55 protein-coding genes and 1 pseudogene (1 of these 56 running past the window's edge) are annotated in these 57,671 nt (G+C 41.8%); 26 read left to right on the top strand and 30 right to left on the bottom strand.

Features of this window, described 5'->3' with window-relative positions; all coding sequences use genetic code 11:
* The 3 genes from GX654_18690 to GX654_18680 form a co-directional block, all read left to right on the top strand.
* Window positions 1-94, top strand: the end of a protein-coding gene (locus tag GX654_18690; protein ID NLD38891.1) for a beta-ketoacyl synthase. 983 nt of this gene lie to the left of the window's left edge; the window shows 94 of its 1,077 coding nt (coding positions 984-1,077); its start codon lies beyond the left edge, outside the window; the stop codon is at window positions 92-94.
* Window positions 95-226: 132 nt separating this feature from the next.
* The gene (locus GX654_18685; GenBank protein ID NLD38890.1) at window positions 227-802 is read left to right on the top strand and encodes an acyloxyacyl hydrolase; all 576 of its coding nucleotides are present in this window, start codon (window positions 227-229) and stop codon (window positions 800-802) included.
* 45 nt (window positions 803-847) lie between these two features.
* Entirely contained in the window at window positions 848-1,423 is a 576-nt protein-coding gene (locus GX654_18680; GenBank protein NLD38889.1) for an outer membrane protein assembly factor BamE, read from the top strand.
* Window positions 1,424-1,526: 103 nt separating this feature from the next.
* On the opposite strand, the gene GX654_18675 is transcribed toward GX654_18680, so the two are convergent.
* The 4 genes from GX654_18675 to GX654_18660 all read right to left on the bottom strand — a co-directional run bounded on the left by GX654_18675 (window position 1,527) and on the right by GX654_18660 (window position 4,979).
* Window positions 1,527-2,252, bottom strand: a complete 726-nt coding sequence (locus tag GX654_18675) for a polysaccharide deacetylase family protein (protein ID NLD38888.1) — start codon at window positions 2,250-2,252, stop codon at window positions 1,527-1,529.
* A gap of 222 nt (window positions 2,253-2,474) precedes the next feature.
* Window positions 2,475-2,708 carry a DUF3820 family protein gene (locus GX654_18670; GenBank protein NLD38887.1) on the bottom strand — a complete coding sequence of 78 codons (234 nt, stop codon included), beginning with the start codon at window positions 2,706-2,708 and terminating at the stop codon, window positions 2,475-2,477.
* 9 nt (window positions 2,709-2,717) lie between these two features.
* On the bottom strand, window positions 2,718-4,403 hold the full coding sequence (gene ettA, locus GX654_18665; protein ID NLD38886.1) for an energy-dependent translational throttle protein EttA: 1,686 nt from the start codon (window positions 4,401-4,403) through the stop codon (window positions 2,718-2,720).
* 33 nt (window positions 4,404-4,436) lie between these two features.
* On the bottom strand, window positions 4,437-4,979 hold the full coding sequence (locus GX654_18660; GenBank protein ID NLD38885.1) for a DnaJ domain-containing protein: 543 nt from the start codon (window positions 4,977-4,979) through the stop codon (window positions 4,437-4,439).
* 287 nt (window positions 4,980-5,266) lie between these two features.
* Here GX654_18660 and GX654_18655 point away from each other — a divergent pair, with 287 nt between their 5' ends.
* The 4 genes from GX654_18655 to GX654_18640 all read left to right on the top strand — a co-directional run bounded on the left by GX654_18655 (window position 5,267) and on the right by GX654_18640 (window position 12,847).
* Window positions 5,267-7,159, top strand: a complete 1,893-nt coding sequence (locus tag GX654_18655) for a GNAT family N-acetyltransferase (protein ID NLD38884.1) — start codon at window positions 5,267-5,269, stop codon at window positions 7,157-7,159.
* Window positions 7,152-9,287: an acetate--CoA ligase family protein gene (locus tag GX654_18650; GenBank protein NLD38883.1), complete on the top strand. Its 2,136-nt coding sequence runs from the start codon at window positions 7,152-7,154 to the stop codon at window positions 9,285-9,287. The genes GX654_18655 and GX654_18650 overlap by 8 nt, the downstream gene beginning before the upstream one ends.
* Window positions 9,284-10,351, top strand: coding sequence for a phosphotransacetylase family protein (locus GX654_18645; GenBank protein ID NLD38882.1), 1,068 nt, complete (start codon window positions 9,284-9,286; stop codon window positions 10,349-10,351). The genes GX654_18650 and GX654_18645 overlap by 4 nt, the downstream gene beginning before the upstream one ends.
* A 219-nt stretch (window positions 10,352-10,570) precedes the next feature.
* Window positions 10,571-12,847, top strand: coding sequence for an inorganic phosphate transporter (locus GX654_18640; GenBank protein ID NLD38881.1), 2,277 nt, complete (start codon window positions 10,571-10,573; stop codon window positions 12,845-12,847).
* 33 nt (window positions 12,848-12,880) lie between these two features.
* On the opposite strand, the gene GX654_18635 is transcribed toward GX654_18640, so the two are convergent.
* The 8 genes and pseudogenes from GX654_18635 to GX654_18600 all read right to left on the bottom strand — a co-directional run bounded on the left by GX654_18635 (window position 12,881) and on the right by GX654_18600 (window position 28,033).
* Window positions 12,881-14,266: an MATE family efflux transporter gene (locus GX654_18635; GenBank protein NLD38880.1), complete on the bottom strand. Its 1,386-nt coding sequence runs from the start codon at window positions 14,264-14,266 to the stop codon at window positions 12,881-12,883.
* A gap of 323 nt (window positions 14,267-14,589) precedes the next feature.
* Window positions 14,590-15,678 carry a Fic family protein gene (locus tag GX654_18630; protein ID NLD38879.1) on the bottom strand — a complete coding sequence of 363 codons (1,089 nt, stop codon included), beginning with the start codon at window positions 15,676-15,678 and terminating at the stop codon, window positions 14,590-14,592.
* A 229-nt stretch (window positions 15,679-15,907) separates the two neighbouring features.
* Window positions 15,908-19,135, bottom strand: coding sequence for a type I restriction endonuclease subunit R (locus GX654_18625; protein NLD38878.1), 3,228 nt, complete (start codon window positions 19,133-19,135; stop codon window positions 15,908-15,910).
* Window positions 19,136-19,308: 173 nt separating this feature from the next.
* Window positions 19,309-19,566, bottom strand: a complete 258-nt coding sequence (locus tag GX654_18620) for an ArsR family transcriptional regulator (GenBank protein ID NLD38877.1) — start codon at window positions 19,564-19,566, stop codon at window positions 19,309-19,311.
* A 61-nt stretch (window positions 19,567-19,627) separates the two neighbouring features.
* Window positions 19,628-22,672 (bottom strand): AAA family ATPase, encoded by a 3,045-nt coding sequence (locus GX654_18615; protein NLD38876.1) that lies wholly within the window; start codon window positions 22,670-22,672, stop codon window positions 19,628-19,630.
* Window positions 22,669-24,102 carry a hypothetical protein gene (locus GX654_18610; protein NLD38875.1) on the bottom strand — a complete coding sequence of 478 codons (1,434 nt, stop codon included), beginning with the start codon at window positions 24,100-24,102 and terminating at the stop codon, window positions 22,669-22,671. Before GX654_18610 ends, GX654_18615 begins: the two co-directional genes overlap by 4 nt.
* 367 nt (window positions 24,103-24,469) lie before the next feature.
* Entirely contained in the window at window positions 24,470-26,032 is a 1,563-nt protein-coding gene (locus tag GX654_18605) for an SAM-dependent DNA methyltransferase (protein NLD38874.1), read from the bottom strand.
* 446 nt (window positions 26,033-26,478) lie between these two features.
* A pseudogene (locus GX654_18600) lies at window positions 26,479-28,033 on the bottom strand (AAA family ATPase).
* A 370-nt stretch (window positions 28,034-28,403) separates the two neighbouring features.
* On the opposite strand from GX654_18600, the gene GX654_18595 reads away from it, so the two are divergent.
* The 11 genes from GX654_18595 (at window position 28,404) to GX654_18545 (ending at window position 35,398) form a co-directional block, all read left to right on the top strand.
* Entirely contained in the window at window positions 28,404-28,748 is a 345-nt protein-coding gene (locus GX654_18595; protein ID NLD38873.1) for a winged helix-turn-helix transcriptional regulator, read from the top strand.
* Window positions 28,749-28,818: 70 nt separating this feature from the next.
* Window positions 28,819-29,991 (top strand): permease, encoded by a 1,173-nt coding sequence (locus tag GX654_18590; GenBank protein ID NLD38872.1) that lies wholly within the window; start codon window positions 28,819-28,821, stop codon window positions 29,989-29,991.
* Window positions 29,992-30,185: 194 nt separating this feature from the next.
* Window positions 30,186-30,569 (top strand): GxxExxY protein, encoded by a 384-nt coding sequence (locus GX654_18585; GenBank protein NLD38871.1) that lies wholly within the window; start codon window positions 30,186-30,188, stop codon window positions 30,567-30,569.
* A 172-nt stretch (window positions 30,570-30,741) separates the two neighbouring features.
* Window positions 30,742-30,975, top strand: a complete 234-nt coding sequence (locus GX654_18580; GenBank protein NLD38870.1) for a thioredoxin family protein — start codon at window positions 30,742-30,744, stop codon at window positions 30,973-30,975.
* An 18-nt stretch (window positions 30,976-30,993) separates the two neighbouring features.
* Entirely contained in the window at window positions 30,994-31,377 is a 384-nt protein-coding gene (locus GX654_18575; protein NLD38869.1) for a zinc-binding protein, read from the top strand.
* 13 nt (window positions 31,378-31,390) lie between these two features.
* The gene (gene arsM / locus GX654_18570; GenBank protein ID NLD38868.1) at window positions 31,391-32,182 is read left to right on the top strand and encodes an arsenite methyltransferase; all 792 of its coding nucleotides are present in this window, start codon (window positions 31,391-31,393) and stop codon (window positions 32,180-32,182) included.
* Window positions 32,183-32,203: 21 nt separating this feature from the next.
* Complete coding sequence (locus GX654_18565; GenBank protein NLD38867.1) at window positions 32,204-32,593, top strand: thioredoxin; 390 nt, start codon at window positions 32,204-32,206, stop codon at window positions 32,591-32,593.
* A 26-nt stretch (window positions 32,594-32,619) separates the two neighbouring features.
* Window positions 32,620-33,330: a cytochrome C biosynthesis protein gene (locus GX654_18560; GenBank protein NLD38866.1), complete on the top strand. Its 711-nt coding sequence runs from the start codon at window positions 32,620-32,622 to the stop codon at window positions 33,328-33,330.
* Between the two features lie 16 nt (window positions 33,331-33,346).
* Window positions 33,347-34,549: an ACR3 family arsenite efflux transporter gene (gene arsB / locus GX654_18555; protein NLD38865.1), complete on the top strand. Its 1,203-nt coding sequence runs from the start codon at window positions 33,347-33,349 to the stop codon at window positions 34,547-34,549.
* A gap of 35 nt (window positions 34,550-34,584) precedes the next feature.
* Complete coding sequence (locus GX654_18550; protein ID NLD38864.1) at window positions 34,585-35,010, top strand: arsenate reductase ArsC; 426 nt, start codon at window positions 34,585-34,587, stop codon at window positions 35,008-35,010.
* 10 nt (window positions 35,011-35,020) lie between these two features.
* Window positions 35,021-35,398 (top strand): hypothetical protein, encoded by a 378-nt coding sequence (locus GX654_18545; GenBank protein NLD38863.1) that lies wholly within the window; start codon window positions 35,021-35,023, stop codon window positions 35,396-35,398.
* Here GX654_18545 and GX654_18540 read toward each other — a convergent pair.
* Window positions 35,359-35,514 (bottom strand): hypothetical protein, encoded by a 156-nt coding sequence (locus tag GX654_18540; protein NLD38862.1) that lies wholly within the window; start codon window positions 35,512-35,514, stop codon window positions 35,359-35,361. The genes GX654_18545 and GX654_18540 overlap by 40 nt on opposite strands.
* Before the next feature lie 378 nt (window positions 35,515-35,892).
* Between GX654_18540 and GX654_18535 the strand changes: the two genes are divergently transcribed.
* The 3 genes from GX654_18535 to GX654_18525 all read left to right on the top strand — a co-directional run bounded on the left by GX654_18535 (window position 35,893) and on the right by GX654_18525 (window position 38,944).
* The gene (locus GX654_18535) at window positions 35,893-37,446 is read left to right on the top strand and encodes a DUF4301 family protein (protein NLD38861.1); all 1,554 of its coding nucleotides are present in this window, start codon (window positions 35,893-35,895) and stop codon (window positions 37,444-37,446) included.
* A 6-nt stretch (window positions 37,447-37,452) separates the two neighbouring features.
* Window positions 37,453-38,139, top strand: coding sequence for a DedA family protein (locus GX654_18530; GenBank protein NLD38860.1), 687 nt, complete (start codon window positions 37,453-37,455; stop codon window positions 38,137-38,139).
* An 88-nt stretch (window positions 38,140-38,227) separates the two neighbouring features.
* On the top strand, window positions 38,228-38,944 hold the full coding sequence (locus tag GX654_18525) for a PilZ domain-containing protein (GenBank protein ID NLD38859.1): 717 nt from the start codon (window positions 38,228-38,230) through the stop codon (window positions 38,942-38,944).
* Window positions 38,945-38,953: 9 nt separating this feature from the next.
* Here GX654_18525 and GX654_18520 read toward each other — a convergent pair whose 3' ends face one another.
* The 12 genes from GX654_18520 to flgF all read right to left on the bottom strand — a co-directional run bounded on the left by GX654_18520 (window position 38,954) and on the right by flgF (window position 48,404).
* Window positions 38,954-39,178, bottom strand: a complete 225-nt coding sequence (locus GX654_18520) for a hypothetical protein (protein NLD38858.1) — start codon at window positions 39,176-39,178, stop codon at window positions 38,954-38,956.
* Between the two features lie 116 nt (window positions 39,179-39,294).
* Window positions 39,295-39,732: a flagellar assembly protein FliW gene (locus GX654_18515; protein ID NLD38857.1), complete on the bottom strand. Its 438-nt coding sequence runs from the start codon at window positions 39,730-39,732 to the stop codon at window positions 39,295-39,297.
* Window positions 39,733-39,735: 3 nt separating this feature from the next.
* Window positions 39,736-39,969 carry a carbon storage regulator CsrA gene (gene csrA / locus GX654_18510; protein NLD38856.1) on the bottom strand — a complete coding sequence of 78 codons (234 nt, stop codon included), beginning with the start codon at window positions 39,967-39,969 and terminating at the stop codon, window positions 39,736-39,738.
* Between the two features lie 76 nt (window positions 39,970-40,045).
* Complete coding sequence (gene flgL / locus GX654_18505) at window positions 40,046-40,942, bottom strand: flagellar hook-associated protein FlgL (protein NLD38855.1); 897 nt, start codon at window positions 40,940-40,942, stop codon at window positions 40,046-40,048.
* Window positions 40,943-40,954: 12 nt separating this feature from the next.
* Window positions 40,955-42,679, bottom strand: coding sequence for a flagellar hook-associated protein FlgK (flgK, locus tag GX654_18500; protein NLD38854.1), 1,725 nt, complete (start codon window positions 42,677-42,679; stop codon window positions 40,955-40,957).
* A gap of 2 nt (window positions 42,680-42,681) precedes the next feature.
* Window positions 42,682-43,116 (bottom strand): flagellar protein FlgN, encoded by a 435-nt coding sequence (locus GX654_18495; protein NLD38853.1) that lies wholly within the window; start codon window positions 43,114-43,116, stop codon window positions 42,682-42,684.
* Window positions 43,117-43,209: 93 nt separating this feature from the next.
* A complete protein-coding gene (locus tag GX654_18490; protein NLD38852.1) occupies window positions 43,210-43,941 on the bottom strand; it encodes a peptidoglycan DD-metalloendopeptidase family protein in 732 nt (243 codons plus the stop codon).
* A gap of 41 nt (window positions 43,942-43,982) precedes the next feature.
* A complete protein-coding gene (locus GX654_18485; protein ID NLD38851.1) occupies window positions 43,983-45,107 on the bottom strand; it encodes a flagellar basal body P-ring protein FlgI in 1,125 nt (374 codons plus the stop codon).
* An 11-nt stretch (window positions 45,108-45,118) separates the two neighbouring features.
* Window positions 45,119-45,859: a flagellar basal body L-ring protein FlgH gene (locus GX654_18480; GenBank protein ID NLD38850.1), complete on the bottom strand. Its 741-nt coding sequence runs from the start codon at window positions 45,857-45,859 to the stop codon at window positions 45,119-45,121.
* A 37-nt stretch (window positions 45,860-45,896) separates the two neighbouring features.
* Window positions 45,897-46,871: a flagellar basal body P-ring formation protein FlgA gene (gene flgA, locus GX654_18475; protein NLD38849.1), complete on the bottom strand. Its 975-nt coding sequence runs from the start codon at window positions 46,869-46,871 to the stop codon at window positions 45,897-45,899.
* Window positions 46,872-46,881: 10 nt separating this feature from the next.
* Complete coding sequence (flgG, locus tag GX654_18470; GenBank protein ID NLD38848.1) at window positions 46,882-47,667, bottom strand: flagellar basal-body rod protein FlgG; 786 nt, start codon at window positions 47,665-47,667, stop codon at window positions 46,882-46,884.
* 23 nt (window positions 47,668-47,690) lie between these two features.
* Entirely contained in the window at window positions 47,691-48,404 is a 714-nt protein-coding gene (gene flgF, locus GX654_18465) for a flagellar basal-body rod protein FlgF (GenBank protein NLD38847.1), read from the bottom strand.
* Between the two features lie 398 nt (window positions 48,405-48,802).
* Here flgF and GX654_18460 point away from each other — a divergent pair, with 398 nt between their 5' ends.
* Window positions 48,803-49,225, top strand: a complete 423-nt coding sequence (locus GX654_18460; GenBank protein ID NLD38846.1) for a hypothetical protein — start codon at window positions 48,803-48,805, stop codon at window positions 49,223-49,225.
* 8 nt (window positions 49,226-49,233) lie between these two features.
* On the opposite strand, the gene asnS is transcribed toward GX654_18460, so the two are convergent.
* On the bottom strand, window positions 49,234-50,625 hold the full coding sequence (gene asnS, locus GX654_18455) for an asparagine--tRNA ligase (GenBank protein NLD38845.1): 1,392 nt from the start codon (window positions 50,623-50,625) through the stop codon (window positions 49,234-49,236).
* A 2-nt stretch (window positions 50,626-50,627) separates the two neighbouring features.
* A complete protein-coding gene (serC, locus tag GX654_18450; protein ID NLD38844.1) occupies window positions 50,628-51,713 on the bottom strand; it encodes a 3-phosphoserine/phosphohydroxythreonine transaminase in 1,086 nt (361 codons plus the stop codon).
* 228 nt (window positions 51,714-51,941) lie between these two features.
* Between serC and GX654_18445 the strand changes: the two genes are divergently transcribed.
* Both GX654_18445 and GX654_18440 read left to right on the top strand, forming a co-directional pair.
* A complete protein-coding gene (locus GX654_18445) occupies window positions 51,942-52,133 on the top strand; it encodes a ferredoxin (GenBank protein ID NLD38843.1) in 192 nt (63 codons plus the stop codon).
* A gap of 21 nt (window positions 52,134-52,154) precedes the next feature.
* Window positions 52,155-52,694: a hydrolase gene (locus GX654_18440; protein NLD38842.1), complete on the top strand. Its 540-nt coding sequence runs from the start codon at window positions 52,155-52,157 to the stop codon at window positions 52,692-52,694.
* A 70-nt stretch (window positions 52,695-52,764) separates the two neighbouring features.
* Here GX654_18440 and GX654_18435 read toward each other — a convergent pair whose 3' ends face one another.
* Window positions 52,765-53,304, bottom strand: a complete 540-nt coding sequence (locus tag GX654_18435; protein NLD38841.1) for a hypothetical protein — start codon at window positions 53,302-53,304, stop codon at window positions 52,765-52,767.
* 81 nt (window positions 53,305-53,385) lie between these two features.
* A complete protein-coding gene (locus tag GX654_18430) occupies window positions 53,386-53,943 on the bottom strand; it encodes a hypothetical protein (protein ID NLD38840.1) in 558 nt (185 codons plus the stop codon).
* Window positions 53,944-54,169: 226 nt separating this feature from the next.
* Here GX654_18430 and GX654_18425 point away from each other — a divergent pair, with 226 nt between their 5' ends.
* Complete coding sequence (locus tag GX654_18425; protein NLD38839.1) at window positions 54,170-55,507, top strand: hypothetical protein; 1,338 nt, start codon at window positions 54,170-54,172, stop codon at window positions 55,505-55,507.
* A gap of 360 nt (window positions 55,508-55,867) precedes the next feature.
* Window positions 55,868-56,116 carry a hypothetical protein gene (locus GX654_18420; GenBank protein ID NLD38838.1) on the top strand — a complete coding sequence of 83 codons (249 nt, stop codon included), beginning with the start codon at window positions 55,868-55,870 and terminating at the stop codon, window positions 56,114-56,116.
* 147 nt (window positions 56,117-56,263) lie between these two features.
* Here GX654_18420 and GX654_18415 read toward each other — a convergent pair.
* Window positions 56,264-57,671, bottom strand: a 1,408-nt coding sequence (locus GX654_18415) for an arylsulfatase (protein ID NLD38837.1), incomplete at its 5' end; no start/stop codon positions are given.

The following is a 57,671-nucleotide window of genomic DNA, read 5'->3' as shown; positions in this document are numbered from 1 at the left end:
ACAAGACTGCACATTGAATCAAGAAAATATCTCCTGCGTAAAGACAGGAATAAAGGGTGAATTCAGTATTATAACCCTGTCACATACTGGTTGATTTAAAATTTTTGAATGCCCACTGTGAAAACAGGTTAACACAGGTATCAGTAAAAAGTATGGCAGGTTATATTAAAATTATCTGGTGGGTAATGGTTGTAAAAGATTGTTGATGCAGCATCTTGGAGGAGACATGAGCAGGATATGTAGATTGGTGATTACAATATTGTTTATATCATCCATAAGCTCAGGTGTGATATATGCCAGCGAAAAGGTGTCAGGATATCCCCCTGAACGATACGGAATGGGCATAACCGCAGGCAACAGTTATAACCTGTCCGGAGACATAGGTTATTATATGCTAACAGGATTCGTACTGTATGATTATGAGAGGGTCTGGAAACACAATGCCCCTGATGAGCTTATGTTTAAGGTGGAGGGAAACCTTGGCTGTGCTCACTATAAAAGGACGCGCGCTACCCTTTCTGCGAATATATTTGCACTGTACTACCTTGATTCATTTGAGGGTAAAACGTTTAAACCATATGTTGAAGGCGGTATTGGTATCATATATACAGATTTTCAGGTCCCGGGGCAGGGAATGAGGGTAAATTTCAATCCGCAGCTTGGTATTGGCGCTGAAATAAAAACCGGGTCAGAAAAGGCTTTTTATATGGCCTTGAGGCTCCATCATATATCAAACGGCGGCATTGATGATGAAAACAGGGGTATTAATTCAGTCATGGGTATGTTCGGGTTTTATTTTTAAGGCTTAGAGATTTTATTAAGTAAACATTTTTATAAGGAGGCTATTATGTTTAAAAAAATAGTTGGTGCAACAATTCTGGCGGCAGCACTTTTTATTAACCCTGTAACTTCTGAGGCCAAGAAGGATTATATCCTGGAAGGCCCGGTTTTCATGAAGGTAAACATCCATTATCAGAATAATGGAAAAGACAGTAAGGCAAGTTATGCAAATTATACCAACCCCGGCGCAGGGCATAGAATACTGGCTGTCAATACGCCAGTTCAGGTAAAGAGCTGGAAGAGGCAGGGTTTTATTATTGTTAATACGGAAACAAATGAAGAGATATTTTTTGAGTATCAAGAAGCCCGTATGCAGATGACTTCAGAGGAGTATCTCAATAAAATAACCTCACCCGCAAAGACGGATCTTTCAACTCTTTCTGAAAAGGATCAGAAGGGTATTAAAGAAGGTATTGCATCAAATGGTATGACAAAAACCGGGGTTATGATGGCGCTTGGATATCCAGCAACACACAGGACCCCTTCCATTGAAAGCAACACATGGGTATACTGGAGCAACCGTTTTAAAACTATTGCTGTAACATTTGATGATAAAGGCGTTGTAACAGCCATTCAGCAATAATCTAATGATAAAATGCCCTCAGGGTTAGTTATTGAACCCTGAGGGTATTTTAATTTACATTAGACTATATGAGAAAACATGAAGTTGCTGATTATATCCTCTCCTATTCCACATACACATACATGTTTTCTACTGTTGAATCAGGAATCACCCCTTTTCTACTGAAAAGTTCACTAATGGTTACAAACTCATAGCCCTCCTTAATGAGATAAGGTATCAGGGTATTTAGTGCAGCAGGTGTGGGGTGCGGTTTGGGCTGTACATCATGCAGCAGGATAATCACACCATCTCGTATACCGGGTTTAAGTTTATCCATTATTCGTTCAGTGGTATCACCTCCGCCATTAGGCCAGTCTCCTGCTGCCAGACCACTTGCGAAGGGGAGGTCAATTGCCTTATACATAACAGTGCTTGTTGAAAGGTTTGGCGGTCTGAAGAATACCGGTACCTTGCCAGTATATTTTTTTATGGCCTCTGTCGTATCGGTTATAGATTTTTTTATTTCATTAAAAGGCATCTTTGCCATGTCATCATATGACCATGAATGGTTCCCTGTCTCATGGCCTGCCTTCACCATGCGATCAATAACAGGTTTTGTAGAGGCATTCAGGTTCTGACCAACAACAAAAAATGTCGCTTTAACATTGTACTTATCAAGTTTATCCAGTACCAGTGATGTTAGTTCAGGGTCTGCGCTAGGCCCGTCATCAAAGGTGAGGGCGCATAGTTTATCCGGTTTATTACCTTGCATGTGAACACACGATTGGAGTACAAAAAATAACAGCATTAATGATGCAAGCATAATCATCCTGATCAATTTAATCTCCATTTGTTTAGTGAGGGATAGAATATCCTACCCAACATATACCTATGACCACCTTCGTCATTCCACGGCTTGACCGTGGAATCCAGTTGTTTTTTTAAAAAAGGTGTTTTCCCTATTTCAATAGGACATAAAAAAGGTTTTCAGCATTGTATGGGCAGGCCTGAGTGCCTGCCCGGTGATGAAGGTCCTCATTCCCAAATATCGGGCGGACACGCAGGTCCGCCCCTACAATTTACGCTTCAAAGGTTTAAACAGGTATTCAAGCCCGTTTACCTTTATCTCATATACACTTCGTAACATATCCCCAAGCTCGCCTTCAGGGAGCCCCTTGCCCATAAACCATACAACATAGGTCTCAGGAAGGTCAACAAGAGACCTTCCCTTATATTTACCGAAGGGCATCCTTGTCTCCACAAGTTTTAGAAGATACTGAGGATCAGGTCGAACATCATTGGCCATATCAGGTTTCTATCCTCTTGTAAGATGGCGGTATTTGATTCTGTGAGGATTAACAGCCGCCTCCCCAAGCCTTGCCTTTTTATCCTGTTCATACTCGGTGTAGTTGCCGTCAAACCATACTACCTTGCTGTCACCCTCAAATGCAAGTATATGTGTTGCAAGCCTGTCCAGAAACCATCTGTCATGGCTTATTATAATAGCGCTTCCGCCAAAGTTTTCTATGGCCTCTTCAAGCGCCCTCAGTGTATTAACATCAAGGTCATTTGTAGGTTCGTCAAGAAGAAGCACGTTACCGCCTTCCTTAAGCATTCGTGCAAGGTGAACGCGGTTTCTCTCGCCACCTGAAAGATTATTCACCTTTTTCTGCTGGTCACTCCCTGAAAAATTAAACCTTGCCACATATGCCCTGGAGTTTACCTCCCTGTCGCCAAGCTGAATGGTGTCATGTCCTTCAGATATAACCTCCCATATGTTTTTTTCCGGGGCAAGTGTATCCCTGGTCTGATCCACATATGAAAGCTTTACTGTCTCGCCTATCCTGAATTCACCTGATGTGACCTGCTCCTGACCGGTTATCATCCTGAACAGCGTGGTTTTTCCAGCCCCGTTTGGCCCTATTACACCCACAATGGCCCCTGATGGCACTGAAAAGGAGAGGTCATCAATAAGCAGGCTGTCTCCATATGCCTTGCTTATATTTTTTGCCTCTATCACCACATTGCCGAGTCTTGGTCCCGGCGGGATAAATATCTCAAGCTCTCTTTCTCTCTCCTTTGTCTCCTGATTAATCAGGCTGTCATAGGCTGTTATACGCGCCTTTGCCTTGGCGTGACGCCCTTTTGGAGACATTCTTATCCATTCAAGCTCCCTCTCAAGGGTTTTTCTTCTTTTGCTCTCTCCCTTTTCCTCAAGGGCAAGCCTTTTCTGTTTCTGTTCAAGCCATGATGAGTAGTTGCCCTTCCACGGTATGCCTTCACCCCTGTCAAGCTCAAGTATCCAGCCTGCCACGTTATCAAGGAAATACCTGTCATGGGTTACTGCTATTACTGTCCCCTCGTATCTCTGCAAGTGCTGCTCAAGCCATGCAACAGTCTCTGCATCGAGGTGGTTGGTAGGCTCATCAAGAAGCAGTATGTCAGGCTTTTTTAAAAGGAGCCTGCACAGGGCAACACGGCGTCTTTCACCACCGGAAAGCACCTTGACCGGCGTATCACCTTCAGGGCAGCGGAGGGCATCCATTGCCATCTCTAAGCGTGAGTCTATGTCCCAGGCATCAAGGGCATCTATCTTTTCCTGCACCTTACCCTGTCTTTCAATCAGGTCATTCATCTCATCATCAGACATGGGCTCTGCAAATTTTTCATTAATCCTATTAAACTCTTTTAAAAGGTCAACCGCCTCCTGAAGCCCCTCCTCAACAACCTCTCTTACTCTCTTTGAGTCATCAAGCAGGGGTTCCTGCTCAAGTAAACCAACGGTAAGTCCCGGAGATATGGTTGTTTCACCATTAAACTCCTTGTCTATACCTGCAAAGATCCTTAAGAGGCTGCTCTTGCCTGACCCATTAAGGCCCAGCACCCCTATCTTGGCCCCGTAAAAGTAGGAGATGGAGATATCCTTTAATACAGGTTTTTTATCGTAAAATTTACTTACCTTCATCATTGAATAGATGATCTTATTTGCTTCCTGGCTCATGTATATTTATTCCCTCCTTAAACATGAAATCATTTATTGTGATTGCTTAACCCGGTTTCTGTATTTATGCAGTTCTCCCTGCATGGATTTAATAATGGTTGTAAGTATTGCAACATCATCCAGAAGCCCCAAAAAGGGTATAAAATCAGGGATAAAGTCTGTCGGTATAATAAAATAGAGCAGCCCCCCTGCAATTATACCCATATTAACAGGGTGCAGCCTGTACTTGCCTTTATAGGAATCCCTTGTCATAAAATAGAGATCCTTTACATCATTCAGTATCTCTTTTATTGTACCTGATGACCTCCTGATTTTATCGCCAAAGATATCATCATTTACATACTGGCCAAACTCTTTACCCTTTGAATAACGCAGGATCCTGTCATAATGAACCCGCTGTCTTGTATCTGACAGAACATCATAGGCAGTATTAAGGGTCTTTGTCATCTCCTCAGCCTGATCCCTGCGGTGGGGGTTTTTGTCAGGGTGCCACTCCATGAGCTTTTGCCTGTATGCACGCTTTATCTCATCAGGCTCTGCTTTTTGATCTATTTCAAACAGTTCGTAATAATTCATATGTTTAACAGATTACAGTATTAATGTAACGATTCAGTTTTATGGAATATACTCAAAATAAAGATATTAAAATGGCTTATCTACCATATTTGAATTATTGAGTCATCTAATACCTGATTATGGTTAAAAAAATATTACCTGTGAGTTTCTCAATTAGAGGTGAAAAGCTTTATCCAGAATTTATCGCTTTCTAAAGATATATAATTTAATTTTTTATTGTTTTAATGTGAAAATATTATATAGTTACTAACGACCTTTTGAATTGACTTAAAATCAGGATTTTATAAATGGATTCTTTTGTATCAGAGTGGGAAAAAACTTATCCGGAAAAGTTTGTTTCCAAGGATGAAATCTTTAAGGATATAGGCAGGGGAGATAAAATATTTGTAAGCACCGGTTGCGGTGAACCTGTGTTTCTGGTAAATGAGCTTGTAAGATATGTTGAATCGCATCCAAAGGCATTTGCGGATGCAGAATTGTTCCAGGTGTGGACCCTCGGTGTAAATGTATATACTGAAGAGAAATTCAATTACAATTTCAGGCATAACTCCTTTTTTATAAGCGATAAATCAAGGGACTCTATAAATAAAGGGCTTGCGGATTATACCCCGATTTTTCTTTCACGTGTACCAGATCTGATACATAAAAAGTATATCAGGTTTGATGTTACACTTATCCAGACCTCTCTCCCTGACAGGAATGGAAATGTGAGCCTGGGTATAAGCGTTGATATCTGTAAGGCAGCCGTAGAAAATTCCAGTCTCATAATCGCCCAGATGAATGCAAACATGCCGCGTGTGCACGGAAATACATTCGTTAATTTAAAGGATATGCATTATGTTATCAGGTATGATGAACCCCTGCTCGAATATAAACCGGTAGTGCCGGGCGACATAGCAAGGCAGGCCGGAAAGTATGTATCAAAAATAGTGAATGATGGTGACACGATCCAGATCGGTTATGGAAGCCTTCCTAATGCGATTCTTGAGAATCTGAAGGATAAGAAAAACTTAGGAATACACACAGAACTCCTTACAGATGCGGTTGTTGAGCTGATCAAGCTTGGTGTAATTAACAATTCTAAAAAAACAATAGACAGAGGCCGCACGGTCGCCTCTTTCTGTATGGGTACACAGAAGACCTACCAGTACATTGATGACAACCCTGAAATGGATTTCAGGACAATAGATTATACAAATAACCCTCTGGTTATATCACGCATACATAACATGACTGCTATTAATTCTGCCTTGCAGATTGATCTTACAGGGCAGGCCAGTGTTGAATCTGTAGGAGGCAAGTTTTATAGCGGGATAGGCGGCAGCGCTGATTTCATGCGCGGTGCATTGCTCGCCCCTGGTGGTAAAACAATCCTTGCAATCGAATCAACAGCCAGGAATGGAGAGGTCTCACGTATTGTGCCGCATCTTGAGACCGGGACCGGTGTCACGATGAACAGGGGAGATATCTTTTACGTGGTTACAGAATACGGCATAGCCTACCTGCATGGCAAAAATATCCGTGAACGTGCAATGGACCTCATAGCAATAGCTCACCCAAAGTACAGGGAATGGCTTATAAAAGAGGCCAAAAGACTGAATATAATCTACAAAGACCAGGCATTTATCCCAGGTAAAAGCGCGGAATACCCGGAATACCTGGAGGAATACAAGACAATAAAGGGGGGTATTCAGCTGCTTTTCAGGCCTGTCAGGATTAATGATGAGAGCCTGGTCAAGGATTTTTTCTATTCTCTTTCGAATCAGAGCCTGCAGAGAAGGTTTATGTCCTTCAGGATGGATGTGCCTCATTCCATCAGGCAGGATTTTGTAGTAATAGATTATACCAAAGAGCTGGTAATACTTGCTGTAATTAAGGATAAAGAGAATGAGATAGTTGTGGGTATGGGGCAGATATCTAAAGATGAAAATACACTTTTTGCTGAAGTGGCATTTGCAGTAAGAGATGACTATCAGAACATGGGGATAGGCACAGCGCTTCTGTCCTATCTTACCATTATCGCAAAAAAGGAAGGGCTTCATGGATTCATGGCCGAGGTCCTTCTTGAGAATCAACCCATGCTTCGCGTATTTAACAAAATGGGATTTGATATTCACCGGAAACTTGAAGAGGGGGCATACAGGCTTATAATGAGATTTGGAGAGCAAAATAATGGGTAATGAAAACAAACACGATATAAAATACCTGTTCGAACCTGGGAGCATTGCTGTCATAGGTGCATCACAGGATAAGAAAAAGATAGGTTACAGCGTTTTTAATAATATTATTTCCGGCGGGTACAAGGGCAGGGTTTATCCAGTAAGCCCAAAGGGAGGCACTATTGACGGCCATCAGGTATACACAGATATCCTTGACATAAAAGAAGAGGTGGACTGTGCATCGATCGTGATCCCCGCAAATCTTGTAGTAAATGCGATTAAAAAATGCGCTGAAAAAAAGGTGAAATATGTACAGATAATTTCTTCAGGTTTTTCCGAGATAGGAAATGACAGGGAGGAAAAGGAGATATCTGAGATTGCGAAAAAGGTCGGTATGAGAGTGGTAGGGCCTAACATGTTCGGGCTATACTCCTCTTCTGTATCCCTTAACTGTACCTTTTCTGCAAGCAGTATAATCCCCGGTCATGTTTCGATTCTTACGCAGAGCGGAGCGCTCGGGATCGCCATGATCGGTAAAACAGCGGTTTCCGGGATCGGTCTTTCATCTATTATTTCAATAGGCAATAAATGCGATGTGGATGAGTCAGACCTGCTTGAGTATATAATTGACCATGATGACACAAAGGTAATCCTGATATACATGGAGGGTGTCAAAAAAGGAGAGAGGCTTATCAGCAGCCTGAGAAGAGCAGTTATCAAAAAACCGGTAATTGTTATAAAATCAGGAAGATCTGAAAGAGGGGCACGTGCGGCTGCATCTCATACCGGTTCCCTTGCCGGATCAGATGAAATATTTGACGCCATAATGAAGCAGTGCGGAGTGGTTCGTGCTGAAAGCGTTGAGGAGGCCTTTAACTGGTGTAAGTTTTTTTCATCAAGCCCAGCGCCCAGAGGGTATAACAGTGTAATCGTTACAAACGGCGGAGGAATAGGGGTTCTTGCAACAGACGCGTGTGAAAAATACGGGGTTGATCTTTGTGATGATCAGCCGCTTTTACAAAAGATTTTTGAACCGGTAACCCCCTCATTCGGCTCTACAAAAAACCCGGTTGATATCACGGGAGGCGCAGCTGCAGTAGATTATGAGTCAGCCCTTACCGCATCGGCAGAATCAAAAGAGATAGACTCAACAATTGCCCTCTACTGCGAAACAGCGACATTCGATTCTGCAAATCTTGAGAGTATGCTTGTTTCAACACACTCAAAGCATATGAAGGCTGGTAAGCCTGTAACATATGCCCTTGTCGGCGGTGATCAGGTGGAATCCACTATCGCATCTCTTAAGACTACAAGCATTCCTCTGTTCAATGAGGTGCAGCAGGCGGTTTCATGTATCGGGGCATATAATCAGTACTATAAATACCTGGACCAGATTTCCCTTGCATCAGAAGAATATGAAATCAACACAGATGCCATAAACAGGATAATTGACAATGCCCTGAAGAACAACAGGTCTTTCCTTCTGGCAAATGAAGGGGCAGCCGTTATGGAGGCAGCCGATATCCGAATACCCTTAAGTAAAATTGCCAGGAACATTAATGAAGCTGTACAATTTGCTGAAGAGATAGGTTACCCGGTTGTTATGAAGGTTGTCTCAAAGGATATCCTTCATAAAAGCGATGTAGGCGGGGTAATACTTAACCTTGAGAACAGGAAAGAGGTTATTAATGCCTACGAAGCTATAGTGCATAAATGCAAGGCATATAACCCCAATGCTGTTATTGAAGGCATTGAAGTATGTGAAATGGTGAAGAAGGGGACTGAGCTTATAATAGGGGCCAGAAGAGATCCTTCATTCGGCCCTGTTATTATGTGCGGGCTAGGAGGAATATATGTTGAGGTAATGAAGGATGTATCCTTCAGGACAATGCCCATGAATCGCGGCATTGCCCTCTCTATGCTTGAAGATATCAGGTCATACCCGCTGCTTTTAGGCGCACGGGGTGAAGAAAAGAAGGATATCGATTCTGTGATCGATACAATTATAAAAATAAGCTCTATTATTAAAAAATGTGACAGAATAACTGATATAGAAATTAATCCGGTTGTAGTTTATACAGATAAAAGCGGACTAAAAGCTGTAGACGCAAGGATCTTGATTGCAAAACCAAAGGAGGAGAACAGATGAAAAAGATAGTGATATCTTCAATGAGAGACGGAGCCGGAAAAACGAGCATTATTGCCGGTATTATTTCTTTGATAAAGGATAAAAAGTTTGCATATATCAAACCTCTTGGTGACAGGCTCATCTATCGCAGGAAAAAAAGCTGGGATTATGATGCCAGCCTTATTGTAAAACTTTTGGGGCGCGAAGGGGAGCTGGAGTCCCGGTTTGAAAAGATAACCCTGGGTTTTGACCAGTCAAAAATAAGATATATGTATGATGAAGAGGGCATTAAAAAGGCGCTTTTTGATATGGTAAAAGAGATTGGCACCGGCAATGATATCCTTTTTTCAGAAGGAGGCAGGGATCTCTTTTTCGGGGCATGGGAGAATCTCGATTCCATCTCAGTAGCAAAATATCTGGATGCAAAACTTGTAATGGTATTAAGCGGCAACAGGGATACTATACTTGATGATATAAAGTTCATAGATAAGTATCTGGATGTAAAAGGCGAGAATTTCGGCGGAATAATAATAAATAAGGTACATGAAATAGATGAGTTTGAAGAAATATTTGTGCCTGAGATTAAAAAAATGGGTATAGAGATACTGGGGCTTATTCCATACAAAGAGCAACTGACCTATTTCACTGTCGATTTTCTTGCTGAAAAATTACTGGCAAAGGTGCTTGCCGGTGAAGAGAATTTAAAAAATATAGTTAAAAATTTTATAGTCGGAGCTATGTCAACAAGCGAACCTCATAAAAATCCCCTTTTTACGCTGCCTTCACTGAACAGGGAAGATCAGCTCGTGATCACAGGGGGGGACAGGAGTGACATGATCCTTGCAGCTCTGGAGCGTGATACGGCCTGTATTATAATTACTAATGACATTATGCCACCACAGCATGTCATTTCAAAGGTCATGGAGCGTAAAGTGCCATTGTTGCTTGTCTCTATGGATACATTCCAGACAGTAAAGAAGGTGGATGATATGGAGGCGCTTCTTACAAAGGATAATGATGTGAAACTGAATTTACTGGCTCATCTAATCGAAAAACATACGCGAATCAATGATTTGTTGGATTAATTGTCCCGCAGATGCGATATCTTTTTCATAACTGATATCGCATCTTTTTCTCTCATACCATTAAAAATCTGCATTATGAGCCAATTGTTAGAATTGTGTTAGGTTTCTGTTTAGGGTTGACTGAAACACCCGGTTAAAATAGTATTCACAAATTGTTAATTAAATATTAATGAAAAATATATTTTGAATGATAACAGATAGTTAGAAAGGTGTATTTCTATGGGAATAGAAGTAATATATATATTTGTCGGTATTTTACTGCTCTTTGCTGTTTTCGACCTGATAGTTGGCGTGGCAAATGATGCGGTTAATTTTTTAAATTCGGCTATAGGTTCAAAGGCCGCCCCATTTTTCGTAATACTTATTATTGCCAGTATTGGTATCCTGACCGGTGTGGCTGCATCAGGAGGCATGATGGAGGTGGCAAGAAAGGGTATTTTTCATCCTCAGTTTTTTACCATGCCTGAACTGATCACTATCTTTCTTGCGGTTATGTTCACTGATATACTGCTCCTTGATGTATTTAATACCTATGGCCTTCCAACATCAACAACTGTTTCTATTGTTTTTGACCTGCTGGGTGCAGCGGTTGCAATGGCCGTTATAAAGGTGGTGGATTCCGGAGCCAGTTTTGTAGATGTTATTTCATATATAAACACATCAAAGGCAATGGTGATCATATTCGGTATACTTTTATCGATTATTGTCGCCTTCTTTTTCGGTTCAGTCATTCAGTTTATAACCCGCCTTATATTTACCTTTAACTATGAGAAAAAAATCAGGCGATACGGCGCCCTGTGGGGCGGTCTTGCTATGGTGCTAATCATCTACTTCATGCTGATTAACGGGGTAAAAGGGGCAACCTTTATAACCCCTGAGATGGCTTTCTGGATTAAAGGGCACACATTCAGGCTGATGACCTATATTTTTTTCTGCTCCGCAATAATATTCCAGGCCCTGATATTATTCAGGGTTAAGATATTAAAGATAATTGTCCTTGCCGGTACCTTTGCCCTTGCAATGGCATTTGCATCCAACGACCTTGTCAATTTTATAGGGGTTCCACTGGCCGGTCTTAATGCATATCAGGTAGCTCTTGCGTCAGGAAACCCGATGACTCAGATGATGGGCGCGTTAAGTGACAAGGTGCATACCCAGGGAATGCTCCTGATGCTGTCAGGTATAATAATGGTATTTACACTCTGGTTTTCAAAAAAAGGGCGCACTGTTACACGTACAGAGATAAGCCTGGGGCAGCAGGATGAAGGGACAGAACTTTTTGAATCCATGTGGATCTCAAGAAAGATTGTGAGTATGACCGATGCGCTTTTTAACAACCTCTGCTGCTTTATACCTGAAAGGGTAAAGGAGATCGTTAACAACAGATTAGACCCGTCAACAAGAAAGAGGTCCCCTGATCTTGACAGAAGACCTCAATTCGACATGCTGCGTGCCTCAGTAAATCTTATGGTCTCCAGCGCCCTCATAGCATATGCGACATCGCTTAAACTTCCCCTTTCAACCACATATGTAACCTTTATGGTTGCTATGGGAACCTCATTTGCTGATCAGGCATGGGGAAGAGAAAGCGCTGTTTTCCGGGTAACAGGGGTGCTGACAGTAATAGGCGGATGGTTTATGACCGCCCTGGTTGCCTTTATATTTGCATTCCTGTTCTGCTACATAATTGCATCGCTGGAGATTTTAGGGATCACTCTTCTCTTTGTTGTATCCATATTGGTTATTTACCGCAATCACAAGAGGCATAAGACTCGGGCAAAGGAAATTATTGAAACAGAGATACTGAATCTCAAAAGGATCTCTGATCCAATGGTTGCCATCTCAACAACCTTTGATCACCTTGCCGTGCTTATCGCTGAGTTTCGAAAATGTTTTGATGCTGCATCTGATGCCCTTTTTATGCAGGATGTAAGCACATTGAACATCCAGAGAAAAATGGTAAAAAAACACCAGGTGTGGGTTAACATCATTATGGCCAATGTCTTCAAGGTATTGAGGCTTCAGCATAAGGAGGATCAGAAGCTCTCCAATAAATATGCCAGGCTGATCCGTATCCTCCAGAAGTTATCTGACGGCTTCAGGGACATTGTTTTGAGGTCATATATCCATGTTGCAAACAAGCATAAAGGGCTGCTTGGAGTACAGATTGATGAACTTATGGAGATCAAGGATATAGTGATGGATGTGCTTATGAAGGTGGAAACTGCCTTCAGCAATAAGGATATCAGTGAATATCAGAGTATTGTTGAAGAGTATAACAAGCTTAATCAAATAACTGAAAGGGTAAACATTGAACAGACCAGAAGGATACAGGATAATTCTTCAAAAACAAGGCTGAGCATTCTATTTTTTGCAATTGTAGGCGACTGTTTGATGATTGTAAGGCAGAATATAAAACTGCTTGAAATACTGAATGAATCCTTTAAGCTTGATAATAATCTTGCTAAATCATATCCACGGCTAGATAGCCATTAGAAAAAAGTGCGAATCCGCTATACTGCGGATTCGCTAGTTTGGCCTCTCAATTACAAGCATTGTCTTCCATTTGCCGTTTAAAAATCTTAATAGAAAGCCTATACCGAGGGTTATCACACATAAGGTTGCAAAGATCCAGCAGGCCATGATCCCATAACCTAACACAACAACAGAGAGATATGTGGGGATCACCATTACAAGCCATCCTATGGTAACAGTCATATACATTACAAACCTGGTGTCACCTGCCCCCTTGACAGCCGATGAGAATATTATGCTCAATGTATCAAATATGGAGTATATGGCCACAAACCTGAGCAGTATTACGCTCAAATCTGCTATCTCCCCAAATGTTGCGGGGTCTGCCTTTGCCGCAAATGGGGCGATAAAGAGCCAGGGAACTGCAACATAGGCTATTGAGATGGATAACATATAAATGAATGTCAGGTGAAAACCTGAATAGCTGCTCTTTTCCGCAAGGTCAGGCCTGCCTTTTCCAAGGAACTGTCCGACAAGAATGGAAACCGCATTACCGCACCCGATCATGGGCATAAATGCAAGGGAATTGATATTGAATGCAATATTGCTTGCCACAAGACTCACTGTACCCAGCCTGCCAAGGATAAGGAGAAATACAGTAAAGCTGGCCATATCCAGAAAAAACTGGGTCCCTGCCGGTATGCCGAACTTGAGTATTCTTCCTAACAGCTCTTTATCAGGCCTGAAACCTTTCATGGTATGATAAAGCCTGTTTTGAGAACCTGTCTGCATAAGAAAAAGAAAGATTATGAGAGAGCTGAAGCTTGCTGCAACAGTAGCAATTCCGGCCCCCTTTATGCCCCATTCAGGGAAGCCCCATTTGCCAAAGATAAGGGCGTAGTCCAGAATCAGGTTTATTACAGTTGCAATGCAGTTTACCCACATAACAGGCCATGGTCTTCCTCGGCCTGAAAAGTAGCCTGATATTGCAGCAGAGGCCACTGCAGGAAATCCGCTGAAACAGAGTACTTTGAAATAGATAACCTCCTCCCTTTGAATGGATTCTTCATGGCCGAAAAAGTTAAATATCGCCTCCGCAAAGGGTATGAAAGCTAAAAGAATTATACCGCCTGCCAGTGAGATATAAAGGCCCTGCCAGACAACAGGCCCTACACGTTTATATCTTGCAGCCCCATAGTACTGCGCAACAAAAACCCCTGTATACCCGGCCACCCCTAAAAAAAAGCTCATGATGGCCTGTGACACCATGCTTGCAGGCATTGATGCTGCAATTGCATCAGCCGAGTACCATGTAAGGAACATCCTGTCGATAAAATGGAGCACAGATACTGTCCCTGTGCTTATGATCAAAGGAACCGCAAGCACAAGCACATTCCTGTACCCGCCCTCGGATTTCCATCTGTTTACTATACTGTTCATATTGTAAAATGCCTTGAAAATGTATTTATGATGCCTCTGTGGCAGGTAGTCAATACCTGAAATTTGGTATGAGGGCAATTTTATAATGCTGATATTAGTAAATATAAGGTTAAACTCAAAATCAAGGGTTCTGTGATTCTGTTTCTGAAAGTTTTTTAACCTGTTATCTTTTATCCAGCTCAATTGATATGTTGAGGTGCGACCCCTGTTTCCCAAACGTGTCCATATTTCCTCTTTTTATGGACATGTTTTGTTTTATAAATATGCACTGCTCCAGTGAATGTTCTTTCAATATGCACTTATTTTCTTGAAATCAGTGCATATCAGGATTTTTTAAATAATTCAAACAACCCGGTATTTATATAAAAAACATCTCTTCCGACTTTTTCACTCTGTAAAATACCTAATGATTCAAGCTCTTTAAGGTAATTTCCAGCAATATTACGGGAGGCAATGTTCTTTTGGATCAGATGATCTGTTCTTGTATACACATTGGTAAAAAGAATTTCTAAAAGCTCATGAGAATAAATCTTCGGCCGTTCATTTCTCATGGTTGTGCGGACCTTTTCCATAAGAGCCATTATATCTTTACATAGTGTCAGGGTGTAGACCGATGTTTTCTCTATTGCATTAAGCATAAAACAAATCCAATCCTCCCAGGCATTATCTGTCGTTACTGCTCTCAGTAAATTATAATAGGCTGCTTTATTCTGGATTATGTAGCGGCTCAAATATAAAAACGGCTCAGCGAGCATGTCTTTCATGATAAGATAAAGTACATTTATAATCCTGCCTGTTCGTCCATTTCCATCATAGAAGGGATGAATGGATTCAAACTGATAATGAATAATAGCAAGCTTTATCAATGGATGAACCCCATCGTCGTCTGTATTGATATATGTCTCAAGGTTGGTAAGCAGGTCGCGTATTATTTTTTCATTTTCAGGAGGGGTATACATTACTTCACCTGTCCTGTCATTAGCCAGTTTTGTTCCGGGCAGTTTTCTTATCCCTGCCTTGTTTTGTTCCAGTTCCTGCTGGACCTCAATAATTGTATTTGTGGTTAAAAGATTATTCTTCCTGACCAGAGCAAAACCCTTATACAGGGCATCACGATATTTCAAAACCTCTTTTACTGAAGGATCAGTGACTGTTTTACTTGCGGCAATTGCTTTAAAGAGTTTGTCATTTGTCGTCACAATGTTTTCTATTTCTGAACTGTCTTTTGCCTCCTGAAGGGTTATGGAGTTTAATATGATGGACTTGTTTGGCAACAGTTCAACATACCCCTTTAGTTCCGCAAGAAACTGGCTTGCAGTTACAAGCTTCTTAAGCACAGCTCTGGTCTCAATTTCCGCCTTTGGCGGCAACAGGGGTAAATTATTATATGGTTTTTCCGGATTAAAGTTCATATATTTGGCTCCTGAAGATCAAAAGTTTCACGAATGATTGCGCAGGCATTGCCTGCGTAATCTGCTTATTGCACTAACCCGTATGGTCTATCATGTGACTACCATCGTCTACAAATATAAGGTAAAACTCAAAATCAAGGCTCTATATTTCTGTTTCTTAAAGACCTTTTAACCTGTTATCTTTTATCCAGTTCAATTGATGTTTTGAGGTGCGAACCCCATTTAACAATCACACAGCTAAACCATTACCCTGATACTTCTTAAAGTTCTCTGCCTGTTCAAAAATCTCTTTATACACCTCATCCCGGTCCACCGGAGGATAGTCATTATCTGCCAAAAGGATTATCAGATCAGCCTTCAACTCAGCCTTGATATCAGTGCGTTTGCTCCAGTCGGTGTACCTGGCCTTGTCGTCGACTACGACTTTAACCTTTTTTGCAAGATCAAGGAGTTTATCCTCAGGGTATTCAAAATCGTATTTAATGGTTAGGGCTTTAAGAATGTCATAGAATGCTTTTTCTTCAAAATCAATGCCCATTTCAGAGAAAGATTCTTTCTCTTTTTTAATGGCATGATACAGGTCTATAATCTCGTCGGTGAAGTCTTCCAGCACTTCGCTTCTAAGTATATCCTGCTCGCTCCGGTCATTATATTTTTCAACCAGGGCCTTGAACTGTTTGGAGAAGTCAACCCCCTTTAGCTTGTTGACCTTCTTGAACTCTCCAATCACTTTAGCCAGTAACTGCTGGAGCAGCTTTATTTTAGTATTAGGCAGCTTGATCTTTTCGATCTTCGCCAGGTAGTCCGGATTGAAAATATCTAACTCAGCAGTATCCCCCTGCCCCATCTTGAAGATTTCTTCCACACCATCGCTCTGTAATGCCTCGGCAATCATTTGTTGTACCCTGGAGTTCATTTGAGCAAGGTCTGGCGCATCGCCTTTGGTAAGTTTAAATACAATAGAACGGACAGCCATATAAAAATGGACATGGTCCCGTTCGTTTTGAGCAAATTCATCACACCCGACGCAGATATCATAGGCAGCTTTCATTCGTTTTGCCAAAAACATAAAGCGCTTCTCAATCGCATCGGTAATCTGGACATATTCCGCAGCCATGTTGAGGCAGTGCAGTTGCTGCATGGGCTGCCCGGAAAAATAGGGGCGGGTATCAAACCTGTGGAAGATCACACGCATAAGGTCCAGATGATCCCTTACCACCACAATGGATTGCCTGATTTCCTCGAAGTTTGCAGTGTCGGCTTTGGAGTAATGCGCCAGGGCCAGGTTCATCTGCTTCTTGATACCAATATAATCGACGATCAACCCTTTTTCTTTCTGCTGATACTTCCGGTTTACCCTGGAGATGGTCTGAATCAGGTTGTGCCGTTTAACCGGCTTATCAATATACATGCTATCGAGAAAGGGCACATCAAAACCTGTGAGCCACATATCCACCACAATGGCTATTTTAAAATTGGATTTTAAAGTTTTAAATTGCCTGTCCAGTTCTTTGCGGTAGTCTTTTGTCCCCAGTAGATTATATAGAGCAGGTTCATCATCCTGGTCACGGGTCATCACCATTTTGATATGCTCCATGGGCATGATCTGTTTCTTTTCCTGCTCCGTGAGTTCCTCGCCATCGGCGCATACCTTCAGTTCTGACCATCCGGGACGTAAAGCTATCACTTCCTTATAGAAAGCATACGCAATCGGACGGTTACTGCTTACAAACATTGCCTTCCCGGCAACCGTGGCACCCTCTTTTACTCGTCCCTCATAATGGGTAACAAAATCTGCTGCCAGAGCCTTCAAGCGATCAGGGTCTCCGAGGATTGAGTTCATCTGCAGATTAGCCCTTTTGCTGGTCTCAATAGCATAGTCACTGGCCCCGTCATCAGCACACTGCGAGTAGTATTCTTCAATCTCTGCAAGCTTGCTGTTATCAAGCAACACCTTTGCTGCCCGGCCTTCATAAACAATACGCACTGTTATTTCATCGGCCACAGATTCTGTCATTGTGTAGGCGTCCACCACCTCACCAAACACATCCAGAGTCGCATCGATTGGTGTGCCGGTGAAGCCAACATAGGTCGCATTTGGCAGAGAATCATGCAGATACCTGGCAAACCCAAAGGTCCGGGTTACCCCCTCTTCGGTTATTTTTATCTTCTGCTCCAGGTTCACCTGGCTCCGGTGAGCCTCATCCGAGATACAGATTATATTAGTACGATCGCTAAGAAGCCGGGTATCTTCAGTGAATTTATGGATAGTTGTTAAAAACACCCCGCCACTGTTTCTGCCCTTTAGCAGCTCCCTGAGCTGTGCCCGATTATCTACACTAATGATGGTATCATCACCAACATAACCCTTGGCAGAAACAAACTGTGCAGAAAGCTGGTCATCCAGGTCTGTCCTGTCTGTAATAAGCACAATAGTTGGGCTGGCAAAATCGAGGCTCTTCATCAGGAGACGTGCAAGAAACAGCATTGTATAGCTCTTGCCGCAACCAGTGGCCCCGAAATACGTTCCGCCCTTTCCGTCGCCTCGTGGAGTGCGATGATCCTTTATGCTGGAGTAGAGCTTTTTGGCTGCATAGTACTGCGGATAGCGGCACAGGATCTTTTCGTCTTTTCTGGAGCTGTCCGGAAAATATATAAAATTCCTGATAATGTCCCGCAGCCGACGCTGGTTGAACATACCGCCAATTATTGTGTGCAGGGAACCAATGCCATCCTTTTCAAACTGCTCATTCCCATCGATCTTTCGCCAGCCGTAAAAGAATTCATAGGGTGCAAATAAAGAACCAGCCTTGTTGTTCACACCGTCACTGATAACACAGAAACCGCTATATTTGAAAAGCTCCGGTATATCCCGTTTATATCGGACTGTAAGCTGTACAAAGGCATCATAAATAGTGGCATCTTCACGTATAGCACTTTTAAACTCAAAGACTACCAGAGGAAGGCCATTAATATATAGGATACCGTCAGGGATACGTCTTTCATAGCCGATAATTTCAAGCTGGTTGACCACCTTGTAAATATTATTGTCACCATATGCGTATTGAGGTTCTGCCGCTACAGTTGTCAGTTTATCGGCATGAGGCACACGAAAGGCTTCAAGACCAGAATAGTCGATAAGCTGAATATATAAGTCCTTCTGGCTCCGGTCTTCACGCTTGAGCAGAAAGCCGTCCGAAATCATCTTCATGATGGTTTTGTTTGATTCGTACAGGTCTGATGCAGGCAGGGTTTCGAGCTTGCGGATGATGGATTCTATTTCACCAGGAGTAATTTTTTCGTGAGAATACTGAGAGGTTAAAAACCTTCTAAGATCATCCTTGATAAGAACTTCTCCCGGTTCCCTAACAATTGTCTCGCCCTGTATGTGCGGGTAGCCTTCTTTGCCTAGCAATTCAATAATTGCCGCTTCGAGTTGGGCTTCGGTGAATTTCATACTATTTTTCCTCTTTTTCCTGTCTTGCAAAATCAGCTTCAAATTGTGCCTCGCCCCGGGGCACAAAGGGTGATTCAATTTGTCCCCCGCCTCGGTTGACAAATTGCGCCTGATCTGAAACAAAGCAAAAAAATTTATAAAACTTTTTCACATGATAGTTAAAAAAATGGGATTCAGCCACCCAAAATATCCCAAAAGCCGCCTAACTTCGGACCTTTTCTTTTAATGAATCCGGCTTTCTTCAGTTTGGCAAGGTAGTTTTCAATTGTTCTTGGCGTTTTACCTAATTCTCCGACAATTTGCTCAGCCGTGTATTCAGAGTGCTTATTAATTACTTCAAATGCCTTGGACAGCTCGTTTCCGAAATCATTCCAAATACGTTCCGAAATCTTTCCGAAATCTACTTCCTGAACCAACGCATTTAAAAGCATTTCCCGAAGAGCCTGTATGAGGTAGAGGTCTTTTTTTTCGATGTTTTGGGATTCGGGATGACTACTCATAGTACTTCCTCTTTCTGGTATTGAATGCAGGCATTGTTCCTTCAAGAACATCTACAATCTTTTTATTCACCTGTTTATCCTCAATGCTTCCCGAAATAGTTGAAAACTTATAGTTATTCTCCTTATCAAGGTCTACATAAATAACCTGCTCAGCGTCTGACACGACTGCCAAATTTGGGTTATGCGTGACCATAATTATTTGTCGTTTCTTTTTTGCAACTCGAATAAACGGAACTAGGATGGTCGCAACACTGTGATTATCGAGATTGTCTTCGGGCTGATCAATAACAAGTGGAATATCGTTATTATCCAACAGCAGATAGAAAACAAGGAGTAGTGCACCGCGTTCGCCAGGCGACAGCTGCTCAAGATTTTTATCTCCCTGTTTAAGTTGGTAATTCTTCTCTAAGAATTCCAGAGAAAAGAGATACTCATAAAGGGCAGGAATATCTTTTACCTGTTCAGCGACTGATCGCTTCGCATTATCTTGATTAACTCTCCTATCAAATCGTAAAGCCAGGACTAAATTGTCGAGCAACGATACGATATCTTCTTTCGCATCAAAATCGACATCTGTCAGCAACCTGATTAATTGTGCCTCACCACCATCATTAGAATGAAAGGTCCCCATTTTATTTTGAAGAATATAATTCAAAAATCTAGAGTTAAAATCAGCACTCTTCACAAGTGACGCATCTACCTTGATTTTATAGTCCTTAAGCGTGTCCTGGTTTTCATCAATAATCTTATTGAGGCGATCTCGGGCACCTTTATAAACTGATATTACCTCCTGCTTTTTATCAAAAATAACTCGGACAATTCCTCGTCGTTCATCGTATACAGCCTCTAGCTCATTATTTAGGTCTTTATTCAAATAATCCAATTCATGTTTATAATATTCAAGCGTATCGTACCGATCGGGAGAACCGATAATATCTTTTTTATTTTTTTCCCAGCTTGTTTTGTCTGTCAAATATTTCTGGTAATGTTGTTGCTCAGTATCAAGCTTGGACTTCTCGATCTTAAGTTGTTCTTCTTTTGTTGTAAGCTGATTAGGTAGGGGAATTGAATTATCTGGCGCTTTTAGTTCCCCAAGCAGCACTTTTGCTTTTTCCAAAGAACCTTCTTTATCGAGAATCAAAGCATCAAGCTCAGTAAAATTTGTTTCCATCGAAATCAACTTTTTGACATCGATTTTGAACTCTGACAGTTCTTGTTTTTTTGCAGAAATAAATCTATTTATCTCTGTCTCTTTTTGCTGGATCTCAGATTTAATGGTTTTTAGTTTTTGGAGAGCTTCGAGCGTGGTCTTCTTACCTTCTTCTACCGTCTGAATCGAAGTCTGGAGTTTCTGGATTTCATCTTTTAAATCATCTAATTTTTTATTAATGGCTTCATTTAACTGTTTTTTATCAGGATTATCATTCGGGTTTAAAACAGGAGGAGGCTCAACCAAGGCGTCCAACTCCTCCTGTTTTTTCGTTATCTTGTTCACAACCTCCGCCTGATATGCAGTTGTAGACTTACGTTCAAGGTCAATTATCTTTTTGTTGATATCCCGAATATCGTTCCTTAATCCTTCAATCTCCGAATTGACAGTGGAGGTCTTTTTTTCAATGAGTGCATGGAAAGATAAGGCTCCCAGCTTTTCTGAATCCGGGATATGGGAAAAAACCACACTTTCGATTTCCTTCTGGAACTCTTCTGCCGTCCGGATTTCATTGGTTAACCTTTCAAATTGTCCCTGTGGAAGATATTTAACATCCAACAGTTCGGTATTCCCAGGTTGATCATTCAAATTTATTTCAGATGGCTTCCCACTTTCCCAGACAGTGGTAGCTCTAAAACTTGCGGCTAACCTCTTTTTTTTGAACTTCTCGTTAGTTAGGAATGAAAATTCTGTATCCGATGGATAATTTGCGCAAAGTGCAATTATATCTGCTATTGCGCTCTTCCCGCTGCCTTTATTTCCTATAATTGCGACAAGCTCGCTGTTAATAGGAATGGTAATATCTTTAAACCATACACCATTTCTTTGGTCATATCCGTCAATTTGCGTAATCGACAACTCCTTTATGTACTTCGTTCGATTTTTTGCAATCCGTTCAAGAAGTGGGGGGGTATCACCCATAAAGATACGCCCATCCGGCTCAATGACAACCTGCTTCAAACCATCAAATGTGGGATTAGCCTTTAGCCAAGTATAACACTTCCCTATCCTATCTTTATCTTTTGAATCAGAGAAGTTATGAGCATCACTACAGTCGAGTAAAAGGTCATTTACTCTCTGACACCTTAGTTGTTCTTTAGACCTCGTAATGGCTTCAACAGATTCAGCAGAAGTAAACACAATATGTGCACAATTGATTATTGATTTCTTAGTCGCGATTGAAGCATCAGTCCATTTCAGAGCTGCCCATTCTGTTTTCCCAACTGCTATTAAATATTTATCTTTGAAACAATCTTTTTTAAGCGATGTAAAAATCTGATCTTCTTTGACATTTAAATTGTTAAACCCTTCAGTTAAGTCATTTTCATAATCAGAAAGTTTCTCTTCTGGGGCAGACGACTTAATCGAGGCTCCCAGCTCAGCAACACTCTCAGCGGTTATCGCTCTTGTCCAGGGCTCGCCTGTTTTAAGCACATAGCTCTGCTCCAGAGTATTCAGAAACTGACTTTTAATGGTTTCTACTGATAATTCATTTGAGAATATAACATGCAGGTTGATCCTTTTTAGAGTATCGAATTCAACACCTGCAAATTTCTCTATTCTAAATTCAACTACAGGAAAGAAAGTTAGGTTTTTGAGCCTATTGTTGTTTCTCTGTTCATTTATAAGTTTCTCATAGCCATCAAGGAACAAGTAGTCATTTATCCCAAGGACAGCAAATTCCGCAGGAAGATTCTCCAGATCAGATATGTATTTTTCCCAAGTGGTATCGTTATCAATACCAAATTTTTGATAAATTGAGGATGGCGTATGGACATGTAAATCCCATTTTCGCCACTCTGATCCTTTAGGATATAACGTACTCATACTAATGCCTCCTCAGTTAATTTTTCAGCATCTGGAATACGAAGTTCTCCTGAGATGAGTTTGGGAAGAAGGGTGTCCCGGAGCTTTGCCAAAGTATTTACTTCACAATTATTCGAATGAATCTTATCAAATATTAGAAGTATTTGAGCCCCAAACCCCTTCATATTAGCAGGCCTAGGAATTATGATTGGGATCTCCCTTAGAATCTTAAGAGTTAGATACTTCTGAGTCGTTCCAGCAAGACGAGATTCCATGAATGCTTTCATGAAATCTGACTTCAAATATGTAAAAAAGTATGTAGCTAAAGTTCGGTTAACTCCCGTCTTAAATAATCCTATGTTTTTAATAGCAAAATTAATTTCTTCTTCCATTACTAGGAAAGGAGAGCCCACTGTTCCTATCATGGTTAGTAAAATATCATATGGATCTACTTTGCTCCTCTTGTTAACCTGTTCGAAATCCTCTTCTGAGATTAGGTAGGCATTTGAATAATCAATAGTATTACCTGTGATATGACGGGATGTAATTAGATATTTCCCTGTGGCAGATTGTTTGGGTGAATCATGGGTACCATCTCTTACGTCAAAAAGTGAACTGCTTTTTATCACTTCCCACCCCTCAGGAATCCACCCCATTTCTTCGGTGAGTTGAAAGGTTGCGGGGAATAGGGAATGATGAGTGTTGCATGATGAATTATGAAGCGAAGATTTTTCTTTTTCAGCATTTTGTTTTTTATCCAGCATGGCCCGACGAACTTCAGCACGTTCTGCAAATTCATCGGGAATTGAATTGCCTGCTAATATTGCATTGTCGATTACTGGATCAAAATCAACAAACCAGCTTTTGAAGAGCGCCTGAGCCATCCCTTCCAGCGTGGCATTCATCCGCCGATTCAACTCAATCTTGTCATCCAATGAGCTTAGGATGTGAGCTATAGCTTTTTGTTCGGAGAGGGGCGGGAGTGGGCACCCAAACTCTGATATACGACGCGGTGAAGTATGTTTGACAGTCGTTCCTGTTGCAGATCCGATTATCCAGCTTCTGTATTCATATGAACGAAGTAGATAGCTTATAAATTTGGGGTGACTTTTGGTTGGATCTTTAAACTCAAGAAGGCCAATGCGTTGGTTATGTAACCAGATGTTTGAGTCTTCTGGAACAATAGCCGCATTTCCAAGTGTATCTGAAGCCTTGCTCAGATCAGTCATTGTCACGATGATGTCACCAGCATTTAAAATATAATCATCAGGGATTGGCCCATTGTAGTATTTAGGCTTATCATTCTGAAATCCTCCACCTATAGCGAAATTTCCTGGCGTCGTGAGCAGGTAACGTGTCTCGACATCAGTGAAATACTCACCTTTGAATGCGAAGCCATGTTTGATATTGAAAAGGTCACCAAACTTTTTTAAGGGCCAATCACTCCCCATAACCCAACCCCTTCCAAGTCAAATAATCCAACTTCATAACCTCTTCCATCTGTAGGCAAGTCATCAGATTCATCTCATCCATCCCAACTCAAAAAGAATACTATTTAACATAATCCGCGACATTTATTCCTAATCTAAATCTCCACTGAATTCTGCTTCCATCTCTTCAATGGATGGAAGGCTTGATTTCAGATTATCAGGCAAGGCCTGTGTCAACTGATACTCTGTAACAATTTGGACACAGCCTGTGGCCAAGTTGTATGTGGAATAAGCTGTTCCACTTTTTGCAAAGCATCAGTTGTCTTTCCCGAACTTCTTTCCCGAACCTTTTTCCCGAACTTGCTGTTTGTATTCAATTCGGTTAGATTCAGTCACAAGGTTCTCCAAATCCCAGTTGTTCCAGATTCTTACGAATCACCTCATCCAGCTTATTAGACTCCTTCATCTGTGCATAAAGCGTCCGGCTCATCTCAGCCATTTTGGTTTCAAAGGCGATGCCGTCATCTTCAATATCGGCTGCGCCCACATAACGACCGGGAGTGAGCACAAAGTCATGTTTTTTTATATCTGCAAGTGTCGCGGATTTACAGTAACCGGCCTGATCTTCATAGACTCCATCTTTTTTCTCACCACGCCATGCATGGTAGGTTCTGGCGATGGATGCGATATCTTCAGTATCGAGTTCCTTTTGCGTACGGCTGATCATAGAGCCGATCTTGCGGGCATCAATAAAAAGTGTTTCGCCCTCACGGTTGCGAAAACCGCGTTCGGGGTCAGCCTTCTTATTTTTGCTCAAGAACCAGAGGCAGACCGGAATTTGTGTGGTGTAAAAGAGTTGTCCGGGGAGTGCAATCATACAGTCTACCAGATCATTCTCAACCAGCTTTTGACGGATAGCACCTTCACCGCTGGTATTGGTGGACATGGACCCATTGGCCAGAACAAAACCGGCCACGCCATTTTCTGAAAGTTTTGAGACCATGTGAAGAATCCAGGCATAGTTGGCATTGCCTGTTGGCGGGGTTTCATAACCGCTCCAGCGCGAATCATGAACCAGTTCATCGGCAGCCCGCCACTCCTTCAGGTTAAATGGCGGATTGGCCATTATATAGTCGGCCTTCAAATCAGGGTGTTGATCCTTAAAGAATGTATCAGCCGGGACTTCTCCCAGATTGGCTGAAAGACCGCGAACCGCCAGATTCATCTTGGCCAGCTTGTAGGTGGTGGAGGTGAACTCCTGTCCATAAACTGAAATATCCTTGGTATTGCCATGATGGCTCTGCACAAACTTGAGGGACTGCACAAACATACCGCCCGAACCGCAGCAGGGGTCATATATTTTGCCTTTGTATGGTTCTATCATTTCCGCAATCAGATTAACCACGCACTTGGGAGTATAGAACTCACCCCCAAGCTTACCCTCTGAGGCTGCAAACTTACCGAGGAAATATTCGTAGACCCGGCCTACTACATCCTCCTCTTTGTCCTCTACAGTATTTATATTATTGATTGCATCAATCAGTGCTGCGAGCTTGCTGCCATCCAGGCCGATGCGGGAGAAGTAGTTGTCAGGAAGCGCACCCTTGAGCGAGGCATTGCTCTTTTCCACGGCAGTCAGGGCCGAGTCGATCCTGATTGCAATATCACCCTGTTTGGCATGCTGCTGTATATGGCTCCAGCGCGAAGTCTCCGGTAGATAGAACACGTTCTTCATGGTATAAAACTCCACCATGTCAGTATATTTTTCTTTGCCCTCTGCTATCAGCTCCGCACAGCGCTCCTCAAATTTGTCCGAAACAAACTTAAGAAAGATCAAACTCAGTACAACGTGCTTGTATTCAGAAGACTCAACACTGCCCCTAAGCCTGTTGGCTGTATCCCACAAATTCTGTTCAAAGCCGTTTGTTTTGTTGTTATTGTTTTTTGCCATTCTATTCCTTATATATTCCAGCTATCCTTGGCGAAGTATGGTGTAAGATAATATTACTTTTATTTTAATTAGATTTCTCGGTTAATACCTCGAAATGAGAGTTATTGAATAAATATAACAGCACAAAATTCAAAACCTGATCCAACTGTGATTCAGCATTTGTTTGGCCGGTTTTCACCCTGTTAAATGTATAACTACATGGGATTGCTTATTTTTTTGACTGGTTTGTATTAGCAGAAAAGGAATCAATGAGCAAGAGAAGAATAGAAATAGGCTATGGGTTATGGGTCATAGGTAATAGATATAGGAAAGCTCAAAGCTGAAAGCAGGTTAAAATTATATAAACAGGCTGTCCGTTATTGCCTTTCTCCACAATTGAGGAATAACCCGACATGCTGTTTCACCCAACCTTTCACCCAACCTTTCATCCGATTAAGACACCCTGTTTATTTCTTTTTGTCTCCCTGCATACTGCTAAGGAACAAACTACCTTTTTCAATCAGCCGGTATTTCTGCAAACGGCTTTTGGGCTTATCAGGCAGAGTATATTCAATTAAAACCTTATTTCTTAAATCCCTTATAATAAGATTTAACTGTCCTGAGATTTCTTTCTGCCCCAGTTGTTTTGGTATTTCTTTTTTAGATAATGAGCCTTTTTCTAATATATTCATAATGTTTACACTGAGAGAGCTTGGAATTATTTCGGCTGAATTACTTTTTGACTCTGGCTGTGACTCTGGCTGTGACTCTGGCTGCCACTCTGGCTGCGACTCTGGCTGCGACTCGGCCCCAGTCTGAACAATCTCATATTTCGCCGCGGGATTAGCACCATATTCCGGGACACTGATCACTGTGCGAAAGATGTCACCTTCGATAAGCTGTGGGTCTTCTCCGCCATATTTTTTGCCATAAAACATCATCTTGCGCATACCGGAGCCAAGTTCATCTGCCCGGTCTATCTGTCTGAAAAAGGAACCGATCACAGGATTCTTTTGAAAGGGTACAGAGGTCTCTGGGTCCAGCCTTCCAAAGCCATGGGGCCGGCTAGGGTTGTCAGTAACCACCCGCCCATATTCAATTATGAGCCTTGTTGTAGCTCCGCTGGTATATTCACGGTGTATAAGCAGATTAGATGCAACCTCCCGGAAGATAGTGTCCCTGAGGCTGCGGCGCTCAATACCCTCAAGGTAGAATGGATCAGCAAGGTGTTTTTTAATAAAATCAAGTATGCGGTCATAACTATCTATCAAATTAGTGATAACCAGGTCCCGGTCATCATAGCGGTCAACATTAACCTTTCGCAGGATAAGATCGGTTCTATGAGGTGGGCATACCTTGAGGATGAGGTCGTCTGTCCCAAGCAGCATCACACCAGCTAAAGTTATACCCATCTTGCCTGTTTCAGGCTGGGGTTGATAGAGCTGGGCACTTTTGATCAGATCGATATCCTGCATATCCCCCCCAGGGATGCTGGGGTTTGTTGATGCGGACATAGCGGCGGCATTTTTCAATCAGGTCTGAACGAAGGTCACCCGGCTGTATCCAGGTGTAAACCCTGTTTTCACTGTATGTGGCCTGTTTGCGCTGGTAAAGCAGGGCTACCTGTGCGGTATGGTCTGTTATATCCAGATCACTCTCTTCGTTTCTGTCATATATACGGCCGTTACAGCGGTGCACCTGAGAGCTTTCAGGCACATATATACGCAATAGCTTTTTTCCTTCGATTTCGGTCTCGTTGATAGAGAGATATGTTGGAGGGATAAGCTTTTGCGGATTATTGATGGCAGTTACAAAATCCTTTCGGACCTGTTCTATTGCATCAGGAGCTATCCCCTCAATAGTTCCATCATCCTTTACACCTAAAAGCAGGGTCCCGCCATGACGGTTAAGGAATGCGCATACAGTTTCATAGATGTCCCTGTTCAACTGATTGCGGCAGGTCTTGAATTCAATATCAATGCCTTCGCCTCTGGCAATAAGGCTTTGAATTGATTCAGCCATTATATATCTCCTTTTTATGATCTAACGCTAACTGGTCTTTTTGTGTCCGATTATTATGTGTTACGTCTTATTCATGTTTAACTGCTTGGATTGCTTATTTTTTTGACTGGTTTGTATTAGCAGAAAAGGGATCAATGAGCAAGAGAAGAAAGTACAGGCTGTAGACTATAGGCTATAGACTATAGACTTTAGACTATAGACTTTAGACTATAGACTTTAGGCTGTAGGTAAAGCTGAAAGGAAAAAGCAGGATGCCGAAACTGGATGGCTGGAGAAGTTATTTAAGCTATGTTTTTATTTCCGGAAACATCATTGACATTGTAAGAGAGGGGGAGTATATTCCAAAAAAAGAATATATATGGAGATGCTAATGAAAGATTTTCTTAAGGTGATGAAGGCCCTGTCTGACCCTAACAGGGTTAAGATAGTAAAAATGCTTCAATATAAAAAAATGTGTGTCTGTGAAATAAGAGAGGCGCTCCAGATAGCCCAGCCAAGCGCATCAAAACACCTTAAAATACTGGAAGATGCAGGATTGGTTGAGAGTATGAAGAATGGGTTATGGGTTGATTACCAGCTTGCTGATGGAAATGGATCACCCTATGCTGCAAGTCTTCTTGGTAACCTCAAACACTGGCTAAAGGATGAAAAGGAGATTGAGACCATTATGAAAAAACTTCCTTTGCTAAATCGTGAGGAGATCTGCTGCAGATAAGGGAACATATCATCTATATAGCTATATAGGAATATAATGATGTAATATGAAAATAACTGAGAATTGAGAGATGAAAGAAAAAACCAAATTAGCCATAATCATTTTCATTTTTATCGCTGCCTATTTTATACCATGGAACAGTGAAATAATCAGGCGATCAGGCATTGAGGCATTCATGATGCTTCAGGAGTATGCAAGGGAGCATGTGCTCACATGCCTTATCCCGGCATTCTTTATTGCAGGCGCTATTTCGGTATTTATTTCACAGGCATCGGTGCTTAAATATTTTGGCGTAAAAGCAAACAAAATATTATCATACTCGGTTGCATCCATATCCGGTACAGTACTGGCCGTCTGTTCATGTACAGTTCTGCCCCTTTTTGCAGGTATCTACACAAGGGGTGCGGGTATTGGCCCTGCGACTGCATTTCTTTATTCAGGCCCGGCCATAAATGTGCTGGCTATTGTTTTAACAGCCAGGATCCTCGGCTGGCAGCTTGGCTTAGCAAGGGCAATAGGCGCTGTACTCTTTGCCATAATAACCGGTCTTTTAATGGCTTTTATCTTTAGAAAGGATGATGCAGAAAGAGAGGCGGGGCAAGTTTATCTCCCTGATGAAGAGGAAAAAGGCCGCACACTCACACAGGATGCCACGTTTATATTTACAATGGTTCTTATCCTGATATTTGCTGCATTTGCAAGACCGGCAGAGGGTTCAACAGGCATCTGGCTTTTTATATTTTCAATCAAATGGTACATCACTATTGCCCTTTTAGTTATACTGGGTTTTATGCTTAAAAAGTGGTTTGACAGGGATGAAAGAATTATTTGGGTAGAATCCACATGGGGGTTCATGAAACAGATTTTACCCCTTTTGGGAGCCGGCGTGCTTGTTGCCGGGTTCATGCTCGGAAGACCGGGTCATCCTGCCCTGATACCTGAACATTATATAGAGAACCTGGTGGGTGGCAATTCAATATTGGCAAATCTTTTTGCTGCTGTGGGAGGGGCATTGATGTACTTTGCCACCCTTACTGAAGTCCCCATACTTCAGGGGCTTATTGGCGCAGGCATGGGAAAGGGGCCAGCGCTGGCGCTGCTTTTAGCCGGGCCGGCCCTGTCTCTACCTAATATGTTGGTAATTGGCGGGGTGATGGGGATAAAAAAGACAGCAGTATTTTGTACAATTATTGTTGTTTTGTCTACTGTTGCAGGAATGACATATGGGTGGATTACCGGGTAAGATTTCACCGCAGAGACACTGAGGACGCAGAGAAAGACAAGAAGATAAAAAGATTAAAATTAAAACCCTTTGCGTTCTCTGCGCCTTGGAGGTGAATAATATATTTTTTTTACCGCAAAGACGCTAAGTACGCAAAGATGTTAATTACTTAAGAGGACTGAAAACAAAAACATTATCAGATAGGGCATTAACTTATGGACTTGAATAAAATCAGTAATGATATTATTGGCGCAGCAATAGAGGTTCATAGAACTCTGGGTCCAGGTCTATTAGAGTCTGCTTATGAACAATGTCTATGTCATGAGTTAAATCTAAGAAGTATATCTTTTAAAAGGCAAAAGGAATTGTCTGTTGTTTACAAGCAAATAAAGCTCGATTGCGGTTACAGGCTGGATATTTTAGTAGAAGAGGTCATTATTCTTGAATTGAAGTCCTGTGAAAAAATAGAACCCATTCACAAGGCACAATTACTGACCTATCTAAAATTATCAGGTAAATGCCTTGGTTTTATTTTAAACTTTAATGTGCCTGTTATGAAAAATGGGATAGTAAGGATGGTGAACGAATTCAAAGAATAAAACCCTTTGCGATCTTTGCGTCTTAGCGGTGAAAAAAAATGTGAGATTTCACCGCAGAGACACTGAGGACGCAGAGAAAGACAAGAAGATAAAAAGATTAAAATTAAAACCCTTTGCGATCTTTGCGCCTTAGCGGTGAACAATAAGTAATTTTTTAAAGGAGGGTGTCATCATGGAAATTAAGGTATTAGGCCCTGGATGTAAAAAATGCGAGGCTGTGAAAAAGAGTGTGGAGGAGGCAATTATTGAATCCGGTGTTTCAGCAGAGGTTGTAAAGGTAACAGATCTCCTTGAGATAGCCAAACATGGTGTGTTCGGAACACCTGCGATTGTTGTTGACGGCAAGGTAAAGAGTGTTGGCAAGATACCAACCAAAGAAGAGATTAAGGGTTGGATACAACAATAATAAAAGGAGGGTATTAACATGGCAGAAAATTGCTGTACAACAAATGGAAATATAATGATTCTCGCCTGTTCAGGGGCTTCAAATGTAGGGCAGCTCTCAAACAGGGCTGCTGTTGAGCTTACACAGGAGGGTTTTGGCAAGATGTTTTGCCTTGCAGGGATAGGTGGAGGTCTCTCAGGCTTTGTCCAGTCAGCAAAGGATGTGCCCCACTTGGTAGCCATAGACGGGTGTGAAGTAGGTTGTGCAAAGGCTACGCTAGCAAGGGCAGAAGTTCCATTAAAGGATTATATTGTGCTGACCGAGTTGGGGATCAAGAAGAGTAAGGATTTTGATCTCAAACATCTTGAGATACAGAGGGTAAAAGATGAGATTAAAAAGGTATGCTATCGTGGAGGGGCATAAATAAAATATGGGTATTGAAATACAAAAAGAAAAGATTCATCAGATCGTAATTGAAAAATACTCTGATATTGCCAAATCAGGAGGTATGGCCTGTTCTTCATGCTGCGGAGAAACAGGAGCAGATATCTCGATCGAGGAACTCGGCAAGGCCCTTGATTACACGGATGAAGACCTTCGTCTTGCCCCCGGTGAGGCAAACCTGGGGCTTGGGTGCGGAAACCCATTGAGCCAGGCAGAACTCAAGGCAGGAGAAACAGTGCTTGATCTGGGCAGTGGGGCAGGGTTCGATGCCTTTCTTGCGGCAAGGATTGTTGGGGAAACCGGCAAAGTAATTGGTGTGGACATGACTCCCGAAATGGTTAAAAAGGCCGGAGAAAACGCACAAAAGCTGAAGATAGAAAATGTCGATTTCAGATCAGGTAAAATAGAAGAGCTTCCTGTTCAGGACGGTTCGGTTGATGTGGTTATATCAAACTGTGTGATAAATCTTTCTCCTGATAAAGGTAAGGTCTTCAGTGAGATATTTCGTGTCCTTAAACCTGAAGGAAGGATAGTTATTTCGGATGTGCTGAGATCAGGTGAAATCCCGGACCATATCCTCAATAATCCGGATGCATATACCGGCTGAGTCTCCGGGGCAATTTCACCTGGAGAGGTGAAGAAAATCTTAAATGATTGCGGATTTGAAAATATATCAATCGGGCCAAAGGAAAACAGTAGTAATATAATTCGCCAATGGGAGATTGGTGAGAATATTGAAAATATGGTGTTTTCAGCCTACATTAAGGCTATTAAACAGGGCTAATAATATACATGGAGTAAAAAAATGAAATCTTTAATAATACTCATTATTTCCTTTTTGCTTATAACAATCGGGTCATTTGCCAGTTCAGCTACCCCGGAAGAACACGAGAAATTTCTTAAAAATCTTCCAGTTAAAGACATGGTTACAATGATTGCACTTGGTAAAAAAACATGCACCCAGTGCAAGATGATGGCGCCTATACTGGAAAAATTGAAAGTAAAATTTGAGGGGAAGGCCGCAATAGTCTTTATAAACCTCCTGCAAGACCCTGAACAGCAGTATGTTTACAGGCTCAAAGCCCTGCCTACACAGATTTTTTTTGATCAGGACGGTAAAGAGGTATTCAGGCATGTGGGATTTTTTAGCGAAAAGGAAATCATTGCCCAGCTAAAGAAAATGGGTGTCGAATAATACTGCTTCGCTTGGAGAATTAGTTAATGTTTGATTCTATATTTCTTACTATTAATGAGTGGATTACCGCCGACCCGATGCTGGCGGCTATCGGTTGTTTTCTATGGGGCGTTATAAGCGTTCTTTTCAGCCCGTGTCATCTTGCATCAATCCCCCTTATAGTCGGTTACGTTGGCGGTCAGGAGGCAATGCTGACACCAAAAAAAGCAGGGATATACTCTGTTTTATTTTCTACCGGCCTGTTTATTTCCATCGCCCTTGTGGGTATTATCTGTGCTCTTTTAGGCAGAATGCTTGGAGATATAGGCAGTTACTGGCAGATTATTATAGGAATTATTCTTATCTGGATTGCTCTTGGCATGCTCGGGGTTGAAAAATGTACAGCATCCGGTAGCCTGCTGTATAAACTCAATTTCAGGGGCTTTATCGGGGCCCTTGGTCTTGGGCTGGCATATGGCATTCTGTCAGGTTCATGCACATTCGGTTTTATTGCTCCAATCCTTGCGATCATTACAGTTCAGGAAAAGATTGCTTCTGGTATCCTGTTTATTATTCTTTTTGCAATAGGCCATTGCCTGCCTATTGTCTTTGCAGGGAGCTTTACCGGGTTTGTGAAGAGCATAATGGATAACAGCAGATGGCAGGGTGCCGGGAGCTGGTTTCGAAAAGGCGCAGGGGTGGTTATCCTGTTATTGGCTATCTATTTTATTGTAAATCCTTTTCTAACATCTGTTTAACATTGGTAATATATTTATGGAGAGTAATATGACAGAAAATGTAGAGGCAAGGGGGCTGGGTTTTTTTGAAAAATATCTCTATATCTGGGTTATCCTTTGTATTATTGTCGGTATAGTCCTGGGAAAGATAGCCCCTGGTTTTGCAAAATACCTGGATGGTATGTCCATCTATGTGGGTGATGCCCCTGTTGTTTCCATACCTATTGCAATATGTCTATTTTTTATGATGTACCCTATCATGGTAAAGATAGATTTTGCCGAGGTTATCAAGGCAGGTAAAAGCGGTAAACCGGTATTGCTTACACTTATTGTAAACTGGGCCATAAAGCCCTTTACCATGTATGCGATTGCCATCTTCTTTCTTGGCACCCTTTTTTACAATCTTATCGGGCCTGAGGCGATTGATCATGTCAAGATGCCTTTCGGGCTTGATCTTGCCGAAGGAGCAACCCATGGCGCAGGCACAGTGGTCATGGTTGAAGGGATAAAGATGCTTGAGGTGCCGCTTTGGCGGAGCTATCTGGCAGGGTGTATCCTTTTAGGGATAGCTCCATGCACGGCAATGGTTCTTGTGTGGGGTTTTCTTGCGCGCGGTAATGACGGCCTTACCCTTGTTATGGTCGCCATCAATTCACTTACCATGCTTATTCTGTATGGCCTTCTTGGAGGCTTTTTACTTGGAATAGGAAGGCTTCCGGTGCCGTGGCAGGCCCTTTTGCTCTCTATAGGTATATATGTTGCCCTTCCGCTTGTTGCAGGGTTTATCTCCAGAAAGGCCATTATAAGCGCAAGAGGAGAGGTTTGGTTCAAGGAAAGGTTCCTGCATATACTTACACCCATTACCATTATTGCCCTGCTTATTACCCTAGTCCTGCTATTCAGTTTCAAGGGAGATGTGATTGTTGCGAATCCGCTTACTATCCTGTGGATCGCAATCCCTCTTTTTATACAGACAAACCTGATCTTCTGGCTTGCCTATGGCCTGGCCAGATGGCTGAAACTGGGTTATAAAGACGCAGCGCCTGCCGCAATGATAGGTGCATCCAATCATTTTGAGGTGGCTATTGCAACAGCGACCATGCTTTTCGGCCTCTCATCAGGGGCAGCCCTTGCAACCGTGGTTGGTGTTCTGATTGAGGTGCCTGTTATGCTTATGCTGGTAAGGATATGTGTTAAGACCAGACAATGGTTTCCCTCAGCAGGAGGAGTAACAAAGTAATAATTCTTGGTTTCCATTGAAGTGATTAAGTTATTATGAAAAAGATACTTTATTTATGTACAGGCAACTCATGCCGCAGCCAGATGGCAGAGGCATGGACAAACTATCTGCAAAAAGACAAATTCATGGCATACTCCGCGGGCATCGCCCCAAAGGGCGTTGACCCAAAGGCCATTAAGGTAATGGCTGAGGCTGGTGTGGATATTTCATCACAGAGGTCAAAGGATATAGATTCCCTGGGTGCAATGGAATTTGATTATGTTGTTACCCTTTGTGACAATGCAAATGAGGCATGCCCATTCTTCCCTGCAAAGACAAGATTGCTGCACAGGGGTTTTGATGATCCGCCAAGGCTATCTGAAGGGATTTCGGATGAGGATGAAGCTTTGAGGCATTACCGAAGGGTAAGGGACGAGATAAAGACCTTTGTGGAAAATATAGAAGAGGAACTTAGCAGGTAATTTGTTGTAAATGCCTATAAAAAATAAATTTTTTAGTGCTGACTCATCAGGCAACCTTATAATACCTGCGGAAACAGCAGCAGGAATGGGAATTAAATCAGGGGATCAGATAAAATTCTCGGAAAAAGGAAGCTCCCTTACCCTCTGCCTTCCAATGCGTCTTGAAAAACTCTATATTGAGGTTACAAGCAAGTGTAACCTCAATTGCCGCACCTGTATTCGGAATGTCTGGGACGAAGCCCCTGGCGAGATGTCAGAAGAGGTTTTTAAGGTCATACTTGATGGTCTTAATCGATTTCCTATTTTGCCCGAAAAGATATTCTTTGGCGGATTCAGTGAACCTTTATCTCATCCATGTATAATTGATATGATCTCCCGCGTCTCCTGACGTTTAATAAGTAAATAAGCAGCAAGAAACCCGATCAGGTACATGAGCCCATACCATCTTATCTGGAAAGGGCCTATTTTGAAAATATAAGGAGTGATGTCAGGAAAAGGTATCATATAATTTTTAAGATCTCCAATAACAATCGGTAAATTAACATACTAATTATTGTCTATCGTATTGTTTATTTATTGCTTTACACTAAACCTCTTAAATTATAAAAAATGATCGTGTTCTTTACACTACATCCAAGATCAAAATGTCAAGAAGCTTATGGCTGGTTTTATTACTTCTTTATTAAAGGGGGAATATTTGTGGAATGATTTCAACAGAGAAATAGAAGAGGTTTTAAAAACAGGCTGCTGTTAGATAACAGTATCTATCGGAAAATAATATTTAAAATTATATTGGCATTGATTTTGCTTTCATATATCCTCTGATAACATTTTTTTTAATACAATGCTGTACCGGTAATCGGAGTTGCTATGAATAAAGAGATATTTGATCACGCTGATCTTTCACAGATATCCGCCCACGGGATGACACCTGAAAAGGTGATGTCCCAGATAAACATTTTTAAAAAAGGGATACCCTTCACAAAGATTCTACGACCCTGTACCATTAATGACGGAATAACTGCTCTGAATGATAATCAAATTGATGATTACATCAGAATATTTGATGAGGCACAGAAGCAGGGCAGGTGCATGAAATTTGTACCTGCATCAGGGGCAGCCTCCAGGATGTTCAAATATATGCTTGAGGTTTACAATGAAATAAAAATTATGGATGTCCCTGTATCAATATCATCTGATGACAAATATAAACCTCTTATTGCATTTACTCATGACCTTGATAGATATGCCTTTTATGATGATCTGAAAAAAATAATGAAAGAGCGGGGCAATGACATTGATACTGCTGTTAAAGATCAAAATATCAGCCGGATACTTGATTGTCTATTGTCTGAACAAGGCATTAACCTGTCAAATATGCCCAAGGGTTTAATACCGTTTCACAGGTATGATACCCATTCAAGAACCCCATTTGAGGAACACCTTGTTGAGGCATTCAATTATACCGCTGACAGGACTGGTCGGGTAAAGATTCATTTTACCATCTCCCCTGAACATGAGACACGGGTGAGGGGGTACATTGACTCTGTCCTTGGCCTTTATGAAAGGGAAGGGGCTTTATATGAAATAGCATATTCATGCCAGATGCCTCATACAGATACAATCGCTGTTGATATGGATAATGTGCAATTCCGGGATGAAAATGGCGCTCTTGTTTTCAGGCCGGGAGGTCATGGCGCCCTGATAGAAAATCTCTCTGACCTTGAAGGTGATATTATATTTATCAAGAATATAGATAATGTCAGCCATGACAGGTTTAAGGATATTACCTATAAATACAAAAAGGCTATTGGTGGTTTTCTGATAGAGCTCCAGGATAAAATATTCGGATATCTTAAAACCCTGATAGAGGATAAACCGGATGAACAATATATAAAATCACTCTTCACATTTATACAAGAGTCTCTTTGTATTACGCCTGATAATGGTTTAACAGAAAGTCCTGTCAGCATACAAAGAGAATATCTCATCAGTATTCTTAACAGGCCATTAAGGGTATGCGGTATGGTAAAGAATGAAGGTGAACCGGGGGGAGGGCCATTCTGGGTTACTAAGGCAGGCAAAGGCTCATCCATACAGATTGTTGAGTCATCACAGATTGATCTGGATAAGTCGGATCAAAAGCAGGCATTTAAATCAGCCACCCATTTCAACCCGGTTGATCTTGTATGCGGTCTAAGGGATTACTGCGGGAATCCATATAACCTGAGAGAGTATGTAGACAATGATGCAGGCTTTATCTCTATTAAATCCCAGAATGGCAGGGATCTAAAGGCGCTTGAACTGCCGGGGCTCTGGAATGGTTCAATGGCCTTCTGGAATACTGTCTTTATTGAGGTGCCTGCTGCAACCTTCAGCCCTGTAAAAACAGTTTTTGATCTTGTAAAGGATGAGCATCAGCCGGGGGTAAATTAACTAAACATGACTGAAATAATTATCGAACACATAGAGTGGGCAGTGCAGTATGCACATGTATGGGGTTTTCTCATGATCTTCCTTTTTATGACCATAGAGAGCTCATTTATTCCCTTCCCCAGTGAGGTGGTCTTGATCCCTGCCGGTTTCATGGCATACAGGGGTGAATTGACTTTCGGTGAACCATATATTGACCTCGCAGTTGTGTTTGCATGCGGTCTGGTCGGCTCCCTTGCAGGGGCATACATCAACTATTATCTGGCAATGCATCTGGGCAGGCCTTTTCTATACAGATACGGCAGGTATTTTTTTATAAAACCGGAAGTGCTCACAAGGTCAGAGGAGATTTTTTTAAAATATGGAGAGATTGCCACCTTCATATGCCGCCTTCTTCCTGCTATAAGACAGTTGATCTCGATCCCAGCAGGCATAGCGAAGATGCCATTATCCAGGTTTTCATTTTTTACAGCTCTTGGCGCAGGGATCTGGTCTGCTATTCTTATATGGGTTGGTTACTATCTCGGAATGCTTTCAGGCGATATGACATACAGTGATCTGGTGCACAGGGGAAAGGCAATGATACAAGAGCATTATATATGGATTCTGGGTTTTATTTTACTCTCAGTTATTGTATATGTATTGATACATCGCCTGGTAATGAAATCAGATAAAAATAATGGGACAATCTCCTGATGAGCTTGGAACAGGATTCAAGGGCGGGCACAGGTATTGCATCTCTATGATATGTATGGTCAGAGCAGGAAAGTAATGGGATACAGTTATGGAAGATATTGAAAAAATCAGCGGTAAAAAGATGTTTGCCATCCTTGAGAAATTAAAACAGGATCATACCATACTGTATATCCATGTGATGGGCACCGATTTTGACGGCCTCACTGTAATTCTGGGCCTGTCTGAAAGCGAGAATCCGGGTTTTTTTATTGATTATCCTGGCAGCGCCGGTGTTGAAGCCCCTATAGCTAAAGATAAAAAATGCTATTTCCAGTTTAATGACGGAGAAAGGATAGGATACAGCTTTAAGACAACCATCAAAAGTATACATGGAAGAAGGATCAAGTTCCCTTTTCCTGAATATATAGAGAGGACACAGAGACGCAACTACTTCAGGGTGGCTGTTCCTTCAGGGGTAACGTTGTCCTGCCGATGTGCGGACAATCAAATGACCTTTCAGGTTATAAATATAAGTGAAGGTGGTATCCAGGTAGAGTCTGATATAAACCAGCATAATAAGGATATCCTGTTTAAGGGACAAAAATTTGTAGGCAGCTCCCTTTTATATGGTCAGGAAGAAACCCCTGTGAATATCAAGATCGATACTTCTGAGATTATAAGGATATCAAAACATGTGGAAACCGGTAAAATAGATTTAGGTCTTAAAATACTTGAAATAAAAAAGGATGACCAGAACGAACTTAAAAAATTTATCTATTATTGTCAGAGGAGGGTGCTCAAGGAGAGGGGAGGGTTTGATGAATAGGGTAAGCTCCTATACATACAGGTCAATATTTTCTCCCATTCCCCTTGTCTCTTTTTCATTACCTGCCCTGCCATAGGTCCTTCCAACACGGTTGTATTTTTCGCTGGCAAAAGAGAGCCTGACAAATTTATCCTTATCAGAGCTATACGCGCCTATAGCTCTGCTGGAGATCACCCTAGCAGGTTTAATCTCATTATTAACTGGAATGATTGCCAGATCCGTATTTGTTTTCATTACTGAACCCTGAATTAGAAAAGTAATGCAAAATATAATACGTAAGACCTATTTTTTCAAGGATATTATTGAATAATTTCCTTTTCTGCCTGAAAAAATAGAGTAAAGATATCCTATTATCTCGCAGCCTTAAAAGTGACCGGGTGCCGGTGACTGTATCCCGAATTTGCCAGGATTACCTGTTTACCTTTATTTGTAACAGGATCTATCACAACCGGCCCCATCAGATTTAAGGTTGATTCATGAGGTTTTCCAGTAGGTATGGTTACAATCGCAAATATCGTTACGGTTTCATTATTGTCCGGTTTCAGGGCGTTTTCTTCCTCTTGCGAGATATCCTTCAAATATTCAGGATAAACCTGAAAAGGGTTTATAATAACAAAGGCCAGGTCAGGGTTACCTACAGACTGGAGCCACATGAAGGGGGAATCACTCCTGTGCTCCATGACTATATATTCCTTGTCATCAGGGAATCCAATCAGGCCATCAGGAAACTGGATAACCCTGCCTTTGTCAATTTCTATATCGCCAAATCTTGAAGTTTTAATGTTCATTATTTACTTTTCACCCGTTTCAATAGAGTTCAGGAAATTATCCAGATCGATCTGTGTCTGTGATGCTTTAATATTCTCACTCATGATCTTTTCGTAGATCTCGCTCCTGTTTACATGGACATCTTTTGGCGCCTTGATGCCCAGTTTTACCTGATTCCCTTTGACTTCCAAGATCGATATGGTGATAAAATGCCCTATTGTTATACTTTCATCCACTTTTCTTGTTAATACAAGCACTGGTACCCTCCATGGCTCCAGAAATATTTTTACCCTGTAAACCTAGCAAGCTAAAACTCAGACCCTACAAAGGAAGCTAGATAAAGTTAACCAGGCTCAGCTGCATCATTTTTGATGATGAAGAGAGCGCTGCATTATATGCCAGCTCCTTTGACTTCAGATTGATAACTGCTGCTGCAAGATCAGCATCTTCAAGTTCTGACATTCTTTCGGTATCCGTGAGCTTCAGGTCCGTTACTACCTCTTTTTTTACATCCAGCCTTATTGTTTTGCCACCTATATCAGATATATTGGCATTAATATTTTTCATATGCTCATCGAGTTTTGTCATTGCACCCTGAATACCGGAAATATCGTTGGTCTCAAGGCTTGTCTTAAGGTCCACTAAGGTTTTGAATATATTAGAGTCATCCCAGTTTGCTCCAAATACATCCTTGCCGTCTCTGCCAACCGGAACAACCGAATCCTTACCGATATTTATTGAAAATGCAGTATCATTCCCTGAGTATGCTACCTGTGTAGCTGAAGCATCTAACTCAAAGGGGATGGTATCTGTATTTGTGCCCCCAAAGATATACCTTCCTCCGGTGGAGCTGTTTGCAAGAGAGATTATCTCCTTGAGGTAACCATCTACAAGGTCAACATTTCCCTCTCTTTGGGAGGCATTGGTGTTTGCGCTGCTCATTGCAACAGTGAGTTCCTTTGTGGATGTGAGTATATTATTCACCTGTGTAAGTGCTGATTCTGATGCCTTAAGCCATGAATTTCCCATGGAGATATTTCTTTCCATCTGATTAAGATTGGAAAGTGATGAACGAAGACCCAGCACTGCTACAAGACCTACAGGGTCATCAGAAAGATTATTGATCCTTTTATTTGTTGAGACAGTCTCATTTGCCTCAACCATCCCTGATGATGTCCTGTTAAGGTTTCTTATGGTGCCGTCATATAATGTTTTATTGGCTACTCTCATGTCACACCCTTGTTATACCGTTTTTAAAATTTCATCAAGCATCTGCTGCGCGGTGGTTATTAATTTGGCAGCAGCCATATAGGCATGCTGATACTTGATCAGGTTTGTCATCTCCTCATCCAGAGAAACAGCGGAGATATTGTCCCTTGTCGCCTGCATCTCCTGCTGTATCGCCAGGGTATAGGCCTTTTCCCTTTGTACACTCTGGCTCTCTATGCCTATTGAACCTACCATCTGATGATAATAATTATCCATTGTAATATTTGTAACATCAAGTGAGGTTGGGCTCTCACCCCTTGAATAGATCCATTTTTTTACAGATACATTTTGATACTGGAGGTTTGCCAGATTAAGTGAATTTGTGTTATCTCCGGGATATATCTCCCCATTGCTTATTATGCCTGCTGCAATATAGTTTTTATCGGCAATAATCATATCGTTTAACCCCATATCCCTGGCATTTGAGGCTTTAAAAAATGTATTTATACCGAGCGCTGCAAGTATATTGCTGTTGTCATCTGAAAAGGCGAAGGTGTAACCGGCGTCAGCCTGGATATTCAGTGAACCATTTGTAATTGAGGCGTTCAAGCCAGTATACCCGTCTATTACAGATCTGAGGACATCAAGGGATGTACCTGTGTCAACAGGTATTGTTGCCTCTAACTCAACATCGCCGTCAGCATTATATAACCAGATCTTGAAGCTCCCATCTTTAATCCTGTCATAATAGTCAAGTCCTGAATCAATGCTCCCAATAGCTTCAGATGAATCTGTAACTTTATAAGTTCCTGTGACAGAGGTAAATCCGTTAAGCCCCACTCCCTGGCTGTGAATTTTGTTAACTTCCCATATTATTGCCTTTGCAAGTTCATCAAGGTCAGACTTGAACTTCGGAATTATCTCATCCCTTATATCGAGCCATCCGCCAAGCTTACCGCCATTAATATTATCAGTTATCGGGGTTGAATTGGTTGACCATGTAATATCAACCCCATTAAAGTCAAGGTGATATGATGCCTGCTTGTTGACCAGCATAAAACCCTTATTGCTGCTGACAGAAATGGTCCCGTCTTCATATTCATAGGTATTGATATCTAAATAAGTGGACAGATCTTTTACCAGAAGATCCCTTTTATTTATCAGATCATTTGGATTCCCTGTAATTCGTACCAGTTGTATCTGTTTATTTATATCGGCAATCTGATCCAGTATTTCATTTATGGAGTTGATGCTTACCTCTATCGAGTTGTTAACCTCTTTGCTTAAGTTTAGAAGATCACTGTTAGTATCCTGAAAACTCTGGGCAAGAAGAGATGCGTATTCAGTCAGTATGTTTCTTTCAGGTATTCCTGAAGGGTTATTATTCAGGTCATTAAGGGCATTCCAGAATTGGCTAAGCTGATTGCTTATACTGTTGCCTGAATTTTCTGTGAAGATAGTCTCCATGATATTCATATAGGTCTCTTTTTCAGACATCATGGAGAGATTGCTTGTTGCTGACTGCAGACGCTTTTCAATGAATGCATTTGTAACGCTCTGAATATCACTCAGCTTTACACCCCTGCCGAATAAATGACCTGCATACGGCGCAGCATTCTGGGCCTCAAGCATTGGAACCTGTCTTGCATACCCTTCAGTGCTTACATTTGCAATATTATGGGAAATCACATCAATTGCATATTGCTGTGTAAGTATTGCGTCCTTTGCAAGATTAAGTACAAGGCCAATTCCGCTCATTTTTAAACCTCGTTATGATAAATTAGGTTAGATGTTCCATTTCTACTTTTCTGGCCCCGTCCATATGTATCAGGTTTTTTATCACTATTTGTGATGGTGTTGAACACGTCGTTGATAAAAGTGAGCGTTTCATTGATAAATGATATGTTTTCATTGATCCTTGTGCCAATTTCCTGCTTTAAATCCATGAGTTTTCGCTTGAAATCCATTATCAAATTCTTGTCATTCCGAGAAATATCTGTTGGTACAGGGCTCACAGTATAATTTTCAGGAAAGCTCCTGTTATTTTCTTCTATAGCCTCCAGTATCTCCTTTTTCTCATCCAGGGATGACCAGATACCCTTAATATCCTGGTTTATAAGGTTATCACTCTCCCTTTTTATACAGTTAAGCAGCTCTTCATATAGTGATACCCTTTTTAGGTATAGATTTTTCATTCTGTTAATATCCTTTTCCATGTTACTCCTTTATCTTTTATATCGGTACAAGAACGCAAATGCTGAAATATCCTCTAAACCGGGCCATTAACCTCATAATTTAAAGAATTTTTCAGGGTCAAGCCTCTGCCCGTCCTTTCTTACCTCAAAGTGAAGGTGCGGGCCTGTGCTTCTGCCTGTTGAGCCTACCTTTGCAATGATTGCACCCTTTTGTACCCAGTCACCGCTCTTTACAGTGATATCACTGTTATGGGCATAGAGTGTTGCATAACCCTCTCCATGATCAAGAACCAGGACCTTGCCATATCCCTTCTGCTCATCTACCATCTGTACCCGGCCAGACATAACAGCTTTAATATCAGAGCCCTCTTTAGCGGCCAGATCCATTCCTGCATGGAATTTTCTTTTTCCGGTAAACGGATCTTTTCTAAAGCCAAACGATGAGGATATCTTTCCATCAAGAGGCCATACAGGGCGTGTGCTGGTTTCCCTGACCCTGTCGATAGTTCCGGGAATTGCATTTTTTGCCTGTTCGGTCAAATTGATATTTTTGAGCTGATTATATAAAGTTTCGCTGATGCTGTTGCTCCCTTTTCCAGCCATATTCTGCGATAGCTCCTGGTCAAGCATTGATTCATATATCTCCTCTGCCTGTCCACCATGAAAGAGATCGCATTTCTCTATGCTTTTTCTCATGCTTTTAAGCATCTCATAGGTAAATAGAGCCTCAAAATCAATACATGCCTTTTTCAGCTTGGCATCTTTTTGATCGGCAATTTTTAGTGCTGAAGGCTGATCAAATGATTTTATGGAGATATCTTTCATTAACTGTATGCCCCCTGTTATGGCCTTTCTTTTAACAAAAACTAAATAATCTCAAGCTCAGCCTGTAAGGCCCCGCTCGCCTTTATTGCCTGGAATACTGTTATAAGGTCTCTTGGTGAAACCCCTATTGCATTCAATGCTTTAACCACACTGCCTATATCTGCCTTTTCCGGGCTTACAAGCAGGAATTTATTATTTTCTTCTGTCACATTCACTTCGGTATCCGGCGTTACCACTGTTTCACCCTGTGAGAATGGCGCAGGCTGACTTACATCCTTTTTCTCCTTGATCTCAACACTCAGGTTTCCGTGGGCAATAGCGATCGGTGAAATCATTGCCTTTTCACCCATTATGACCGTGCCGGTTCTTTCAGAGAGCACGATTCTTGCTTCCATATCAGGCTGAATCTCTATCTGTTCAAGTGAAGATACCAGGGTGACATGATTCTCTGCAAATGTCTCCGGTATCTTAATCCTTATTGTGCCTGCATCCACAGGGATAGCATTTTTAGTCCCGAGTGTATTGTTTATGGCTTCAGATACCCTGAGTGCTGTTGTAAAATCCGGACGGTCAAGGGCAATAGTTATATCTGCCAGTGAATTGAAATCAAAGGCTATTTCCCTTTCAATCAGCGCTCCGCTAGGTATTCGTGCTACTGTAGGATGATTTTTCTGTACGCCGCCTCCTGCAGCCCCTGAAGAGGCAAAACCTCCTACCAGCAGCGCCCCCTGGGCTATTGCATATATATTGTTATCAGCGCCCTTAAGGGGTGTCATGACAAGTGTTCCACCCTGAAGGCTTTTTGCATCACCTATTGATGATACAAGCACATCGATTGTGCTCCCCTTTTTTGAAAAGGGGGGGAGATTTGCTGTAACAATAACACCTGCTACATTATCTACCTTGATTTTCTCAGGAATGGTATGTATTCCAAGACGTTCCATCATGTTGGCGAGGGTTTGTGTTGTAAACTGTGTTGAATTGCCATCACCTGTTCCGTTCAGGCCTATTACAAGACCGTAACCTATAAGCTGATTGCTTCTTACACCCTTGAAAGATGCAATATCCTTTATCCTTGCCCCTGAAACACATGTTGCATAACCTGCAATTACAAGGACCGTAAGGATAATAAGTTTTAAACGTCTATTATTTTTAACCTGTTTCATTGTTGCCTCCATTAAAAGGGCCATATAATGTCTGCTGCCCTTGTAAGCCAGCCGGGACGCTGTTTGTCACTTATTACCCCGGTTCCAAGATACTCGATTTTTGCATCCCCTATGTAACTTGAAAGTACAGTGTTATCCTGTGATATATCAACCGGCCTGATGAAACCGGAGAGAATAATTATCTGTGTTTCACTGTTGACCCTTATCTCCCTTATCCCCTCTATAAGCAGATTGCCATTTGGTTTTACATCAATAACCTTCGCAGTTATTGATGCAGTCATGCTGTCGCCTCTTGAAGTCTGCCCTGTGCCGTTAAAACTGTTGGTAAGTGAACCCTTCAGCATGCTCGAACTGTTAAATGCATTACGTGCATCGCTGTTTCCCAGTGATGTGATATTTTTAATTTTACCTTCCCAGCCCAGCATATTCTGAATGCCAGCATCAATAGATGAGTTTCTTCCTGTCTGTGTTGCAGCAGATTTGCTGGCCTTGGAAGTCTCAACAATATTAACAGTAACAAGATCACCCACCTTATGGGCGCGGAGGTCCTGATAAAAATCCCTGGATACTTCATCAGAAAAAATGCCTGCAAGCGATTCAGGTTCTCTCTTATTAATATCCCTGTCATACGCTACAGCATTTACCGAGGGCATTACTGCCGGCATCATGGTCTGCCTCTGGGGTACTTTTGAGGCACAGCCTGTTACTGCTGTGATGCAGAGGATAGTTATTATAAAAATTACTTTTACCATTTTTAACTCCCGGGAAATTATTCCCTGTTAATATTTTTCAGAACTGTACCTGTACAAGATTAGTTCTTTTTACTGTTGCTATTATTTCTTTGCCACTTGCAATGTTCAATACTTTTATCTGGTCACCAACGCTGCCCTCTTCAAGAGCCTTTCCTGAGGCAGTTATGACAAGTTTTTCATTTTCGGCCCTTATCATTACCTGAGCACCCTTTTCGATAGCAGGGGGTACCATTACCATACCGTTCTGGATAGTCTGATCTACCTGGATTCTTCTGGTGGCTCTTTTTCCAATAACATCTTCAATCCCTGATATTGAGTTTTTATTGTTTTTCCCTTTTTCTGATACAAGGGTTATATCCTTTGATGTGATAACCTCTCCTTTATTGATGTTTCTGGTCGCTTTTATAACCTCTTTAATGATCCCGACCTTTCCTGAGAGGACTATCTTTCTCTGTGGCTCACCTTCTAAATAAAATTCCACATTAATTGAGATATTTCCTGAATAATTATTGTTCTGTTTTTCTGTTATCTCCCAATCCAGCCTTCCTTTTGGGAATGCTATAGATGATGGTGTATTTATGTTTTCTATTATTATCTGATCCTGATCAAAGGGTGAATTTTTACGCACATAATCTGTGAATATCTTCTCAAGACTTTTACCTGAGATAACCTGTGATTCTCTTTCAACAACAATACCTTCAGCCATTTTAAGGGTAATATCCTTATTCCCGCTGATATGATGGGCCACCCTGTACATAACGAGCTCTTTTTCAATCTTACGTATTGTATCAGGGGCAGGGGACGCTGAGATTTCAATCGCCCTTAACCTGTCAACGCGTATATCATCTGATGGCTCAAAAATAGCTATATCACCAAGATTGACTTTGTCACCATCAATAAGCGCCTTATCCTTTACCCTGATTTCAAGAGAAAGAGATAAGGATGAAAACAGCATGCATGCTGTAAACAGAGTTAACGAATATTTGACTGACTTGAAAGTATTAATTATCATGGCTTTTTTCCTATCTCTTTATATTGTTTGCCATCTGCATCATGTCATCAGCAGACCTGATGGATTTTGATGATATTTCATAGGCGCGCTGGCATGCGATCATGTTCACCATCTCTTCAACAACATCAACATTTGAAATTTCAAGAGAATTCTGAACAATTGTGCCAAGTCCATCCACGCCGGGAGTACCCTCTGTGGCCTCACCTGATGCAGGGGTGGGGCTGTAATAATTACCGCCAAGACTTTTTAACCCTGAGGGGTTAATAAAGTTATACAGATTAATCTGCCCTGAAGCTGCAATAGTGTTACCATCTTCTTCCATTGCTGAAAGCATACCACCTGCATCAATTGTGAAATCCACGGCAGTTTGCGGTATTGTAATCTCCGGCTGAAGCCTGTCACCCTGTGAGGTCACAATGTATCCTTCACTGTCAAGTTTAAAGGAGCCGGCCCTGGTATAGACCTCTTCGCCATTGCTGATTACCCTGAAAAAACCATCCCCTTCAATGGCCATATCCAGTTTATTACCTGTCTGCTGGAAATCCCCCTGGGTGAATATCTTCTGCACTGATACAGGTCTTGTGCCCATACCGATCTGGATGCCTGTAGGTATCTGTCCGCCTGAACTTGTGTCAGCACCCGGCGACTTCATGTTCTGATACAGGAGGTCTTCAAAATCCGCACGGCTTTTTTTGAACCCGCTGGTATTTACGTTTGCAAGGTTCTGTGCGATAACATCCATGTTCAATTTCTGGGCTGACATGCCTGATGCGGCTGTCCAAAGGCTTCTTATCATTTCTCTTCTCCTTCTTTTCTATATTATCTTAATTTTCCAACCTGGTTTATGGCCTGGTTGTTCAAATCATCAATAGTCCTCATGGCCTTCTGGTATGATTCAAATGCCCTTGTAGCATGAATCATGTTTACCATTTCATCCGCTGCATTGACATTTGAGAGTTCTGTGTATCCCTGGGATATAGCTGTCTCAGTCGGGAGCTCTATTTCAGGCTCATCAAACTGATTTATAAAAAAAGTTTTTCCCTCTTTACTGAGCCCTTTATAATTTTCAAAATCCACAACATCAAGCTGGCTGATTATACCATCATCGGTCTGGATATTGCCCTTTCTGTCAATACTTATATTTTCCCCAGTTATCTTTATGGGGCCTGATTTGCCCATGACCTTGTCGCCGCTCTGTGTTGTAAGCATACCGTCCTGGTCAAGGGTAAAATTACCTTTTCTGGTATATCTTATGCCATTTTCAGTGTTGACCTTGAAAAAACCCTTTCCTGTAATAGCAAGATCAAGCGCGTTTCCTGTACCATTCAGGTCACCCTGCTCCATATCAGGCCTTATTGTTACATTTGCGGGCGCATTGGCGGACATTGATGTCTTGTCAAGGATATTCTGAAAAGAGATCCTGTCTTTTTTGAAACCGATAACGTTGATATTTGATAGGTTGCTGGATATTATATCCATCCTGAATTCTTCTTTCATGCAACCCCTGGAAGATTCAAGCATTCCGTTTATCATCTATGCCTCCAAATAAGATTGATATATGCGAATGATATTAGCAATTATCGTACCATTTTATGTTTTGCCGTGAATGCGCTTTTTAATCATTATATCTCATTGAAATTAAAGCATTAAAACCATTTTTATTCCAAAGGTCAATTTGTAGTAAATTCTGGCAGGCCGTCAGATATGAAGTACTTTCCCTGTAACCGGCAAATATTACCTAGCGGGCAAGCGGTCAGCCCTCATCTTTCTGCACAAGACATTAAAACAAATAATTGGCTGATTCGCTGGAAGCGGGACTGAAAGCTTCATCCAGAATTACCCCTTTCCGGGTGGGTGCAATCAAATAATTGGCATGGTATTTGAATATTTTTGAGAAAGGGTATCTTTTTGACATAAGGAGACAACGATAAATGGTTAGAAGATGGATTCCTTTCATTCTTTTTCTGGGAACGTGTTTTTTATTTACAGCCTGCTCAACCGGGGTTTATGTCAAGATGCATTCAACTGCCCCGGAGTGGGGCCCGGTATTTTTGGGTATGAAACGAGGAGAGGCAGAAAGGCATTTAGGAAACCCCATGTTTATTTCCAGGCTGAATGAAAACCAGTACAAAGGTATATATGAATATCCTTCTGAAATAAGCGCCAGGGATATCCTCAGTTTTGATGTGATGGATTTTGCAACATTCGGGCTTGGCTCCCTAATTATCAGCCCTGTTGACCGGGCCAAAAAAAGCAGGCACCTTATAGCGGTAGTCTATCACATGGATGATAAAAATATTAATAATGACAGAGTTATAGATATTAAAGAGAAGGTAAAGGTTTCAATGGATTAACACCTTTATTAAAAGGATATGTTTCCAGGTGTGCGAGGGAAGGGGATTACATCCCTTATATTTCCCATACCTGTAATAAACTGGATGATCCGCTCAAACCCCAGCCCAAATCCTGAATGAGGTGCTGAACCAAATTTTCTTAGTTCAAGATACCACCAGTAATCATCAGGATTAAGCCCATTCTCTTTTATCCTTGATAAAAGGAGTTCATAGCTCTCTTCCCTCTGGCTTCCCCCAATGATTTCTCCAATCTTAGGGAAGAGAACATCCATTGCCCTTACTGTCTTATTATCTTCATTAAGTTTCATATAAAATGCCTTGATATCCTTAGGATAATCTATAAGAACAACAGGCCTGTTAAACCTCTTTTCACAGAGGAATCTCTCATGTTCCGCCTGTAGATCGCTCCCCCATTTTACGGGAAATTCAAATGGTTCATTGGAAGAAGAGAGTATATCTACCGCCTCTGTGTATGTCAGGATCCTGAAATCCTGACATATGATATTTTCCAGGGTTTCAATAATGGTTTTATCAATAAAATTATTAAAGAATTCCATGTCTTCTTGGCAGTTTTCAAGGACATACTTTAATATATATTTGATAAATTCGGTTGCAGTCCTGATATCCCCCTCAAGGTCACAAAAGGCCATTTCAGGTTCCACCATCCAGAATTCTGCAAGATGGCGTGATGTATTGGAATTTTCAGCCCTGAATGTTGGACCAAAGGTATACACATCACCCATTGCGAGGGCATATATCTCTGCCTCAAGCTGACCGCTTACTGTCAATTGGGCAGGTGCCCCAAAAAAGTCCTGTTCAAAGTCGGGGCTTCCATCTTTAAAGGGTATCTTATCCAGTTCAAATCGGGTAACCCGGAACATGTCACCTGCGCCTTCGCAGTCGCTTCCGGTCAGGATAGGGGTATGAATATAGAGAAACCCCCTTTCCTGAAAGAATTTATGGATGGCAATGCTCATGGCATTTCGTACCCTGGCTATTGCCCCAAAGGTATTTGTACGTGGCCTTAAGTGTGCAATAGTGCGAAGGAATTCAAAGGAGTGCCTCTTTTTCTGCATGGGGTATGTTTCAGGGTCTGCCCATCCAACCACCTCTATGCTTTTTGCCTGCAATTCCATTTTCTGGCCTTTGCCAGGTGAAGGTACTGCGCTGCCGGTTACCTTTACAGAGCATCCGGTCTGGATTTTAATGATCTCATCCTGGTAGTTTGGCAGGTTTGAGTCGGCAACAACCTGGAGATTACCAAGGCAGGAGCCATCATTGACCTCAATAAAGGAGAAGCCTCCCTTTGAATCCCGCCTTGTTCTTACCCACCCCATTACCGTGATATTGTCCTCTCCCTTATCAAGGGAGAGGAGCTGGGCGACCCTTATACGTCTCAAGACTACCCCTCTTTCTTTTCAAAGTTCTTCATGAATTGAACAAGACTCTTTACCGCCTCTATGGTGGTTGCATTATAAAGGGAGGCCCTGCATCCGCCAACAGAACGGTGTCCTTTAAGACCTTCCAGGCCAGCCTTTGTTGCAGCGGAGACAAACCGCTTTTCAAGATCTTCGGTAGGCAACCTGAATGTGACATTCATCTTTGACCTGCTGTCTTTATCAGCAGTGCCCCTGTAAAAGCCGGAGCTGTCAAGGAATGAGTAAAGGGTTTCAGCCTTTTCATCATTAAGCTTTTCCATGTTTTTAAGACCGCCTATTGTCTCTTCAAGCCATTTAAGAACAAGCCCTGTTATATAGATAACAAAGCATGGTGGTGTATTGAACATGGAGTTATTTTCAGAAAATGTTGTATATTTCAAAAAGGTCGGGATGTTTTTAGGTGTCCTCTCAAGCATATCCTTTCTTATGATAACCATTGCAGCGCCCGCTGGCCCGATATTCTTCTGTGCACCGGCATATATGAGTCCAAAGGGTTTAGCATCAAATTCCCTGCTTAAAAAATCTGAAGACATGTCTGATATAAGGGGAACACCGTTGGGTTCCGGGAACTTGGCCCACTGTGTGCCCTTTATAGTGTTATTGGAGGTAAAGTGAAGATATGCGGCATTGCCATCCTCTTTTACATCGTAAGGGATATATGAAAAATTCCTGTCCTCAGAAGAGGCAAGTACCCTTGTATCCAGCCCCTGTATCTTTGCCTCTTTTATGGCGGCTGTTGACCATGTGCCTGTGTTTATATAGTCAACAGGTTTTCCTGCAACACTCACATTCATAGGCACCATGCAGAACTGCATACTGGCCCCGCCCTGGATAAAGAGCACACTGTAATTTTCATCAAGGTTTAAAAGTCTTTTTACCCTTGCTATGGCAGTATCTATCACCTCATCAAAGGCAGTTGATCTGTGGCTGATTTCTGTTATGGACATCCCTGTTCCATTGAAATCAAGTAATTCCTCTTTTGCCTGTTCCAGTACCGGCAGGGGAAGGGCAGAAGGGCCTGCATTAAAATTAAAAATTCTGTTTGTCATTCAATTCTCCTTATTTTTTTGCACAGTTATGGCTTTATAGGCATTTTTTATACTTTTACCTGGGGCTATATGCTTTTTCAGCCTTTTAAAATTTTGTCATGGTAGAGATATAAAAAACTGTTTATTATTTCAAGCTATTATTTAAGTCTTTTGACATAAAATAATGGATAAAGCCATTTATTATGATATATTACCTGCCGTTTACAATCATACATTTATGGAGAAGATATGGGCAGAAAGGTTAGGATAGATGAAAATGAGTGCATAGGGTGCGGGAGCTGCGCTGATTTGTGTCCTGATGTATTTGAATTAAATCATGAACTTGAAAAGGCCTTTGTGAAAAAACCTGAAGGCGGTGATGAGGCCTGCATACTGGATGCAATGGGAGAGTGCCCCATGTCATGTATATTCTGGGATTAATAAAAAGGAGAAAAGATAGCCATGCTCGAATTGAACAATACTATACTCGCGGTAATAGATATTCAGGGAAACCTTGCACATGCTATGCATGATAAGGAGTCTCTGTTCAAGGCCGCAGGCCAGCTTATAAATGGCAGCAAATGCCTTGATATACCCATAATACTGACAGAACAGAACCCTAAGGGGCTTGGCCCCACGATCCCGGAGATCAGAGGGCTTATGCCTGATGTAACATCTATACCAAAGATCTCTTTCAGTTGCTGCAAGGAAAGGGCTTTTCTGGACGAAGTTAAAAAGATCAATAAAAGACAGATACTTATATCAGGTATTGAAAGTCATATCTGTATATATCAGACCACAGTCGAACTCATTGATATGGGCTATGAGGTGCATATTGTAACTGATGCTGTAGCATCAAGGGACCCTAAAAACAAGGAACTTGCCTTAAAGAAGATGGAACATATGGGCGCAACAATGACCTGTGTTGAAATGGCCCTTTTTGAACTTATGAAGACAGCAGAGCACTCCAGGTTCAGGGATATAGTTAAAATAATCAAGTAAAAGCGTAGAATAGGGCATCTCTGTGATTCAAAAAAAATAGGTGGCATGTAAAATACCACCTTATAAAAATCTATCTATCCCAGTCATCATCCAGGCATTTTTTGCATGCGTCGCACTTCTTGTCTGCATCATATACGCACTGGCCAGGGCCGTTGTAATAGATCTCCTTACCATCATATACACCGCCGAACATCCCCTGCATGCATGCCGCCTGAAAAAAGATCGGCTTGTCAACACGCCTGAAATTGAGTGGGCAGTGGAGCACCCCGGCAGGTATGCGCACAATAGTGGGTTTTGTAATAATATACTCCTCCATCTCTTCGCCAAGGCAGAGCGAGATATCAGCGTCAAATTCAAACACATTGGGGAATGTCCCGCCCAGGAATATCAGGTACTCTTCTACAGGGTGGCGGTGGGGAGTCCTGTCAAGAAAGAATGGTTTCACAAAGATCTGAAAACCCACATTGTACTTTGCCCCGGGTATCTGACATGCACCCCTGAAATATGCCTGTGGGGAATAGACAAAGTCAGTGCCTACGCCTTCAGCCGCTGCCTCGTTGTACTCAGGTGTAAATTCATATACAAGTCTCTCATATTTTCTTTGTGTCATTGTTCATTCCTTTCCTGATGTTTTTGATTAATTAACGTTGAAAATATCTAAAATGGCTGCCCCATAAAAGTCAACCGGTTTTTATTTATTTGTTTTATGAGGTTTTGCCTGACCTTTATTGGATGAGATATAATCAGCCGCTGCATCCTCCATGAGCCTTTTAAATTTTCTTTTAATGCCATTTACTGAATCTGCCCCGAACACGCTGTGTCCGGGCGATGAATAGATAAGCGCTTGTGAGCTTCTATTATCATAGGTTGCGAAATTTATATTAAACTGGTAAATGAGGGCCGAACCATATTCAATACATCTACCATAAACATAAAAGAGTATCTTGCTGTCTTCTATCAGTTTGCCGTTCATTAGCTCCATTGTAAATCCTTCTCCTTCTTCTACAGACTGAAAAACAAGACTGTCTGAAATGGAAGCTTTGATACCCGAGCGCGAAAGAACAACCTTTATAGTATCCTTTATATATCCTGATAATTGCCCGCACTCTTTTACATCTGCAAATACCAGAACTGTCTGATAGTTTGGTGTCTTGAGCCATTTGTATTCACCTGCATCCGATGCGGAAGCACTAAAAATGATGAATGTGAATACAATAAGAATTGATATATATAGCGAATATGTTTTCATAAATATGCACCTCATCTATTAGGGCTTTAGTTAAAAAAGAGAGAAATGTAAAGCCCTATTTTAATGACCCTGATAAGAATCCTTTACGGTTTACTGCGTATATATTTGACTTCAATTTTTTAAAAATGTATTTCTTTTTCTAATTTAAAGATTTATTGAGTGGAAAAACAGTGGAAGACTCATACTGTGCAGATAATACAAAAAGCATGATTTTCAGGAGGGTAATATGAAAAAAATTTACTGGTTTATTATCTCTTTTATTATTGCTGTATCATCTGGTTCTGTATTCTCTTATGAGGCTATTGTGGGGCCGACTGGCGTGCTCAAGTATGTTAGTGAAAGATCATATGGCGGCTATACCCTTTTTGCGCCAATGATGAATAGCAAAACCACCTATCTTATAGATATGGAGGGTAGCCTTGTTCACAAGTGGGAATCTGAATACACACCCGGATCCTATGCAATGCTGCTGCCAAACGGGAATCTCTTAAGGGGCGGGGTAATGGAAAAAAGAGCCGCAGCGATCGGCGGGGCAGGGGGCATTGTTCAGGAGATAGACTGGGACGGCAGGGTGGTGTGGGAATATAAGATGAACAGCGCCAGAGAGATTCAGCATCACTGTTTTGACCGCATGCCAAACGGTAACACCCTGATACTTGGCTGGGAGGCAAAGAGTATTGATGAAGCCATTGCAAAAGGGCGGGACCCGAAAACAATACCCCTTGAGGTCCACGATATGGGCCAGTATCACAATGAATTCTGGATGGATTTTGTGCGTGAGGTGGATAAGAACGGCAAGATCATATGGGAATGGCATGTCTGGGATCATATTGGAACAGGCCCGCACCAGCTTGATATAAACTATGTACTCCCGGAAAAGCTAGGCCCCAATTATGCGGGCTTTGACTGGAGCCATTTTAATGTGGTTGAGTACATACCTGAAATGGATATGGTGCTTTTAAATTCAAGAAACCTGAGCGAGTTTTATCTTGTTGATCATAAAACAGGCAGGATAGTTTACAGGTGGGGAAACCCCAGCGCCTATGGTCAGGGCAAGAAACCTTCATGGTACGACAATGGCGACCAGAAGGTGTTTGGCTCTCACGGGGTTTCTTATATAGGTAAAGACCGCTTTATGATATTTGACAATGGTTCTGAGCGTGCTGAGGGTAACCGCTCAGCCATTGTAATAGTAGACAGGAAGACAAATCAGGTTGTTTGGGAGTATCACCCCATAACATCCCAAAGCTTTTATTCATTTCGCCAGGGTTATGTGCAGATGCTTCCCAACGGCAACATACATGTTACATCCACCAACAGCGGCCACCTGTTTGAGGTGACAGAAGACAAGAAGGTAGTATGGGATTATGTAAGCCCTGTATTTGGTAAGGAACTCAAATGTTATGCTGAAGATGGTGATATGCCCAATATGATGAACAACATGATCCACAGGTCATATCGTTATGGCGCAGATTTTCCGGGGCTTAAAAACAGGGATTTGAGTAAAAAAATACCCCTGACCGAATGCCCGGAGTTTTACAGGATATATAAAACAGATAAATAAAAAATCGGTATTAGCCTGTTTTTGGCTAAATCTTGACATCCCAGGCGTTTAATATTATATTAGACGCAAAAATGCCTTTGAAGGCTTATTATTCATTTAAAAATGGAGAATTTTATGGATTTAAACGATCAACCTCCGTCGGGCTTTGGCTGATTAAGATTCACCTCGATCTCTTTTCTTTTCCTAATCATGAATCTTTACCTCTAATAATTTTTAAGCCAATTCATCCTTAAGCTGAACGCCTTTCAGGTCACAGGTCCGGACAGAGATATATTTGTCCCTGATATCCGGGATCTGGCAGGTGTCTGCCGGTTCGGTCAAGATCGCGCTCCATCAAATCTCACAGGAAGGAGGTGACCCATGGTCTGGAAAATTATAATCATTTTTGTGGCAGGATTTATCGTTGATCTTTTAGTCACCAAATACACCAGATTTATAACTGAAAAAAAAATCGCAGCGGCCACGCTTCTGAGCGGGATCATTACAGTAGTCAATTTTGTGCTTCTGACCATGATCCTGCAGGATAGCGCCAGCAACGGAATGATGAATATCCTGGCATTTGCCGGAGGCAACAGCCTGGGGACCTTTACAGCCCTTAAAAAGGCATGAAAAAGGCTCCGGTATTCATATAGAAAAGGAAGCCAATTGAGATTAGAGTATCTGTTTAATGCGATGGTAAGTATTTTTAAAACCCTGAAGGCTGGACATTAATAAAAGAGAGGTTCCAACGGAGACCGTTGGAACCAGATAAATATCCTAATATATAACCTCGTTTTCCTGAGCGTACACATCCCAGTTGGCGATCATCTCTTTATATTTTTCCGGCATGGTTTCGCTTAAGTCATTCTGTTCAAAAGGGTCTTCTGCCAGGTTGTATAAGTTCCATCTTCTGTCATTTTCAGGTGGGGCCTGATCCCATACAAGCTTCCAGACACCATGTCTGATGCCTCTGTGTCCGTGCAGTTCCCAACCCTGGATATTGTTTTTTTCATGAATTTCATCTGCCTGTCCTGTAATAAGAGGGATCAGGGATTTACCTTTAACAGGCAACACCTCCTGCCCCCTGTAGCTTGTTCCCGGGTGCTTTGCTTTTGCAAGCTCCAGTAATGTGGGATACACATCCATGACATGCCCCAACCCGTTACTGCTGGTGCCTGCTTTAACCATTTTCGGGTAATTCACAAAGGCGGGAACATGGATGCCACCTTCAAATCCGGTTGCCTTGTGCCTGAAAAATGGGGTTGCAGATACACTGGCCCAGTTTTTGCCATACATTACATAGGTATTTCCTCGCCCGAGGTTTTCAAGGCTGTGGTCATATTCTTTGCCAACATGATCTGCTATAAACGGCGCCAGGTCCATTCTACTCGATTCTGCGCCATTATCTGACATGAACATGATAAAGGTATTATCGTATTCATTGATACTTTTTAAATAGTCAATAAATTTGCCAATGTATGTATCAAGGTCGCTGACCATGGCCGCATATATTTCCATCTTTCGCGTCTCTATCTTTTTTTCTTCATCGCTGAGCGCATCCCATGCCGGCTGAAAGCGATCATTACTGATCGGTTTTGCATCAAGTTTTATTAGCCCCATCTCTTTAAGGCGGTTAAATCTCTCCTCATATAGTGCCTGATACCCCCTGTCATATTTCCCCTTGAACCGTGCAATGGATTCATCAGGCGCCTGTAAAGGCCAGTGCGGTGCCGTATAGGCAAGATATGCAAAAAAGGGTTTATTTTCTTTACGGTCATTCTCTATGTACTCTATCATCTTATCTGTGTATACACGGGTGCTGTAAAAGTCATCATCAACCTGTATCAGTGTTTCGCCATCTCTGTAATCGGCGGGTTGAGGCCCGCGCCAGTCCCATTTTCCAAGGTGGGCGGCACCGTCAAGCGAGATAAATGCGCGCCTGAAACCCCTTGCCACAGGCCCGTTATCAACATCCATACCCAGATGCCACTTGCCTGTTATATAGGTATTGTAGCCTGCGTCGCTCAATATGTCTGCCAGTGAGACGACCCTGAAATTCAGATACCCGACATAACCCGGTTTATCCTTATGCTCTTCCCTGGATGGGCCTCCCATTACCCCCACGCCTGCCAGATGGTTGTCTGTGCCAGACATAAGCATAGACCTTGTGGGAGAGCATGTCTGG

The organism is Desulfatiglans sp. (genome assembly GCA_012513605.1).
In the GTDB taxonomy this organism is placed as follows: Bacteria; Desulfobacterota; DSM-4660; order Desulfatiglandales; family HGW-15; genus JAAZBV01.
This window is presented reverse-complemented; position numbering and strand designations above follow the sequence as displayed.

Coding starts and splice junctions, on each gene's coding strand:
- GX654_18685 (NLD38890.1), top strand. CDS start 227: ATGAGCAGGATATGTAGATTGGTGATTACAATATTGTTTATATCATCC.
- GX654_18680 (NLD38889.1), top strand. CDS start 848: ATGTTTAAAAAAATAGTTGGTGCAACAATTCTGGCGGCAGCACTTTTT.
- GX654_18675 (NLD38888.1), bottom strand. CDS start 2,252: ATGGAGATTAAATTGATCAGGATGATTATGCTTGCATCATTAATGCTG.
- GX654_18670 (NLD38887.1), bottom strand. CDS start 2,708: ATGGCCAATGATGTTCGACCTGATCCTCAGTATCTTCTAAAACTTGTG.
- ettA (NLD38886.1), bottom strand. CDS start 4,403: ATGAGCCAGGAAGCAAATAAGATCATCTATTCAATGATGAAGGTAAGT.
- GX654_18660 (NLD38885.1), bottom strand. CDS start 4,979: ATGAATTATTACGAACTGTTTGAAATAGATCAAAAAGCAGAGCCTGAT.
- GX654_18655 (NLD38884.1), top strand. CDS start 5,267: ATGGATTCTTTTGTATCAGAGTGGGAAAAAACTTATCCGGAAAAGTTT.
- GX654_18650 (NLD38883.1), top strand. CDS start 7,152: ATGGGTAATGAAAACAAACACGATATAAAATACCTGTTCGAACCTGGG.
- GX654_18645 (NLD38882.1), top strand. CDS start 9,284: ATGAAAAAGATAGTGATATCTTCAATGAGAGACGGAGCCGGAAAAACG.
- GX654_18640 (NLD38881.1), top strand. CDS start 10,571: ATGGGAATAGAAGTAATATATATATTTGTCGGTATTTTACTGCTCTTT.
- GX654_18635 (NLD38880.1), bottom strand. CDS start 14,266: ATGAACAGTATAGTAAACAGATGGAAATCCGAGGGCGGGTACAGGAAT.
- GX654_18630 (NLD38879.1), bottom strand. CDS start 15,678: ATGAACTTTAATCCGGAAAAACCATATAATAATTTACCCCTGTTGCCG.
- GX654_18625 (NLD38878.1), bottom strand. CDS start 19,135: ATGAAATTCACCGAAGCCCAACTCGAAGCGGCAATTATTGAATTGCTA.
- GX654_18620 (NLD38877.1), bottom strand. CDS start 19,566: ATGCTTTTAAATGCGTTGGTTCAGGAAGTAGATTTCGGAAAGATTTCG.
- GX654_18615 (NLD38876.1), bottom strand. CDS start 22,672: ATGAGTACGTTATATCCTAAAGGATCAGAGTGGCGAAAATGGGATTTA.
- GX654_18610 (NLD38875.1), bottom strand. CDS start 24,102: ATGGGGAGTGATTGGCCCTTAAAAAAGTTTGGTGACCTTTTCAATATC.
- GX654_18605 (NLD38874.1), bottom strand. CDS start 26,032: ATGGCAAAAAACAATAACAACAAAACAAACGGCTTTGAACAGAATTTG.
- GX654_18595 (NLD38873.1), top strand. CDS start 28,404: ATGAAAGATTTTCTTAAGGTGATGAAGGCCCTGTCTGACCCTAACAGG.
- GX654_18590 (NLD38872.1), top strand. CDS start 28,819: ATGAAAGAAAAAACCAAATTAGCCATAATCATTTTCATTTTTATCGCT.
- GX654_18585 (NLD38871.1), top strand. CDS start 30,186: ATGGACTTGAATAAAATCAGTAATGATATTATTGGCGCAGCAATAGAG.
- GX654_18580 (NLD38870.1), top strand. CDS start 30,742: ATGGAAATTAAGGTATTAGGCCCTGGATGTAAAAAATGCGAGGCTGTG.
- GX654_18575 (NLD38869.1), top strand. CDS start 30,994: ATGGCAGAAAATTGCTGTACAACAAATGGAAATATAATGATTCTCGCC.
- GX654_18565 (NLD38867.1), top strand. CDS start 32,204: ATGAAATCTTTAATAATACTCATTATTTCCTTTTTGCTTATAACAATC.
- GX654_18560 (NLD38866.1), top strand. CDS start 32,620: ATGTTTGATTCTATATTTCTTACTATTAATGAGTGGATTACCGCCGAC.
- arsB (NLD38865.1), top strand. CDS start 33,347: ATGGAGAGTAATATGACAGAAAATGTAGAGGCAAGGGGGCTGGGTTTT.
- GX654_18550 (NLD38864.1), top strand. CDS start 34,585: ATGAAAAAGATACTTTATTTATGTACAGGCAACTCATGCCGCAGCCAG.
- GX654_18545 (NLD38863.1), top strand. CDS start 35,021: ATGCCTATAAAAAATAAATTTTTTAGTGCTGACTCATCAGGCAACCTT.
- GX654_18540 (NLD38862.1), bottom strand. CDS start 35,514: ATGATACCTTTTCCTGACATCACTCCTTATATTTTCAAAATAGGCCCT.
- GX654_18530 (NLD38860.1), top strand. CDS start 37,453: ATGACTGAAATAATTATCGAACACATAGAGTGGGCAGTGCAGTATGCA.
- GX654_18525 (NLD38859.1), top strand. CDS start 38,228: ATGGAAGATATTGAAAAAATCAGCGGTAAAAAGATGTTTGCCATCCTT.
- GX654_18520 (NLD38858.1), bottom strand. CDS start 39,178: ATGAAAACAAATACGGATCTGGCAATCATTCCAGTTAATAATGAGATT.
- GX654_18515 (NLD38857.1), bottom strand. CDS start 39,732: ATGAACATTAAAACTTCAAGATTTGGCGATATAGAAATTGACAAAGGC.
- flgL (NLD38855.1), bottom strand. CDS start 40,942: ATGAGAGTAGCCAATAAAACATTATATGACGGCACCATAAGAAACCTT.
- flgK (NLD38854.1), bottom strand. CDS start 42,679: ATGAGCGGAATTGGCCTTGTACTTAATCTTGCAAAGGACGCAATACTT.
- GX654_18495 (NLD38853.1), bottom strand. CDS start 43,116: ATGAAAAATCTATACCTAAAAAGGGTATCACTATATGAAGAGCTGCTT.
- GX654_18490 (NLD38852.1), bottom strand. CDS start 43,941: ATGAAAGATATCTCCATAAAATCATTTGATCAGCCTTCAGCACTAAAA.
- GX654_18485 (NLD38851.1), bottom strand. CDS start 45,107: ATGAAACAGGTTAAAAATAATAGACGTTTAAAACTTATTATCCTTACG.
- GX654_18480 (NLD38850.1), bottom strand. CDS start 45,859: ATGGTAAAAGTAATTTTTATAATAACTATCCTCTGCATCACAGCAGTA.
- flgA (NLD38849.1), bottom strand. CDS start 46,871: ATGATAATTAATACTTTCAAGTCAGTCAAATATTCGTTAACTCTGTTT.
- flgG (NLD38848.1), bottom strand. CDS start 47,667: ATGATAAGAAGCCTTTGGACAGCCGCATCAGGCATGTCAGCCCAGAAA.
- flgF (NLD38847.1), bottom strand. CDS start 48,404: ATGATAAACGGAATGCTTGAATCTTCCAGGGGTTGCATGAAAGAAGAA.
- GX654_18460 (NLD38846.1), top strand. CDS start 48,803: ATGGTTAGAAGATGGATTCCTTTCATTCTTTTTCTGGGAACGTGTTTT.
- serC (NLD38844.1), bottom strand. CDS start 51,713: ATGACAAACAGAATTTTTAATTTTAATGCAGGCCCTTCTGCCCTTCCC.
- GX654_18445 (NLD38843.1), top strand. CDS start 51,942: ATGGGCAGAAAGGTTAGGATAGATGAAAATGAGTGCATAGGGTGCGGG.
- GX654_18440 (NLD38842.1), top strand. CDS start 52,155: ATGCTCGAATTGAACAATACTATACTCGCGGTAATAGATATTCAGGGA.
- GX654_18435 (NLD38841.1), bottom strand. CDS start 53,304: ATGACACAAAGAAAATATGAGAGACTTGTATATGAATTTACACCTGAG.
- GX654_18430 (NLD38840.1), bottom strand. CDS start 53,943: ATGAAAACATATTCGCTATATATATCAATTCTTATTGTATTCACATTC.
- GX654_18425 (NLD38839.1), top strand. CDS start 54,170: ATGAAAAAAATTTACTGGTTTATTATCTCTTTTATTATTGCTGTATCA.
- GX654_18420 (NLD38838.1), top strand. CDS start 55,868: ATGGTCTGGAAAATTATAATCATTTTTGTGGCAGGATTTATCGTTGAT.